Annotated in this window: 46 protein-coding genes and 2 tRNA genes (1 of these 48 running past the window's edge); 24 read left to right on the forward strand and 24 right to left on the reverse strand. The window is 41.8% G+C overall.

Annotated elements, in window-relative coordinates:
* Positions 1–260 precede the first annotated feature (260 nt).
* The 5 genes from modB to PseudUWO310_RS07865 form a co-directional block, all read right to left on the reverse strand.
* Positions 261–2,105 (reverse strand): molybdate ABC transporter permease subunit, encoded by a 1,845-nt coding sequence (modB, locus tag PseudUWO310_RS07845; protein WP_142600138.1) that lies wholly within the window; start codon positions 2,103–2,105, stop codon positions 261–263.
* A complete protein-coding gene (modA, locus tag PseudUWO310_RS07850; RefSeq protein ID WP_142600139.1) occupies positions 2,086–2,928 on the reverse strand; it encodes a molybdate ABC transporter substrate-binding protein in 843 nt (280 codons plus the stop codon). The genes modB and modA overlap by 20 nt, the downstream gene beginning before the upstream one ends.
* A 345-nt stretch (positions 2,929–3,273) precedes the next feature.
* Complete coding sequence (locus PseudUWO310_RS07855) at positions 3,274–4,290, reverse strand: J domain-containing protein (protein ID WP_142600140.1); 1,017 nt, start codon at positions 4,288–4,290, stop codon at positions 3,274–3,276.
* 501 nt (positions 4,291–4,791) lie between these two features.
* Positions 4,792–5,478, reverse strand: coding sequence for a hypothetical protein (locus PseudUWO310_RS07860; protein ID WP_142600141.1), 687 nt, complete (start codon positions 5,476–5,478; stop codon positions 4,792–4,794).
* 307 nt (positions 5,479–5,785) lie between these two features.
* Positions 5,786–6,085 carry a hypothetical protein gene (locus PseudUWO310_RS07865; RefSeq protein WP_142600142.1) on the reverse strand — a complete coding sequence of 100 codons (300 nt, stop codon included), beginning with the start codon at positions 6,083–6,085 and terminating at the stop codon, positions 5,786–5,788.
* A 224-nt stretch (positions 6,086–6,309) separates the two neighbouring features.
* Here PseudUWO310_RS07865 and PseudUWO310_RS07870 point away from each other — a divergent pair, with 224 nt between their 5' ends.
* Positions 6,310–8,250 (forward strand): S9 family peptidase, encoded by a 1,941-nt coding sequence (locus tag PseudUWO310_RS07870; protein ID WP_142600143.1) that lies wholly within the window; start codon positions 6,310–6,312, stop codon positions 8,248–8,250.
* Between the two features lie 199 nt (positions 8,251–8,449).
* Here the strand turns inward: PseudUWO310_RS07870 and PseudUWO310_RS07875 are convergent, their stop codons facing one another.
* Both PseudUWO310_RS07875 and PseudUWO310_RS07880 read right to left on the reverse strand, forming a co-directional pair.
* Positions 8,450–9,193, reverse strand: coding sequence for an ABC transporter ATP-binding protein (locus PseudUWO310_RS07875; protein WP_055077507.1), 744 nt, complete (start codon positions 9,191–9,193; stop codon positions 8,450–8,452).
* 79 nt (positions 9,194–9,272) lie between these two features.
* Positions 9,273–10,499 (reverse strand): ABC transporter permease, encoded by a 1,227-nt coding sequence (locus tag PseudUWO310_RS07880; RefSeq protein ID WP_142600144.1) that lies wholly within the window; start codon positions 10,497–10,499, stop codon positions 9,273–9,275.
* A gap of 601 nt (positions 10,500–11,100) precedes the next feature.
* Here PseudUWO310_RS07880 and PseudUWO310_RS07885 point away from each other — a divergent pair.
* The 3 genes from PseudUWO310_RS07885 to PseudUWO310_RS07895 all read left to right on the forward strand — a co-directional run bounded on the left by PseudUWO310_RS07885 (position 11,101) and on the right by PseudUWO310_RS07895 (position 13,336).
* Positions 11,101–11,349 carry a 2TM domain-containing protein gene (locus tag PseudUWO310_RS07885; protein WP_142600145.1) on the forward strand — a complete coding sequence of 83 codons (249 nt, stop codon included), beginning with the start codon at positions 11,101–11,103 and terminating at the stop codon, positions 11,347–11,349.
* Positions 11,350–11,563: 214 nt separating this feature from the next.
* Positions 11,564–11,854 (forward strand): DUF3181 family protein, encoded by a 291-nt coding sequence (locus PseudUWO310_RS07890; protein ID WP_009626594.1) that lies wholly within the window; start codon positions 11,564–11,566, stop codon positions 11,852–11,854.
* A gap of 177 nt (positions 11,855–12,031) precedes the next feature.
* Positions 12,032–13,336, forward strand: coding sequence for a sensor histidine kinase (locus tag PseudUWO310_RS07895; protein ID WP_142600146.1), 1,305 nt, complete (start codon positions 12,032–12,034; stop codon positions 13,334–13,336).
* 157 nt (positions 13,337–13,493) lie between these two features.
* Here PseudUWO310_RS07895 and PseudUWO310_RS07900 read toward each other — a convergent pair whose 3' ends face one another.
* The 4 genes from PseudUWO310_RS07900 to PseudUWO310_RS07915 form a co-directional block, all read right to left on the reverse strand.
* Positions 13,494–13,853, reverse strand: coding sequence for a DUF4288 domain-containing protein (locus PseudUWO310_RS07900; protein ID WP_142600147.1), 360 nt, complete (start codon positions 13,851–13,853; stop codon positions 13,494–13,496).
* Between the two features lie 126 nt (positions 13,854–13,979).
* The gene (locus PseudUWO310_RS07905) at positions 13,980–14,633 is read right to left on the reverse strand and encodes a rhomboid family intramembrane serine protease (RefSeq protein WP_142600148.1); all 654 of its coding nucleotides are present in this window, start codon (positions 14,631–14,633) and stop codon (positions 13,980–13,982) included.
* A gap of 35 nt (positions 14,634–14,668) precedes the next feature.
* Positions 14,669–15,697, reverse strand: coding sequence for an ABC transporter permease (locus PseudUWO310_RS07910; protein ID WP_009626590.1), 1,029 nt, complete (start codon positions 15,695–15,697; stop codon positions 14,669–14,671).
* Positions 15,698–16,217: 520 nt separating this feature from the next.
* Positions 16,218–16,880 carry a cadmium resistance transporter gene (locus tag PseudUWO310_RS07915; protein WP_142600149.1) on the reverse strand — a complete coding sequence of 221 codons (663 nt, stop codon included), beginning with the start codon at positions 16,878–16,880 and terminating at the stop codon, positions 16,218–16,220.
* A gap of 522 nt (positions 16,881–17,402) precedes the next feature.
* Between PseudUWO310_RS07915 and PseudUWO310_RS07920 the strand changes: the two genes are divergently transcribed.
* The 3 genes from PseudUWO310_RS07920 to PseudUWO310_RS07930 all read left to right on the forward strand — a co-directional run bounded on the left by PseudUWO310_RS07920 (position 17,403) and on the right by PseudUWO310_RS07930 (position 19,740).
* Entirely contained in the window at positions 17,403–18,140 is a 738-nt protein-coding gene (locus tag PseudUWO310_RS07920) for a cadmium resistance transporter (protein ID WP_142600150.1), read from the forward strand.
* Positions 18,141–18,311: 171 nt separating this feature from the next.
* Complete coding sequence (locus PseudUWO310_RS07925) at positions 18,312–18,872, forward strand: hypothetical protein (RefSeq protein WP_142600151.1); 561 nt, start codon at positions 18,312–18,314, stop codon at positions 18,870–18,872.
* 430 nt (positions 18,873–19,302) lie between these two features.
* The gene (locus tag PseudUWO310_RS07930) at positions 19,303–19,740 is read left to right on the forward strand and encodes a YidH family protein (protein ID WP_190315944.1); all 438 of its coding nucleotides are present in this window, start codon (positions 19,303–19,305) and stop codon (positions 19,738–19,740) included.
* Positions 19,741–19,786: 46 nt separating this feature from the next.
* Here PseudUWO310_RS07930 and PseudUWO310_RS07935 read toward each other — a convergent pair whose 3' ends face one another.
* Complete coding sequence (locus PseudUWO310_RS07935) at positions 19,787–20,698, reverse strand: LysR substrate-binding domain-containing protein (RefSeq protein ID WP_142600152.1); 912 nt, start codon at positions 20,696–20,698, stop codon at positions 19,787–19,789.
* Positions 20,699–20,968: 270 nt separating this feature from the next.
* On the opposite strand from PseudUWO310_RS07935, the gene PseudUWO310_RS07940 reads away from it, so the two are divergent.
* The gene (locus PseudUWO310_RS07940) at positions 20,969–22,222 is read left to right on the forward strand and encodes a serine hydrolase (protein ID WP_142600153.1); all 1,254 of its coding nucleotides are present in this window, start codon (positions 20,969–20,971) and stop codon (positions 22,220–22,222) included.
* 132 nt (positions 22,223–22,354) lie between these two features.
* Positions 22,355–22,987, forward strand: coding sequence for a cadmium resistance transporter (locus PseudUWO310_RS07945; RefSeq protein ID WP_142600154.1), 633 nt, complete (start codon positions 22,355–22,357; stop codon positions 22,985–22,987).
* A gap of 231 nt (positions 22,988–23,218) precedes the next feature.
* On the opposite strand, the gene PseudUWO310_RS07950 is transcribed toward PseudUWO310_RS07945, so the two are convergent.
* The 3 genes from PseudUWO310_RS07950 to PseudUWO310_RS07960 all read right to left on the reverse strand — a co-directional run bounded on the left by PseudUWO310_RS07950 (position 23,219) and on the right by PseudUWO310_RS07960 (position 26,092).
* Complete coding sequence (locus PseudUWO310_RS07950; RefSeq protein WP_142600155.1) at positions 23,219–24,013, reverse strand: sulfite exporter TauE/SafE family protein; 795 nt, start codon at positions 24,011–24,013, stop codon at positions 23,219–23,221.
* Between the two features lie 270 nt (positions 24,014–24,283).
* Positions 24,284–24,778, reverse strand: a complete 495-nt coding sequence (locus PseudUWO310_RS07955) for a hypothetical protein (protein ID WP_223805578.1) — start codon at positions 24,776–24,778, stop codon at positions 24,284–24,286.
* 414 nt (positions 24,779–25,192) lie between these two features.
* Positions 25,193–26,092, reverse strand: a complete 900-nt coding sequence (locus tag PseudUWO310_RS07960) for a prohibitin family protein (protein ID WP_142600190.1) — start codon at positions 26,090–26,092, stop codon at positions 25,193–25,195.
* A gap of 467 nt (positions 26,093–26,559) precedes the next feature.
* Between PseudUWO310_RS07960 and PseudUWO310_RS07965 the strand changes: the two genes are divergently transcribed.
* Positions 26,560–27,567: a sulfate/molybdate ABC transporter ATP-binding protein gene (locus PseudUWO310_RS07965; protein ID WP_142600156.1), complete on the forward strand. Its 1,008-nt coding sequence runs from the start codon at positions 26,560–26,562 to the stop codon at positions 27,565–27,567.
* Between the two features lie 105 nt (positions 27,568–27,672).
* Here the strand turns inward: PseudUWO310_RS07965 and PseudUWO310_RS07970 are convergent, their stop codons facing one another.
* Entirely contained in the window at positions 27,673–28,242 is a 570-nt protein-coding gene (locus PseudUWO310_RS07970; RefSeq protein ID WP_055076698.1) for a Crp/Fnr family transcriptional regulator, read from the reverse strand.
* A gap of 135 nt (positions 28,243–28,377) precedes the next feature.
* On the opposite strand from PseudUWO310_RS07970, the gene cysK reads away from it, so the two are divergent.
* Positions 28,378–29,349 (forward strand): cysteine synthase A, encoded by a 972-nt coding sequence (gene cysK, locus PseudUWO310_RS07975; RefSeq protein WP_142600157.1) that lies wholly within the window; start codon positions 28,378–28,380, stop codon positions 29,347–29,349.
* Positions 29,350–29,376: 27 nt separating this feature from the next.
* On the forward strand, positions 29,377–29,811 hold the full coding sequence (locus tag PseudUWO310_RS07980; RefSeq protein WP_142600158.1) for an RrF2 family transcriptional regulator: 435 nt from the start codon (positions 29,377–29,379) through the stop codon (positions 29,809–29,811).
* A 148-nt stretch (positions 29,812–29,959) separates the two neighbouring features.
* On the opposite strand, the gene PseudUWO310_RS07985 is transcribed toward PseudUWO310_RS07980, so the two are convergent.
* Positions 29,960–30,040: transfer RNA gene (locus PseudUWO310_RS07985), tRNA-Leu, on the reverse strand.
* Between the two features lie 157 nt (positions 30,041–30,197).
* Here PseudUWO310_RS07985 and PseudUWO310_RS07990 point away from each other — a divergent pair.
* Both PseudUWO310_RS07990 and PseudUWO310_RS07995 read left to right on the forward strand, forming a co-directional pair.
* A complete protein-coding gene (locus PseudUWO310_RS07990; protein ID WP_142600159.1) occupies positions 30,198–30,698 on the forward strand; it encodes a hypothetical protein in 501 nt (166 codons plus the stop codon).
* A gap of 18 nt (positions 30,699–30,716) precedes the next feature.
* Positions 30,717–32,012, forward strand: a complete 1,296-nt coding sequence (locus PseudUWO310_RS07995) for an aldehyde dehydrogenase family protein (RefSeq protein ID WP_142600160.1) — start codon at positions 30,717–30,719, stop codon at positions 32,010–32,012.
* A gap of 266 nt (positions 32,013–32,278) precedes the next feature.
* Here the strand turns inward: PseudUWO310_RS07995 and PseudUWO310_RS08000 are convergent, their stop codons facing one another.
* Positions 32,279–32,545, reverse strand: coding sequence for a glutaredoxin family protein (locus PseudUWO310_RS08000; RefSeq protein ID WP_142600161.1), 267 nt, complete (start codon positions 32,543–32,545; stop codon positions 32,279–32,281).
* 58 nt (positions 32,546–32,603) lie between these two features.
* On the opposite strand from PseudUWO310_RS08000, the gene PseudUWO310_RS08005 reads away from it, so the two are divergent.
* Positions 32,604–32,677, forward strand: a tRNA-Val gene (locus tag PseudUWO310_RS08005).
* A 150-nt stretch (positions 32,678–32,827) separates the two neighbouring features.
* The gene (xerC, locus tag PseudUWO310_RS08010; RefSeq protein ID WP_142600162.1) at positions 32,828–34,000 is read left to right on the forward strand and encodes a tyrosine recombinase XerC; all 1,173 of its coding nucleotides are present in this window, start codon (positions 32,828–32,830) and stop codon (positions 33,998–34,000) included.
* A gap of 525 nt (positions 34,001–34,525) precedes the next feature.
* Here xerC and PseudUWO310_RS22815 read toward each other — a convergent pair.
* Positions 34,526–34,696, reverse strand: a complete 171-nt coding sequence (locus tag PseudUWO310_RS22815; RefSeq protein WP_190315945.1) for a hypothetical protein — start codon at positions 34,694–34,696, stop codon at positions 34,526–34,528.
* Positions 34,697–34,896: 200 nt separating this feature from the next.
* On the opposite strand from PseudUWO310_RS22815, the gene PseudUWO310_RS08015 reads away from it, so the two are divergent.
* Complete coding sequence (locus PseudUWO310_RS08015) at positions 34,897–37,593, forward strand: hypothetical protein (RefSeq protein ID WP_142600163.1); 2,697 nt, start codon at positions 34,897–34,899, stop codon at positions 37,591–37,593.
* A gap of 619 nt (positions 37,594–38,212) precedes the next feature.
* Positions 38,213–38,560, forward strand: coding sequence for a hypothetical protein (locus tag PseudUWO310_RS08020; protein ID WP_142600164.1), 348 nt, complete (start codon positions 38,213–38,215; stop codon positions 38,558–38,560).
* Between the two features lie 119 nt (positions 38,561–38,679).
* On the opposite strand, the gene PseudUWO310_RS08025 is transcribed toward PseudUWO310_RS08020, so the two are convergent.
* Positions 38,680–39,468, reverse strand: coding sequence for an SHOCT domain-containing protein (locus tag PseudUWO310_RS08025; RefSeq protein ID WP_142600165.1), 789 nt, complete (start codon positions 39,466–39,468; stop codon positions 38,680–38,682).
* A 127-nt stretch (positions 39,469–39,595) separates the two neighbouring features.
* On the opposite strand from PseudUWO310_RS08025, the gene PseudUWO310_RS08030 reads away from it, so the two are divergent.
* Entirely contained in the window at positions 39,596–40,102 is a 507-nt protein-coding gene (locus tag PseudUWO310_RS08030; protein ID WP_142600166.1) for a helix-turn-helix transcriptional regulator, read from the forward strand.
* Positions 40,103–40,955: 853 nt separating this feature from the next.
* Here the strand turns inward: PseudUWO310_RS08030 and PseudUWO310_RS08035 are convergent.
* The 3 genes from PseudUWO310_RS08035 to PseudUWO310_RS08045 form a co-directional block, all read right to left on the reverse strand.
* Positions 40,956–44,900 carry a PAS domain S-box protein gene (locus tag PseudUWO310_RS08035; RefSeq protein ID WP_190315946.1) on the reverse strand — a complete coding sequence of 1,315 codons (3,945 nt, stop codon included), beginning with the start codon at positions 44,898–44,900 and terminating at the stop codon, positions 40,956–40,958.
* Positions 44,901–45,102: 202 nt separating this feature from the next.
* Complete coding sequence (locus tag PseudUWO310_RS08040; protein ID WP_142600168.1) at positions 45,103–49,776, reverse strand: response regulator; 4,674 nt, start codon at positions 49,774–49,776, stop codon at positions 45,103–45,105.
* Positions 49,777–50,024: 248 nt separating this feature from the next.
* Positions 50,025–50,390 carry a hypothetical protein gene (locus tag PseudUWO310_RS08045; protein ID WP_055074632.1) on the reverse strand — a complete coding sequence of 122 codons (366 nt, stop codon included), beginning with the start codon at positions 50,388–50,390 and terminating at the stop codon, positions 50,025–50,027.
* Between the two features lie 139 nt (positions 50,391–50,529).
* Here PseudUWO310_RS08045 and PseudUWO310_RS08050 point away from each other — a divergent pair, with 139 nt between their 5' ends.
* Both PseudUWO310_RS08050 and PseudUWO310_RS08055 read left to right on the forward strand, forming a co-directional pair.
* On the forward strand, positions 50,530–53,541 hold the full coding sequence (locus PseudUWO310_RS08050) for an AAA family ATPase (protein ID WP_142600169.1): 3,012 nt from the start codon (positions 50,530–50,532) through the stop codon (positions 53,539–53,541).
* Positions 53,542–53,879: 338 nt separating this feature from the next.
* Positions 53,880–54,260, forward strand: a complete 381-nt coding sequence (locus PseudUWO310_RS08055; protein WP_009628945.1) for an AbrB family transcriptional regulator — start codon at positions 53,880–53,882, stop codon at positions 54,258–54,260.
* A gap of 43 nt (positions 54,261–54,303) precedes the next feature.
* Here the strand turns inward: PseudUWO310_RS08055 and recF are convergent, their stop codons facing one another.
* Complete coding sequence (recF, locus tag PseudUWO310_RS08060) at positions 54,304–55,434, reverse strand: DNA replication/repair protein RecF (protein ID WP_142600170.1); 1,131 nt, start codon at positions 55,432–55,434, stop codon at positions 54,304–54,306.
* A 176-nt stretch (positions 55,435–55,610) separates the two neighbouring features.
* On the opposite strand from recF, the gene PseudUWO310_RS08065 reads away from it, so the two are divergent.
* From PseudUWO310_RS08065 to PseudUWO310_RS08075, 3 genes are all read left to right on the forward strand, one after another.
* A complete protein-coding gene (locus PseudUWO310_RS08065) occupies positions 55,611–55,973 on the forward strand; it encodes a ComEA family DNA-binding protein (RefSeq protein WP_142600171.1) in 363 nt (120 codons plus the stop codon).
* A gap of 78 nt (positions 55,974–56,051) precedes the next feature.
* Positions 56,052–56,999: an FTR1 family protein gene (locus PseudUWO310_RS08070; protein ID WP_142600172.1), complete on the forward strand. Its 948-nt coding sequence runs from the start codon at positions 56,052–56,054 to the stop codon at positions 56,997–56,999.
* Positions 57,000–57,190: 191 nt separating this feature from the next.
* Positions 57,191–57,671: the beginning of an imelysin family protein gene (locus PseudUWO310_RS08075; protein WP_142600173.1), read on the forward strand. It continues 653 nt past the right edge of the window; only the first 481 of its 1,134 coding nucleotides appear in the window; it begins with the start codon at positions 57,191–57,193; its stop codon lies off the right edge, out of view.

The following is a 57,671-nucleotide window of genomic DNA, read 5'->3' on the forward strand; positions in this document are numbered from 1 at the left end:
AAATCGTCTCGACTTCCTCGTGCTGCTCTTGGATCTGGGACTTCCTTGAGATAATCTATAAGGCTTTTACTCATTTTCTACTTCATTTACTGATTTTGCTTCAATTATGCCTTGATTTCGGTTTATACGACTTAACTAATATCCTTAGTATCTACTTCCTCTTTCTTGAAATAGCCCTGCCTTAAAAAGGGGGAAGAATTTAATTCTCCCCCCTTTTTAAGGGGGGCTGGGGGGGATCTAGTGAATTCTTAAATGGTTTCTTAGACTAAAAATAAATGATTAGGATCGAGATAGACTTGAAATGGTTGAGAATATTGCTTCAAAACCAGCCATTTCTCTTTAAATACTTCCGCTTGTAGATGATAGTCCCAATCATGACTGGGAGGAGTCTTTAGCTTGATGTATAAGGTCATACGGTGAGGCGTTTCCGTGGTGCGAACTAACCAGCAGGGAAGTATATTAGGCGAATCATTTTCGGATTCATGCTCAAGAAAAACGATATCGTGAGCGCGAATTCCGATATGAGTTAGCGGTTTAGCATTGGAATAGTTAACCTGTAGCTTACATTCCCAATCTAGAGCTTCGACGAGATCGGGCGCGATCGCATCAACCTCAATCCGTGAAAAGTTTTTACACCCCGTAAGCCTCGCTGTCTGCACATTGGCGGGATGCTCTAAAACGGTTGACTTCTCCCCGTAACTCATCACCTTACCGCGATCTAAAATCAATAGGTTTTGGCAAATACGATAAGCTTCATCGATATTGTGAGTTACAAAGAGAGTGATTCCTTTATAGGTACTAAGCACCGAGATGAGTTCCCTTTCTATTTGGTTGCGGAGATGGGTATCGAGCGCAGAAAAGGGTTCATCTAGCAGGAGGATATCAGGTTGACTGACCAAAGCCCTAGCAAGGGCAACACGCTGCTGCTGACCACCTGAGAGTTGATGCGGATAGCGATCGCCAAAGGATTGCAGATCAATACTTTGTAATTGCTCCGCAACTTTTTGTCTAACCTCCGATCTCGGAAGATCTTTGGGTAATCCAAAAGCAATATTTTGGGCAACCGTCAGGTGGGGGAAAAGGGCATAGTTTTGGAACAGAAAACCAATATTGCGATCGCGGCTGGGTAAATTAATTGCTTTAGCACTATCAAATAAAACCTTGCCATCGATCACAATTCGCCCACTTGATGGATTCTCCATCCCTGCGATGCACCTGAGCAGCATACTTTTCCCCGTACCAGATGCACCCAAAATACCAATGGATTGATCAACACAATGCAAAGCAATTTGCAAATCAAATTCTGGTAATTGTTTGTAGATGTCGATGAATAAGCCTTCATTGGTGATCGGCGTTAGGTGATTGGTAATTGGTGATTGAGGATTGGCAATTGAAGTTGTTACTTTATCCTTTTTCCTATTTCCTCTTTCCCTGCCCCGTTCTCTCTTGTTTGACCAAAAATGTGCAATAGCGATCGCAGACAAAGACATCGATAAAATTATGGCTGTCCATAACCAAGCTTCCTGCGTTGAACCTGATTCTACCGCAGCATAAATAGCAATGGGAATCGTGGTGGTTTGCTTAGGAATATTACCTGCTAGCATCAAGGTTGCCCCAAATTCGCCTAAGCCTCTAGCAAAGGAAAGCATGGTTCCTGCTAAAATTCCGGGAAAGGCTAGGGGTAAAGCTATTTGATAGAAGACTCTAAATTCAGAAGCACCTAGAGTTTTGGCAGCACGCAATAGATTTCCATCCACCTGCTCGAATGCACTTTGGGCAGTTTTGTACATTAGAGGAAAAGTGACAACTATGGATGCAACCACCCCCGCATACCAAGTAAAAATAATGTTGAAATGGAAGAGCTGCAAAAACTTCCCTACCCAGCCATACTGCCCAAATAGTTGCAGTAGCAAAAAGCCAACAACTGTGGGTGGTAATACTAGTGGGGCAAGGAAAATGCCATCAAATAACGTTTTCCACTTGCCCCGATATTCGAGAAGACTATAGGCTGACGTAATTCCCAAGAAAAATGTAAAGAAGATAGCAGTAATTGCTACCTTAAGCGATATCCAAAATGGAGAGAAATCAAAGGCTACTGAATCCATATTTCTCGAAAATAGTTTTAGCGGTTTCGGTGGATAAAAAGTCTAGATAAGATTTAGCGATCGATTGATTGGCGCTTTTTCTGACAACAGCAATGGGGTAGACAATTGATTCGTGAAGCTTAGCATCAATGACTTGCACTACCTTAATTTTAGTAGAGGTTTTTGCATCGGTGGCAAAAACAAATCCCGCTTGTGCATTACCAGATTCAACAAATTGAAGCACTTGACGCACGTTATTTCCTAAGACAAATTTTGATTGCAAATCTGGCAATAGTTCTAATTTCTTCAAAGCTTGTTCGGCATATTGACCTGCGGGAACGCTACGGGGATCGCCGATCGCAATTCGTTCAAAATCAGCTTTAGTTAAGTCTTTCAAGTCGCTAACATCTCCTTTATCTGATGGCACAATCAAGACAATGCGGTTACTTAATAAATCGCGTCGGGTATCAGTAATGATTAAATCTCTCTTTTGCAATTCATCCATTTGCTTGGCTGCCCCAGGAATGAGAACATCGACGGGAGCCCCATTCATGACTTGTTGTTGTATATTACCTCCGTTTGCAAAGTTAGTCCGAACTGATACATTAGTTTTTACTTGATTATATAACGGTGTAAGTTCGTTCAATACGTCCTTAAGACTTACCGCCGCAGAAACCGTTAATTGGGCGTTCTCTTGATTGCTATTGGTTGGTTGGATTGATTCTTGACTGGCTACGGGTTTATTTGTTTGTTCAGTTGTTGGGGAGAAAAAGCTACATCCTACGATCGCGGATAAGGTGACAACGATTAAGGAGAGAAAAGTAATAACTTTTTTCTTGTTCATAGAGTCTCGGATGGGATTATTTTCTATAATATCTATAATATTTTAGTATAGAAGCTTTCAAATCATTATGGGTAATCTAAGATACTCTCCTGCCAGTGAAGAATTAGACGTTGCGGCGCAAAGTGCCGCAACGTCTAATTCTTGGTTTTTGATGTCTATTTCTTTGGTGGGAAGGGAGTAGAGAAAACACAACAAATAGAAAAACCCTAAGCACAGAATGAGTGCTAGAGTAGTCGGCGCATAGGAGGCTCTATTGCCATAAATTAAGTCACCAAATGTATTAACCCAAGAAGAGAAGGTTGGCGCTTCGCGCCAACCTTCTCTTCTTGGGGCTTGATTTTGTCCTTACTGAAATTGCGCCAGAAACTCTAACATCAACTCTTCTTCGGACATTTGCTGTAATCGTAGAGATGTCGGTCCTTTTAAAAACTCCTTAATCGTCATCCGCCGATCGCGAAAATCGACAACAAATTGATGCATTTGTTCGATAATTGCGATCTGATCCTCGATTTCCCGCAAAGCCTCGCCAATCGGATCGCCGCCATACTTAGTTATCTTTTTGAAAGTGGCAGTCATTTCCCCTTGCTGTGTTTTTTTCGTGATTTTTAATTGCTGTTTTAAATTTTCTAATTGATCCTTAAGATATCTATTCTCCGCTTCCACTTTAGCACAGTGGCGACTCAGATCGTCAGTACTATCGCGATCGATAATTGCCCCCAATTCTTGCTCCTTTTCAATTGCCAGAAGTCTTGCTAGGTCTCCATCTTGATAAGCGAGATTAATCTCTTTCATAATCTCAGTACGATATTCCTTCTCCGCTTCATCAGTTACTTTGTCTGGATGAAAACTATCAGCTAAACGCAAAAAAAGTTGGCGAATTTTTTTCAACTCATCACGATCTGGTTTCGGAATGTCTTCGATAATTTGCTGATTAGAATGTCCCCGATAGTGAGCCCAATCGAATTCATCTTCAAATTCATCATCATTTTCAAATAGCTCCTCTTCAATGGGCAAATGCTTGGGACTAATGACTCCATCCAATTGCAAATTATAATAGACTGTCTCAATATCTTTACGAGATTTCTTGCCCAATTTTCTCCCAGTCAGAATTTCTTGAAAAACAGCATGAATTTGCTCATCGAGTTCCAAAATCTTTTGCCGAAAAGGAGCAACTCGTTGTGCAATCTGAATGCCCACCTCTTTGATACTGTCATTAAGAGCGTTTAACTTAGTGCGGTTAGTCTCAATTTGTTTGATAAGTTTACTGTTTTCTTTCTCCAAAAAATTAAGGCGAATACGCAGATCGGAAAGTCCTAGCTCATTATTATTAGTATCCGTAAGAGTCTTAGATTTTCGAGCCATAGGAGATGAATTGAGGAATAGTGTTAATATTCTAATCTGAAAGATGGCAGTGTACAGAGACGGGAGATTACTATTTTTAACTATTCTTGTCTCAGATAACAGTTTGCTGTTAGCACAATATTCAGGATAAATTTGCTAGAATTTTAACATTTTATAATCTTTTTATAATTTATATGTAGCTATCGCCTACTAGGACAAATCAAACCCCAAGAATTGACTGGCGGCGCGAAGCGCCGCCAGTCAATTCTTGGGGTTTGATTTGTCCTAAGCCAAGTGACTGTAGCTATAGCAATCCTAAATGGTTTGAGGAAGTGCACCCAAAGGGGTGCGCTTCCTCAAATCCCAAAATCTACAAATGATTTATACCAATTCACGAAAGTGTGACAACACTCTTGTGAACTAAACACCAAACCCAGTAAGGTTTTGAGATCTCCAAAATGACGTTGCCATTTTGGGGATTGGTATTAGGATAGCTATACCAACTGTGAAGTGAATCATACTCTAATGCAACCTACCAAAAGCGATCGGGGTTATCTCTTCTCGTTTTGATAATCCACCTCGCCAGTAATAGGCGATCGCTTCGCCTTCAGCATTTTGAACTACGCCAATCGTTCCAGTTCCCAAGCCCGTTTGCCCTTTGCGGCGACTATCCTTTGCGTGGGGAGCGCTAGTCGAGTCAATCACTGGAATCAGGATTTCATTGGGGCGATCGGGGTTGGGGCTTGGCTTGGCTCGAACGATCATTACATGACCAGTATTGTGACTGTCAAGGTCTTGGGGACGCAACCAAGCAACAATATCGCCAGCACGTAGATCGCTAGCTTTACGAATCCTTTCCCAGTGCTTAGTTTCTTGGGCTTTACTAGCAAATAATGCATAAAAGTCTTGAGCGAGGGGACGATGAACTTTTGATTTAGAGACGGGTAATTCGCCATAGGCTTCTGGCAATACCCTTTGCAGTGAGTAGTCTAAGAAACCTGAACAGTCGTAGTTATAGCGTCCACTAGCCTCATCCACATCGGTAATATGTTGGTAAGTTGAGGTTTGTTTTGTCTCAAGTTGCCGCTCGGCTTCTTGCAGTAAAAGCGATTTCTCCATGCTTTGGGATGAGGTTACAAAAGCCAGACCTGCCAAACCGAAGGTGGCTAACGACGCTATACCGATAAAAGTTATTTTCTGAATATTCATGGATCTAGATCTCCAAATAAGTAGCTAGGCATAAGTAAACTTAAAACCGAGAAGGGCATACCGCCCGCGCAGCGGGCGGTATGCCCTTCTCGGTTTCTCGCCTATCCCTTTGACTAGGCGATCGCGCAAAGCGTCTAGAACCATTTTGATTTAATTTGATTTAATTTGATTTAATTTGATTAAAAAAGGCGATCGCTTTTATTGCAAATTTTTTCTCGATGTGGATTTGATTAAAAAGGGCTGTAAGAAGCATATTCATCCACCATATTCATCCACCATATTCATCCACCATATTCATCCACCATATTCATCCACCATATTCATCCACAATGTTATAAATTGCTTGCGCTAAAGCTGGATCGAAGGTCAATTGAAGGATCCCAGTCTCAGGGTTCTTCATGATTACATTTTCTATACCTTGTGGCTTAAAACGCAACATATCCTTTTCAGTATTGATATCAACTTTGAAATTGTCTCCATCTACTCGGACAGAAACAATATCATCTAGAGAAAGTTGATATGTAAATTTGAGAAGGTATTTAAGCCGACTTGATGTATCTATGACCTCATAGATTTTGTCCCTATCAGTAAAAGAAATATCAGTCATATGGTTATTCCAATAATTTCTATTTAGCTTAGCTCCACGCGGTAGTCTTCTTTGGGGGGGTAATACCAAAGCTCAAAATGGCTACGCCATTTTGAGCTTTGGTATTACCCTTACTGGGTGTTGTCACACTTTCGTGAATTTGCGTTAGATCCTAAGCAAACCTTACATTGCTATATAATCTTAAAAGCCATCCAAATAGATAGTTTGTATCCTTACAATAACTTATGACTCTCGCTCCCTACGGTTCTTGGAAATCACCTATTAGTTCTGACTCGATTGTTTCTAGTAGTATTCGGCTCGGCGCGATCGCCATTGATGGGGGTAATGTTTATTGGAATGAAGGTAGACCAACCGAAGGGGGAAGAAATGTGATCATGCGCTATGACGGTGATTACAGCGAGATGACCTCTGCTCCGCTCAATGTGAGATCGCTAGTTCACGAGTATGGCGGCGGCGAATATCTGGTCAAGGACGAAAGAATTTACTTTTCTAATTTTAGCGATCGCTGCATCTATCGCAAAATTGGCGAGGGAACACCCAAACCATTAACCGTGGAAGGAGCTTATCGCTATGCAGATTTTGTTTGGAATCGCATCTATGGCAAATTGATCTGTGTGCGCGAAGATAGTACGGAAACTGGTGAACCGATTAATACCTTAGTGGCGGTAAATACAGCTAATGGTGAAGATATTCAAGTATTAGTATCGGGGGCAGATTTTTATGCTTCGCCACGACTCAATTCCACAGGGGACAAGCTCGCATGGATTAGTTGGCAGCATCCAAATATGCCTTGGGATGGAACGGAACTCTGGCTAGCCGATCTGGTGGAATCAAATACGGGAGTTCTCACCATCCAAAACCCTCAACTGGTAGCTGGTGGTAAGGATGAATCGATTTTCCAGCCCGAATGGTCACCTGATGGCAATCTCTACTTTGTTAGCGATCGCACGGGTTGGTGGAATCTCTATCGTACTTCCGCAGAAAATATTGCAATTCAGCCCCTATGTTCGATGGAAGCTGAATTTGGTTTGCCGCAGTGGGTGTTCGGAATGTCTACCTACGGCTTTACGGGTGATGGCAAGATTCTTTGTTCCTATACCCAGCAGGGTAAATCCCATTTAGCAATTCTCGATCCCTTGCATCTCGATCGGGGCTTACAAGAAATCGATTTACCCTTTACGTCAATTTCTGGACTGCGTTGTGAAGGCGATCGCGCGGTTTTTCACGGGGGCTCGCCAACGGAACCGACAGCAATTGTTTTACTCAATCTGACGACGGGAAATTGGCAAAAGATACGGGTTGCGTCAGATTTGCAGATCGATCCCCACTATATTTCCGCCGCTCAGCCCATCGAGTTTCCCACCGAAAATGGCAAAACAGCCTACGGGCTATTCTATCCTCCTAAGAATAAGGACTTCCAAGCCGAGGCTTCCGAAAAGCCCCCTCTATTGGTTAAAAGTCATGGCGGTCCTACAGCTTCTACTTCAGGAAGTCTCAGTCTAGGCATTCAATACTGGACGAGTCGGGGCTTTGCCGTACTGGATGTGAACTATGGCGGCAGCACTGGCTATGGACGCGAATATCGCGATCGCCTTAAGGGTAATTGGGGCATCGTCGATGTGGATGACTGTGCCAATGGGGCAAAATTCCTTGCCGACAAGGGTTTAGTAGATGGCGATCGCCTTGCGATTTCGGGAGGAAGTGCTGGCGGCTATACGACCCTCTGCGCTTTGACCTTTCGCGATGACTTTAAAGCGGGGGCGAGCCATTACGGAATATGCGACCTCGAAGCTCTTGCTACGGATACCCATAAATTTGAGTCGCGCTATCTCGATAGTCTAATTGGCAAATATCCTGAGCAGAAAGAAATTTATATTCAGCGATCGCCTATTCATTTCACCGAAAAACTTTCCTGCGCGATCGCCTTTTTTCAAGGTTTAGAGGATAAGGTCGTACCGCCCAATCAAGCGGAAATGATGGTGGATGCTCTACGTCAAAAGGGTTTACCAGTTGCGTACGTACCTTTTGAAGGCGAACAGCACGGCTTCCGCAAAGCCGAAAATATCAAACGTGCTCTTGATGGTGAGTTCTATTTTTACGCACAAATTTTTGGCTTTACACCTGCTGACGAAATTGAGCCGATCACGATCGAAAATCATTTTTAAGTAATGAAGTGCCGCGCAGAGCGCGGCACTTCATTACTTAAGCTAAGGGCAATCTAGTCAGAATAGCCACCAGCGAGTAAATACATTGATAACCTATAAAAAAACACTAAATGATCTACTTCTCGATAAGTGCGATCGACAAATTCCCATCCTTCTTCTCCTTCTCCCAGCATATACCTATTGGCAAGATGTACTACAGTTATAGATCTTCGGGAGATAGGCGATCGTTGAGGATCTGACCGTCACGAAAGAGAATGATCCGCTGACTATTGCGAGCGACATCCGCTTCATGGGTAACCATGACTACTGTAATCCCGCTAGCATTCAACTCCCCAAATAGTTCCATTACTTCCTGAGTCGTATGCGAATCAAGCGCCCCAGTGGGTTCATCGGCTAGCAACATCACAGGATTATTAACGATCGCTCTCGCGATCGCTACCCGTTGCTGTTGTCCGCCCGACATTTGGTTAGGACGATTATTTAAGCGATGCCCCATCGCTACCCGTTCGAGAGCGGCTACTGCCCGTTCCTTCTGTTCCCGATTGGGAACATTAGCATAGGCCATCGGTAACATCACATTTTCCATCGCCGAAAGTTGCGGCAAGAGGTGATATTGCTGAAAGATAAAGCCGATTTTGAGATTGCGAACCTTTGCCAAATCGCGTTCTTCCATATGGGAGACATCTTGCTCATCCAAGAAATATTGTCCCGATGTACTGCTATCGAGACAACCAATGATATTCATACAAGTAGATTTGCCCGAACCAGAGGCTCCCATAATCGCACAATATTCTCTTTCCTTAATCACAAAGCTGACATCTTCTAAGGCTCTGACCAAGGTATCGTTTTGACCATAGTACTTACAGACATTATTTAAACGGACGATTTCTCTTCTAGATTCAGCAGTTGAAGAGATAGGAGCGATCGCATTGGTAGTTATCATGATTTCTTTCTTTTTTGGTAAATGCTTGTAAATGCGTAAATCTTCAAATCAATACAGGCTAAAAGCTAAAGACTCATGGTTAGATACTGCGCAGAGCCACAATTGGATCGAGCTTGGCAGCTTGGCGAGCGGGAAAGATGCCAAAAAACAGACCAATCCCCCCCGATACGCCCACGGCGAGGCAAATTGCACCAATAGAGACACCAGCTTGTAAGGGGGAAACTGCGGCAATGAGGAGAATGCCACCAACGCCAATGCCCGTCCCGATCGCTCCGCCCAATAATGACAAAATGACCGCCTCAATCGTAAATTGGGTCAAAATGTCGCTAGGAGAAGCCCCGATCGCTTTACGAAGCCCGATCTCACTCGTACGCTCGGTAACGGATACCAGCATGATATTCATAATGCCAATGCCGCCCACCAGTAGGGAAATCCCTGCGATCGCCGCTAACATGATCGTCAAGGCACTGGTAATATTACCGACGATTTCTAGGGCATCCTGCTGCGTGCGAATGGTAAAAGTATCGTCAGCATTAATATCAGAAGTACGATGGCGCAGACGCAAGAGGTTTGCGATTTGGAATTGAGCCGCACTAACATTATCGTTGCTAGTTGCCGAAACGTTAACTACAGCTACGGCAACACCGTAGGGAGAGGTTTTACCCGTTAATCGGCTGGACATAGTAGTAATCGGCATGAAAATCGTGTCGTCTTGATTGGTTCCGAGAAACGCGCCTTTTTCAGCCATGATCCCGATAACTTCGTAGCTGGTGCCGCGCATTCTTACTGTCTGTCCGAGGGCACTACCCTGCGGAAACAGATCCTTAGCGATCGCCGCCCCCAAGGCAATCACCCTTGAATTTCGCTTAGTATCCTCTTCATTAAAAAATCTCCCCGAACTCACATCCGCATTCCGAACAACCGTGTAGCTTGCGGTCGTACCGATTAGGGTAGCGCGTTTGGTATTATTGCCAGCGATCGCCAACTCCGAGCCATTAATCTGGGGCGCAACACTGCGAACGGTGGGGACTTGGGTAGCGATCGCATCGGCATCAGCCAGTACTAACCGATTGGGGGGAGCAATTACATTACGACGCGCATTATCCGTACCCGTAATCACGAAAATTACATCCGTACCAAGGGATTGAAATTGCTGAGATGCGTACTTTTGTGCGCCCTGACCAACACCAACCATCAAAATCACCGAGGCATTACCGATGATGATACCCAACATCGTTAATGTACTTCGCAAACGATTAGCTGCTAGGGTTTTACCCGCCATGCGTAAGCTTTCCCAAGTATCCATCCTTAAAATCTTCCTGAGTTACCAGTAACCATATAATTACAAACCAAAACTAGAGAGAGTACCGCCCACAAGGCAGGCGGTAATCTCTTCTAGGTTTTAAGTAGCGACTTAAGTGCATTTATATAAGTACCTCAGCATAATTAAAATCTAGAGCTAAAACCTGCGGCACACGCGCAGCGTGCGCCGCAGGTTTTAGGGTTTTATATTTAATTGAGCCCACTTACTTAGATGCATTTAACAGATGCTTTCATAAATAGATCCTAAATCATTTGGAGTTTCCTTGGTTTGTAAAAATCTAATCTATAGCAATATAGATGAGTGGCGGCGCAAAGCGCCGCCACTCATCTTTGGGGTTTTGAAACGAGTTAAGAAATGGCTATGCCATTTCTTAACTTGGTATAGCTGCCGCCAACTGTATCAGGACATAAAACCCCAAAGAGAGTTGCCGCGCGGAGCGCGGCAACTCTCTTTGGGGTTTTGATCTTGTCCTAACAAAACTGGCGGCAGCTATATTACGTGGCTATAGGAAGCGGAATTTAGAAATAAACTGGTTTTGGGTTAGCATAAGTTTTAGTTAAACTTGCGAAATTTTCGATTTTCTATGCCTAAGCTATCAAAACCACCCGATCCTAACGATCCTGAATACCAAAGCCTCGAACGTAGGGTTAACTTTTATTTGCACCTTGCCATCTATTCGGCTTGTATGACCTGTATGTGGTTTATTCAATCGATCACTGAAAAAGTATGGATATGGTCAGTGTGGGTAGCGGTAATCTGGGCAGTTTTGCTGCTCAGTCATGGCATTTGGGTTTTATCCAAAGAAAGCAAGATGCAGAATGTAGAGAACTAAAGATGGGCAGCGTTTCGCGCTGCCCATCTTTGCCTACCTAGACTGGGAGGGAAATATAGCTGTCGCTGTACTAGGACAAATCAAAACCCAAGAATTAATTGGCGGCGCGAAGCGCCGCCAATTAATTCTTGGGTTTTATGTCCTAAGTCAAGTGACTGTAGCTATAGCTGCTCTAAAATAATTGGCTATAGCCATATACCCAACCTTTAATTCCATGAGTACTTCAGAACGCATCGAACAATTAGCTGCGACGATCGCCGAGGATATTTACATTGACATTGCGAAGTGGCATTTGTATTTAAATGATGCCCATTTGCATCGTCCCCTCGCAGAAAAGTTTTATCCCATGCTACCCGATGGTATTACTTCGGCGGATGTCGCTAAAGTTTTAAATGGAACTACGATCGAAATTGGTGGCGGCAACCGTGAACTTCCCTTAAGCGATCTGATTCCTAAGTCTTGCCAAAATAGACTATTGGCTATTTTGGAAGAATTTGAATATTAAAAATAATGGAAGATGCTTTGCATCTTCCATTATTAGGGACTTGCGAGAAAATAAGATGCCAATCCAGATTTGCCAGAATCGTTGGTGCGGCGGAGCCGCACCAACGATTCTGGTTTTATATTTGCTACTTCATTAAGTCGCAAGTCCCTTACCTCTCAAAGAGCGCTATAACGATCTATGACCACCGTCGTTTCCAATCCTGTCTTTCAATCTATGCGTCGTCGTTTGGCGTTTTGGTACGCGAGCGTGACCGCAGTTTTATTAATTGTCTTTGCAACGGGCTTCTATCTCTACGTCCAATCAACCTTGATCGATCGCATTGATGACACCATCGATCACGTTGCCGAAGTAATCGAGCGATCGCTGATCCGATCTAATTTAATTGATTTGGAATCCGACTTTAGTCGCAATTTTTCGGCAAATGCCCAAGCAATTGATGCCGATCATATCGATATTGACTGGTTCAGCGCTAAGGGGGAAATTCTCTGGACGACTAATATCAATACGGAGTCATTACAATTGCGGGAAAGGGGTATCCTGCGACCTGTATATCGCACCGTACATTTATCTGATGCTGAGCCATTAAGACAGATGACCGAGCCGATCGTCATCAATGGCAGGCTTTTAGGATATTTACGCATTAGCCATCCTTGGTTTGAAGTTACCAAACCGATTAAGCAATTGTTTCTTGATCTGGCGATCGGTACGACGCTCATGATATTTGTCGTTTTACTATGTGGTTGGTGGCTGGCGGGAATTGCCTTAGAACCAGTACGCGAATCCTATCAAAGGTTAAAACAGTTTACGGCGGATGCTTCCCACGAACTTCGCAATCCGATCGCTGTAATTCAAACCAATGTCCAAGTGGCGCTTGCCGATCCCGATCCTACATTTCAGCGATCGCAACTGGAAGCGATTGAAAGGATTACCCGCCGTTTGGGGAGATTAATTGACGATTTATTATTTTTAGCGCGTCACGATGGCGGAATGACCAATCAACGCCGAGAAGCTTGCAATTTATCGCAAATCCTGTATGAAGTTGGCAAAGAACAGGAAGCGATCGCCCAACAAAAGGAAATCTGCCTTGAATTACCCAGTTCAGACGCAAAACTAATTATTTCGGGAGATCGCGATCGCTTGGGGCGTTTATTTACAAATCTAGTGAGTAATGCGATCGCCTATACGCCCAAGGGTGGTAAGGTACAGATCGCAGCGCTGAGTAATTCTCAAGATCGAGTACAGGTGCAGATCAAGGATACGGGCATGGGCATTCCCGAAACCGAGCTATCCCAAATATTTGAGCGTTTCTATCGCTATCAACCGCAAAAAAGTAGCAAGTCTAGTTCTAAATCTGCCAATTCCTTTACCAGCGGATCGGGACTGGGACTGGCGATCGCCAAAGCGATCGCTGAAAGTCATCAAGGGCAAATTACGGTCGAGAGTAAAGTCGGACAGGGAACTACTTTTACTGTTAATCTTTAGGAATTTCGGGTAGTCCTAAAAATAAAAGGATTTATCCCAAAGCTCAAAATGGCATCACTGGTTAACTAATGGGGATAGATTCTGAAATGCCCATTTCATGCCAACCCAAAAAGTGCAAATATGTCGATCATGCTTAATCTGATCAGTGACCACACCATTAATAATGATATTTTATAGAAATCATCTCACCTTTCAAAAACTTTAATAAAGAATCCCAGCTATCAAGTTCCATTTGAGAATATGAGATCTCTGTTCCATCAGTAGGTTCATTTTCCTCATCCATACATAAAACAATTTTCCGAATACCTGCAAGAAGAAAAATAGCAGGACGATTTTCCCAAGTATTTTCACTTGATTCATCGTCTTCATCTTCTTTTGCTCTGATTTTAGCTTTTTCCCATGCCTCGTCATTTGATGATGCTTGTATCAGGATTATATTTTCCCAAATTGGATATTTATCTTGATTTGCATCCCTAAATTTTACATACATAATTGCGTGCGCAGCATACCATTTCATGATATTTAGTAGCTATCCTCTCTTTTATCTATAAAGAAAAACCTTCAAAAATTTTCTTATGGTTCTTTTGATCGAAAATTGCTAAATAGGAAAGGATGGGCGGCGCTTTGCGCCGCCCATCCTTTCCTATTTAGCCCTACTAAATTTCGAGATTAAAAACATCGCGATCGCCCCTGCGCCAAAACCGCTAATATGGGCTAAATAGGCGATTCCTGGTAAACTGGGATTCGCCATTGCTGCATAAACAGTTTGTCCAGCAATCCATAAACCGAGAAATACCGCCGCAGGAATAGGAATCGCCGTCACAAAAAATCCGAGGAACACTAAACTTAAAATCCTCGCACGCGGAAATCGAATTAAATACGCACCCATTACCCCCGATATCGCCCCACTCGCTCCCACCATCGGAACCATCGAAGTTGGAGCCGTTACCACCTGTCCAATTCCAGCGATCACACCACAAATCAAGTAGAAAAATAGAAATTTCCAATGACCGAGCCGATCTTCAATATTATTGCCAAATAGATAGAGAAACCACATATTCCCAACTAAATGGAAGATACTACCGTGGAGAAATTGGGATGATAATAAAGCGATCGCGTGTTTGGAGGGATTAGCAATTAATTCCTTGGGAAATAAAGCCCAATTTTCCAACCATTCCCCCAGTTGAAAGTTGGGCAAACTGGTTTGATATCCAAATATCAGCACGTTCACTAAAATCAATGAATAGACAACGATGGAAGTATCCTGAGTCGGATTGTCGTCATGTAAAGGAAACATTACTAACCAATAGCTCCATTTTTATGAGTAATCGCTTAATCCATATCATCCAACTTGATCCTCGGATCGACGGCTTTAAGCAGTAGGTCACCGATGAGATTACCGACCACTAACATTAAAGTCCCCAACATCAAGCCAGCCATGACTAGATTGGTATCTTTTTCTCTTGTCGCTTCGAGTAGCAATTTACCCAAACCTGGCCAACTAAAAAAGAACTCTGTAATAAAGGCTCCACCCAATAATCCACCAAATTCAAAGCCTAACAATGTGATCAAAGGATTTATGGCATTGCGGAGGGCGTGAACGTAGATCACCTTACCTTCGGGCAAACCCTTGGCGCGGGCAGTTTTAATATAGTCTTGGCGTAATACATCCAACAAACTACCGCGCATGATCCTCTGCAATCCTGCAAAGCTGACCACCGTCAAAGTCAGAGTCGGGAGGATCGCGTGATGTCCGATATCGAGAAATTTACCCAAAGGCGATAGATCGGCAAACCCAATACTAGTCATACCTCCCACGGGAAACCAGCCCGTATTTTGCGCCACCATCAATAATAGGATTGCCAAGACAAAACTAGGAAAACCCTGCGTGGCATAGCTGACAATCTGAATTAAGCGATCGCTCCAAGTATTTTGCTTAACGGCACTATAAATACCCAGAGGAATCGCCAACAACCATGTCGTTATCAACGAAGCAAGGGACATGATCAGCGTATTTCCAGCCCTTTCGACAATTAACGGCGTAACGGGCGCTAACCCTTGACAACGCACACCCAGATCACCATTTAGGGTATTTCGCAACCACAAAAGATACTGCAATGCTTCGGGCTTATCGTAGTTAAGCTGTTTTTCTAACTGCTCGATGGTCTTTTTAGGCGTACTGGGGTTGTTACGTAATTCGGAAAAACAATTTCCGGGAGATTTTGTAATGGCAAAAAAACTTAAAACAGACACCCCAAAAATAACAATCACCGCCTGTCCTAGTCGCTTCACCACAAAACCCGTCGTATCGTTAAAAATCAAGCGCCAGAAAGGGTGATTGACTCGATTTGCAGTTGTCATGATTTGCTGTTGCTAGTTAATCAGTTTTGGCAGTTCTAAATGCTTTGTGGAAGTGCGCCCCCTGAAGGGGAGCGCTTCCACAAACCCAAAAATCTATAAATGATTTAAGACTGCTGTATGTGTAGATATTATAACGATATCAAACTAAAACCCCAAACATAGTTTAGTTTTAGCTTGGTTTTATCCCAAATCACAAAATGGCTACGCCATTTTGTGATTTGGGATAAAACCCCAAAGAGAGTTGCCGCGCGGAGCGCGGCAACTCTCTTTGGGGTTTTGATTTTGTCCTAACAAAACTGGTAGCAGCTATAAATTGGTATTAGCTATCGCCAAGTGTATTAGGACATAAACCCCAAGAATTGAATGGCGGCGCTTCGCGCCGCCATTCAATTCTTGGGGTTTTGTTTTGATTCAGGCTTGAGAGTGGTTGGAAAGAATTAAGCGATCGCAGTTGTGAAGGACTTGAAGAACTAATTTGAGTTTTTTGGAAAGGTGCTATTTGTTTAGACGGGAGGGAATATTAGACGGGAATTACTAAGCGATAGGATTGACTCTTGATGATGATGGAAAGTCCGAGGTAAATCAAGACAAATGGAGCGATTTTCCGTCCGAAGCGAGCGACAAGATAGGAAATTCCTGGAAAACGAGTCAGATTATAGGAACAGAAGCACCAGAAACCAATGGTCATGTAGCACATCGTCAAGATAACGCCGAGGCTGGGCAAACTGCTGCTCGCAAACAAAGGGATATAGACTCCCACATTGTTCCCCCCATTGGAAATAGTTACTGCCGAAACTCGGTGAGTTTTTGGGTCTTTGAGGGTTGACCACAAGGATTGACTCAGGCGAGGTCTACCAACTTCTGTATTGATATGTTCTACTTCTTCAGCTATCTCCTTACTATCATCTTCTTCTTTACTCATTAATTGATGAATACCAATCATGATCGGTAAAATGCCAAGCAACCCGACCCACATATCCGAGACAATCAGCCCACCAAAGAAACCAATTAGACTTACCCCTACTAATGCTGTAAATCCAAGGAATTCCCCAACTACTACGTGACGGGGGCGAAAGTTACGGCTAACCTTGCCAAAGAAAGAAGTGAGATAGATATTATCGTCAAATGTTGTTGCTAATGCTACTGCTGCGCCCGTTGCGATCGCTCCTTCCAACCAACTCATTTTAAGTTTGCCTCTTCAATATTTATTTCGTTGAGTTGATAATAGAGAATTCTTTCGATAGAAACAAATGTTGTTTCTTCTTAAAATGATAACCCTAGCTTATAAAAGCCCAAAGATGATTGCCGCTCTCAACTCATTTAGGATTTAGGACTAATACCAATTTCCAAAATGGCAACGCCATTGTGGAAATCTCAAAACCTTACTGGGGTTGGGGTTTAATTCACTTGGTATAGCGTGAGTTCGGGATAATTTGAAACGGGTTTAGAGAAAGGGTTTGCTAAGCAAACCCTTTCTCTAAACCCAAAAGTAAAAGCCAAAACCTAGAAGAGCGTACCGCCAGCATAGCTGGCGGTACGCTCTTCTAGGCTGAGCTACTTATATTAATAGCTTTAAGTTATTACATTAACAAGAAAGAATATTTGATCTTATTAATTGAGGAGTCTATATTTGTGTTGTTCTCTGTAGAGCATCAATGACAATAGATCCTATCCTTTTAACGCGTGAATTCCGTTAATTAATAACATGAATGCCATACTAACTTCAATTCCCACAGCCCTGACCGCTTTTACGGCAACAAATCTAGATGATGTAATTATTTTGCTACTCTTTTTTTCTCAAGTAAGTTCGACGTTCCGCAAAAGACACATCGTGATGGGACAATATTTGGGATTTGGAGCGCTAGTATTAGCGAGTTTGTCAGGATATTTTGGTGGACTACTCATGCCACGCGATTGGATCGGAATGCTTGGGATTTTACCGATCGCCATTGGATTGAATCGACTGTTTATCCCTGAAACTGAGGATAACGAATCTGAGGAAAGTCAATCGGTGCAATCAAATTCTTGGTTATCCAGTTTGCTATCACCGCAAGTTTATAGCGTCGCGGCGGTTACCTTTGCTAATGGTGGCGACAATGTGGGCATTTATGTGCCACTCTTTGCTAGCAGCACCTTAGAAGGTTTATTGGTGACCCTAGTGGTATTTTTGCTGATGGTGGGGATATGGTGCTATGCAGCCTATCGACTCATCCAAGTTCCAGCGATCGCCGATTCTCTGAGCCACTATGGTAATTACCTCGTACCTTTTGTCCTGATTGGCTTAGGAATCCTCATTATGATCGACAGCCATACCCTTGAAAATCGAGGCTTAGTGGTTCTTAGCTTACTAATCGGAGGCTTAGTAGTCTTTAATCTTGGTCGAAATATTGCGGAAATCAATATTCTCAAGCCCCTTCAAACTAAAGAGCCACAATTGGACTAGGACGAGGGGCTTTACCTCAAAGTTTTGCGAATTTTCACTTAATTATCTAGGCGCAATTAAATATAAAACCTTAAAAGCTGTAGCCCACGCTGCGCTTGGGCTACAGCTTTTAACTCTGAGTTTTAATTATGCCCAACTACATACTAAATCTTACTAATTAGGATCAAAATCATGAAATTCTTGCAAGCAATATTGGTCGCTCTTATCTTGTTGTCGAACTTAGCGATCGCTCAACCATCCTTTGCCAATAAGCCTCCTCTCACGAGTAACCCTGACTATATCGCTGTTACCAATGATCTCTCAAAAGCAACCGATCCCACCGAAATCGCTAAACTTCAGTTTGAGAAGTATGTCATCGAAACAGGAGAATCCTTTGCTGAATGCCGTAATTTAACAGCTAATCCTTTGCCAGTCTATGGCAAGAAATCGAAACTGGATGGATCTACCTTTGATAATACTCTTTATACTTTAGCCAGTGGTGGAACCACCAACGAGGATTGGAACTGCCAAGGCATTTACTTAGAGAAGGGTTTAAATAATGATGGTCAACCAGTTGCCATTAAGCTTGTCACTGGTACACAAATGGTTGCAAAAGCCGATCCCGAAACTGGTGCAATTGATCTCAATTTCCCCGTAACCAGAATTTTCAAGAATGGTGAAATTAACTGGTTAATCCCCACTACAACAGAAGAGCTATCAGCATTAACTTTACCCCAAGCTCCCTTGGATTAATTAATATATAGCTGCCGCCAGTTTTGTCCTGATACAGTTAGCGGCAACCCTAAGGAGAGAATAGCAGCGCAAAGCGCTGCTATTCTCTCCTTAGGGTTTCATTTATATTGATGGGCAGTCACTATATTTTTGAGAAATCCACTGTCTCAATGAGGGAATTATATTTCCTTAATTCCACTTTTCGTTAACGTTATTTTGTCCGACCTTTTATAAGTAGCTAGGCATAATTAAACTTAAGACCTAGAAGAGCATACCGCCCGCGCAGCGGGCTATGCTCTCTGGTTTTGTTTTTTAATTATGCCGAACTACTTATAAAAGAATTCTTTTAATCAAGAGATAGAGATATTGCATTTTTTTCGATATATTCCTATATAATTTTGGTGAATAATCATTCCTACGCCAGAAAATCCATATACCTCGAAGTTCAGTAATGCAGCTATTATTTAAGCCCAAAAAGAATGTCGGTGAAGCATCTGAGACATCTTTGTTAGGGAAACAGAATCCCAATCGCGTGCGCGATCATTTAGCCAACGAGAGAACATACTTATCATGGATGCGCATGGCGATCGCCTTGTTAGGTGTGGGGGTAATTGTTGTACGGTTGCGCATTTTACGCCCACCGATGCTTCCTACTCCAGGGAATGGTTGGAAGCTAGGATTAGCATTTTCCATTATTGGGATGCTGACAGTGTGGCTTTCTACCCATCACTATTTTGCCGTGCGGCATGATATTGACGCAGATACCTTCGAGCCACCCGATCGCTGGGTTGTTTTGTTCAGTCTCGCCATTACGCTCATCGGTGCGGGAGTCATCTATTACGTTTTTGCAGCTCCCTTAGAACAAATGAACTTAGTCGTTCCTGATTGAGCCTGACCTTATTTTATTGACATTTTATTGATATTTTATTGATATTTTATTGACGCAGGATATCGCCAAACACTTTCGCGATCCGAGTTTGAAATCGTTGGCTATGGGTAAGCTTGAGAAAGGGACGGTTAATATTTAAGGGGGTAAAGCGATCGCCATTCACTACCCTGACTTCTCGCAATGTCCCTAACTGAAATTCCTTTTGTACCATCAGTTCTGAAATTGCGGCTGCTCTGACGCTACTCTCGATCGCTGCTTTTACCATTTCCCCACTACTGAGAACAAGCATAATTTTTAGCTGTGTAGGATTGATCCCCCACCTCAGTAAAGCCTGTTCAAACACCTGTTGTGTCCCTGAGCCTGACTCCCGCATCACCCAGGCCGTGTCATTGATTTCATCGATCATAATCTCTTGGCGATCGTACCAAGGATGTGCCTTACCAACTACGATTAATAGGCGATCGCTCGCAATTTCTTCTTGTTCGAGGATTTTTTGCAGAGGGGGCTTGACCTCGGCTTCGATCAAGCCGAGATCGAATAAACCTGCGGCGGTTCCATCACAAATTTCTTCGGTATTGGCAAGGGTACATTTGATAGAAATGTTAGGATATTTCTCTTGAAATTGGCTAATCTTTGCGGGCAACCAATAGTTGCCAATGGTCAGACTGGTTCCTAACTTCAGCTCGCCCCGTTGCAAATCATTTAACTCGCGTAAACCTCTTTCCATCAATTGGACGCGATCGAGAATATCTGTCGCTTCTGTCTGTAATAAAATCCCCGCATCCGTGATCTCAATATGGCGACCAATCCGATGAAATAACTTAACTCCATAACATTGCTCTAGACTTTGGACAGCGGCACTAACAGCAGGCTGAGTGATATATAGTTCTTCAGCAGCGCGAGTAAAGTGTAAATGCTCGGCTACTGCCAGAAAGATCCTTAATTGTTCGAGCGTCATTGAGTCTTGGATATCATCGTTATTGAGCTATTGGAGAATAATTCTACATCATCCCCAAATACCGCGAAATTAACGTTATATACTACAGTCCTTTGCCCTCAAATCCAAACCAAGAAATTTTTAAAAAATGTTGCGAAGCAACATTTTTTAAAAATTTCTTGTGGTTCGTTTGATCGATAATTGCTGTAAATATGCCGAACTACATCGTTACAAAATTGCTACAAAATTGCTACAAAATTGTTACAAAATTGCTCAGATTGGTAAAGAGAAATGAAAGTTCACCTTGTCGTATTCGCAACTCTATTTACTAGCTTAGCTAGCTTTTTAACCTTCGCAATAGATCGCTCTCAAGCTGCTCTAGAGTTTTCCCAAATCGCAAATTTATCCTCAAGCCCAATATCACAAAATGTTCCATTGCCAGAGACCTCGCATCAGAATGCGATCGCACGGCTATTAAATTCTCCGCAACTACAACCTGAATGGTTCGCCCCTGAATTTATTGCCAAGGTGTCAATTGCCCAAATTCAAGCCGCGATCGCTAGTCGGAAATTATCAGTTGGCGAATGTCGTCAATTTCAGGGGCAAGATGTCAGCTATCTAGCAGTTTGCGATCGCGGAAATATCCCTATCAAAATCAAACTAAATGCAGAAGGAAAAATTACGGCGCTTTTTTTAGGTAATCCGCAACAAACCCTCGATCAAGCTGTGTCAGGCTTTAAAAATTTAGAAGGAGAGGTGAGTTTATTGGTAACGGAAGGTAAAACCCAGCGAGTGGGACTTCGTGCCGATGCCCCGATGGCGGTCGGCTCTGCTTTTAAACTAGCAGTGCTTAAGGCTTTAAAAGAACAAATTGCTGGAGGTAAGTTCACTTGGGATAAAGTGATTGCCCTACGGTCAGATCACCAGAGTTTGCCAACTGGTTTACTCCAATCTTGGTCGGCAGGTTCGCTCCTAACCGTACAAACCTTGGCGGGGTTGATGATTTCCCTCAGCGATAATACCGCTTCAGATACTTTGATCGATTTAGTAGGCAGAGGAGAAGTAGAACGCTTCAGTCCGCGCAATCGACCATTACTTAAAACTCGTGAAATGTTTACATTGCGGGGTTCCAAAAACTCTGAGCTTTTGCAAAAATATCGGCTTGCTAATACTAGCGATCGCCTCAAGATCTTAGAATCTATCTCACGTCAGCCATTACCAGATATTTCTGACTTTATCAATAATCCCAAGGTATCTTTTGATGTCGAATGGATTTTTACAACTCGCGAACTATGTTCTCTAATAGAAGATGTAGGGGATCTGCCTTTAATGTCCTTTAATGCAGGAATTGTAGACCCCTCCGAATGGGCAAAAGTTGCTTTTAAAGGTGGTTCCGATGCAGGTGTTCTCAACTTCACAACGTTACTGCAATCAAAGAGTGGTAAATCCTATTGCGTTTCTGTCACTTGGAACAATACCAAACCTCTCAACGAATCCCAACTAACAACTTTATATAAAGGGTTGATTGACAAGCTCCCTAAATAGATGCAAATAAGCCCGATTGGCAAACGATCAATTTAGTTCAGCTTAGTTCAGCCTCGAATCACGGTAGAATGGATCGGTAGAATTGCAATTTAGAATTGCAATTCTAATTATTTATCCATCTGAATTTGAATTATGGAATGGCTAATCGGTACTGTAGCACTTGCAATCACTATATTTACTGCGACCAATATCGATGACATTCTAGTTTTAACTATTTTCTTCGCACAGGTTGATAGCAAATTTCGCCCTCGACATATTGTAATCGGGCAATATCTTGGCTTTACGGCTCTAATTCTTGCCAGTTTGCCAGCTTATTTTGGGGCTCTAATTATTGATCGCAAATTAATCGGCTTATTGGGAATATTACCGATCGCCATTGGAATTAAGCATTTATTGCCAAAAGAAGAAAAATTAACTGTCCAAACTCATCCTCACGGGGGAAAGAAAAAATCCCTATGGCTCGCTCCGCAGACCTATCATGTGGCGGTAGTTACCTTTGCTAATGGAGGAGACAATATTGGGGTTTACGTTCCTCTATTTGCCAGTAGTAATGCGGCTACTCTCTCGGTGACGATCGCGACTTTTCTGGTTATGATTGCAATCTGGTGTTATGCTGCCTTCCAATTCAGCAGTCATCCCGCGATCACTAAATTCTTAGAGAAGTACGGCGATGCGATCGTGCCTTTTGTGCTCATCGCTTTGGGAATCTACATTCTCTACGAGAGTCAAACTTATCAGTTATTTCCCTTCTTTTCCTTTAAATAAGTAGTTTTTCAAAGCCCAAAAGTAAAAGCCTTGCTAAGCAAGGCTTTTACTTTTGGGCTTTGAGAGAGGGTTTGCTACGCGAACCCTCTCTCAAAGCCCATTTCAAATTATCCCGAACTCACGTTTTTTTAGGAATAAATAAAACCTAATAGCATACTTCCTGCTATGTGGGCAGTATGCTATTAGCTGAGAAGTGACAGCGCTTTGCGCTGTCACTTCTCTTTTGGCTCACTATGCAGAATGGATTAACTTCCAGCTCACAGCAAGTAAAATCACAAAAATCAAATAGCGCAAAGACCTTTGAGGGGCTAGTTGGCATAGTTTCGCTCCCAATAAAACTCCTGGCACAGAACCAAGCCAAATTGGCAATACAATATGCCAATCAACAGTACCGAGGCTAAGATGTCCGAGGGATGTGAATCCGAGCAAAATTGCGGCTTGGGCGATGTCTGTCCCCACTAATTTGCGCGAATCTAGCTTAAAGAAGGTCATCAACACTAAAGCAAACAACGAACCAGAGGAAACGCTGGTCAAGCCCACCATACAGCCTAAGACAAAACCAATGATCACCGTTTTTATTTTGCCATTAGTAGTTTCTAGATCGAAAGTGGGAAAAGAAGGCAGAGATAGATTTGGGGCAAAAGTAGTCAGTATTAATTGAATTAAACCTGCGATCGTCACGAAAAAGATCATGGCTCCGATGGAAGGTAATAAAAATGAATCTAAACTCCATCCATAGAGTTGAATTAAGTGGAGAATGGCAACGCCTAACAAAGAGCCCGGAACGCTACCGAAGGCGAGCCATTTTACTACTTGGGTGTCAAGGGTTTCCTGCCGCCAATGACTGATACTTGCTACAGCTTTCATCATTGTCGCAGCGACAATATCTGAGCCGACAGCGATCGCCGCAGGTACATTAAACACAAAAATTAACATTGGAGTAATTAATGAAGCCCCACCAATTCCCGTCAATCCCACCACTGTCCCGACAATGAAACTAAAACCTGTTAGCAAAAAATAATTCATAAGAATAGGAAACTAAAGAATAAATAGAACAAATAAATAGAAATATTGAAGTTTTTGATTGAAGCTTAATTAGAAACCATTTAAGAATTGGATAGATCCCCCCCAGCCCCCCTTAAAAAGGGTGGAGCATTAAATTCTTCCTCCTTTTTAAGGGGGATTGAGGGGGATCTCTTAGAGCTTTTGACCGCAGAAAGTAATTCTTAAATGGTTTCTTAGATAAATTTTTTTTTAAACAGTATTAAAGGTAATGAACGTAATGCCTAGCTAACCTTAGCCTTGAGGATTCACAAAAGCAAGACTAAATTTCTGGTCAATGGGCAAAACTGCATTGAGATCGAGAATGTGGAAATAAACTAGAGCTGCAATTATCACCGTATAGGCAGTTGAAGTAATCACTCCTGAGAAGATTTCCTGCTTTAAACTACGCTTGCTCACCGTATTTTGCAGCATATCCTTTGCTCCGATCTGCATGAGCACAATGCCAACTAAATTTGATAACCAATAACCAGCGATCGCCGCAGGAAAAAACCAATTAGCTTGCCATAAACCCACTACATAACCAAAACCATAGGCGATCGGCAAATTAATTATTAGATCGTTCCACCAGCAAAGGGGTGAGAGCAAGTATCCCACTACCAAAAAAATACCACCCTTAATTTTTTGGACAAAACTTTTTGGGGCGGTGTTTACAGGGGGTAAATCTGATGATGGGGCAATATCTAAACTGGGTTGGCTAGTAATTTCAGGTTTGTGTAAAGTTGCCATAAATCTACTGTATCATCGTGTAATTACCGTATTTTATACTGACGGGAGCATTTATCGCAAATTCGGTAAATAAAAAATCAAAATTATAGCTACAGTCACTTGAATTAGGACAAATCAAAACCCAAGAATTAATTGGCGGCGCTTCGCGCCGCCAATTAATTCTTGGGTTTTATGTCCTAGCACACTTGGCGACAGCTATATTACTAATGTCCGAGTTCTCTAGAGCGTCCTAAATCTAAATTATTCATAAAAAATAGGACATCGACTCCAAAAAGCGGCGCGAAGCACCGCCACTCATCTTTCCTAATCTCTCGCGTAGCTAGGCGCAATTAAATATAAAACCCAAAAACCTGTAGCGCACGCGCAGCGTGCGCTACAGGTTTTTGGGTTTTAATTATTTGGTGAAGGCTATGCTTATTTACTGATCGAGAAAGTTGGGATATTACTTTCAATCAAGCGATTGATATCTAATAATTTGGTATTACTTTCACCCACAATCAGGGGCAGATTGCCATTCCATTTATCAATGACTTGTTTTTGTAAAAGCTCAGGCGACAGAGTTTCACGCAAAATTCTTTGAGACTCCCCTTCACCTCGCGCTAAATTTACCTTTGCCTCGGCTTCTTTAATCGCTTTTAGCGCAATAAAATCTGCTCGTTTAGCTTCCTGCTCTGCAATTTGCTTCGCTTCTACTGCATCACTAAAGCGCTGGGAAAAATGTACATGAACGAGCGAGATATCATCTACGGCAATATGATAGTCAGCCAGTCGCGAGGTTAACAGAGTATCGACTTCATTTTTGACATATCCGCGTTTGGTAATAATTTCTTCGGCGGTATATTCCGCCATTACAGCCTTTAAGACCTCTTCCACCGCAGGATCAATAATGCGATCAATAATTGCAAGGCGATCGCCGATTTGCTGAAAAATGACATTGGCTTGTTCGGGAATAATATGCCAGTTCAGGGCAACATCGGTAAATACCTCCTGTAAGTCCTTAGAGGAAGCCTCCGCCGAAATTTCTTGCTTCTGTAACCTGACGCTCAACTTTTTCACCGTCTGTACGATCGGGATGATGGGGTGAATTCCTTCATCAAGAATTTGTGGTTGCACCTTGCCAAACTGCATCAGTACGCCGCGCTCGCCGACATTCACGATCACAAAAAAGCAACAAAGGAAAGCTGTGCATAAAATTAGTCCTGCTACTAGCTGAAACATTCTCAAATCAGCATTTTTTCGATTGACTTCACGAATACTTTGAGGATTAATCGAGCTATTAGTTTGACCATTGAGCAGCCTATCAAGCGATCGCATATCACTCACAAATTTAATTCCAAGCAATTTATACGCAAAAAATTTATGTTGAGAATTAGCATATAGCACTTTTTAAAAAAGCGGGATATGGGAGATTGTTTCGTATAGCTGTCGCCAATTGTACTAGGACATAAACCCCAAGAATTGACTAGCGGCGCTTCGCGCCGCCAGTCAATTCTTGGGATTTGATTTGTCCTAAGTCAAGTGACTGTAGCTATAAGTCGAATAGTCTACTAAGTAGCTGGTAAGTGGCTGGGCATAATTAAAAGCCAGAATCAAAAGCTGTAGCGCACGCTGCGCGTGCGCTACAGCTTTTGGGATTTATATTTAATTGATATTTAATTGCGCCTAGCTACTTAAGGTAAATTTCTTAATTAATGACAATTTAGCACAAATCTACGGTAATTACATAGACATAGCGTATTAATGGTGTTACAACTATTCTTATTTCAATTTTGTGAGGAACGATGAGTATTCTAGTTCGAGATATTTCAAAGCGATTTGGTGATTTTCAGGCAGTCGATGATGTTAGCGTATCAGTGGAAAGTGGTTCTTTGGTTGCCCTGCTCGGTCCATCAGGTTCGGGTAAATCCACTTTATTGAGAATTATGGCAGGTTTGGAAATTCCCGATCGCGGACAGGTATGGATTGAGAATGAAAATGCGACCTATCGTCCTGTCCAACAACGTCAGATTGGGTTTGTATTCCAGCACTATGCCTTATTTAAACATTTAACCATTCGCCAAAATATTGCTTTTGGATTAAACATTCAGAAGGTTGCCAAAGCTCAAGTAAAACAGAAGGTAGACGAGCTATTAGAACTGATTCAACTTAAAGGTTTAGGCGATCGCTATCCATCTCAATTATCAGGTGGTCAGCGTCAGAGAGTCGCTTTGGCAAGATCCCTCGCCGCCCAACCCAAAACCCTTCTCTTAGATGAACCCTTTGGCGCTTTAGATGCTAAGGTTCGTAAAGAATTAAGAACATGGTTACGGGATCTCCATGATCGAGTCCATGTGACGACCATCTTTGTCACCCACGACCAAGAAGAAGCAATGGAAATTTCCGATCATGTGGTCATCATGAACAAGGGTAAGGTCGAACAGATTGGCACACCTGCGGAAATTTACGATCGCCCTGCTTCAGAGTTTGTCATGCGCTTTATTGGCGAAACCAATATCATTTCTAGCGCCAAGCGGCACTTCCCCTATCTAGAGATTTCCGATCGCGATCGGGTATTTTTACGCCCTCACGATCTTCTAATTCAAGCGGAACCTGAAACTAACTTCGCTCCTGCCATTGTTAGTTCCGCCTTTAACCTTGGCTGGGAAGGTCAAGCCGAACTCGTACTCAAAGACGATCAAAAATTGATTGTCAAGCTCGAACGCGATCGCTTTGACAGTTTGGGCTTACATCCTCAAAAGGAAGTCTATGTCAAACCTTTGAAAACGAGAGTATTTGCGGAAGCTATTTAAAAGCTATTTAATAGCGATAGCGAGGACAAATCAAAGCCCTAAATATGAGTGGCGGTGCTGCGCACCGCCACTCATATTTAGGGCTTTATGTCCTCAGCAAATTAGCTAAATTTCGTAATGCCATTGCTCGGAACTATCAGCAAGAAACAGCAACTTACGCCCTTTACGTGAGAGAAAACCACCCTTTTCTAAATCATTAATAATACGCGTTACGGTCACCCGCGTCGAACCAATTAACTCTGCTATTTCTTGATGGGTTAATTGCAGTCCAATTAATCTGCCTTGACGATCATCTTCACCGAAACGATTAGTTAGCCAACCCAGTAATTGACGTAAAGCATCATCCTTAGCACGGCAATGGGAAATCTTTAATAGAAACTCATTAGTCTGACTATGGCGAATTATTTCATTTACATAATTGCCCCAATGCGATCGCGAAATCTCGGTTAATTGCACATCAGTTAAACATTCCATCTCGTAGGGATTTAAATTAGTTAGCTCACTGCCAATCACATCGCCATGCGCCCATAATCCTGAGCAGATAACCTGTCCGTCTTCTGTCCAAGTCAGCGATCGCACCACCCCAGACTCGATTTTCCATAGGTAGTTATCTCGGCGAGATATCATTTCACGACGCTTATAAACATGAGAAGCTGCTGTTTCGACGTAAATCATCTTATATCCAGTCGGCAAACCGTAGATTATATTTGTATTAGGTTAAAAAGTATTGTATCGTACTAAGTACGGTATTCCCATCAAGATACCGTAATTTTTTGTTTCTCCAGTTTTTTGTAATAAATCTAAGCTCCTATGAAAATTGCGCAAAGCATTACTCAATTAGTTGGCAGTACGCCTCTAGTAGCATTGAATAACATTCCGCAGAGAGACGGTTCTTTAGCCAAAATTGTGCTCAAGTTAGAAAGTCTTAACCCCTCCTCTTCCGTCAAGGATCGGATCGGGCTAGCCATGATCGAAGATGCCGAAAATCAAGGTTTAATTAGTCCTGCAAAAACAGTTTTGGTGGAGCCTACTTCGGGGAATACTGGGATTGCCTTAGCCATGGTGGCCGCGGCAAAAGGCTATCGTTTGATTCTGACAATGCCTGAAACCATGAGCTTAGAACGTCGGGCGATGCTAAGAGCCTATGGAGCGGAGCTAGAGTTGACTCCTGCTAGTGAAGGAATGCGCGGAGCAATTCGGCGGGCAGGAGAAATTGCTACGTCAAAACCTAATGCCTATATGCTGCAACAGTTCAAGAATTTGGCAAATCCCGCCATCCACCGCCGTACTACCGCCGAGGAAATTTGGCAAGATACTGATGGGCAGGTAGATATCGTTATTGCGGGAGTAGGTACTGGCGGTACGATTACAGGCGTAGCGGAAGTAATTAAGGAACGCAAACCCAGCTTTAAGGCGATCGCTGTCGAACCTCTCAACAGTCCCGTACTATCTGGGGGCGTGGCTGGAGCCCATCGAATTCAGGGGATTGGTGCAGGATTTGTGCCTGAAGTTTTACGAACAGATTTGATTGATGAAGTCATTGGGATTTCCGATGACCAAGCGATCGCCTATGGTCGTCGTCTGGCACGAGAAGAGGGATTGTTATCGGGCATTTCTTCAGGGGCAGCCCTTGCGGCTGCTATTGAAGTTGGTAAGCGCGAAGAAAATCGCGATCTTTTAATTGTGGTAATTCAACCTAGCTTTGGGGAACGTTATCTCAGTACCCCTCTATTTCAAGATGCCGATCTTATTTCTTCCTCATCAACTTCTACCCACCGCTAATCCATCCAAATCTATCTTTCAAAATATATGGAATTATCTTGTAAGGTTGATTATGCCTGTATTGCTCTACTAGAACTTGCCCTTCGTCACAAGCAGGGTAAGCCTACTTCTGTTAGTGAAATTGCGATCAGTCAGAGGATTCCTATCCGCTATCTCGATCAAGTTATGGCAATGCTAAGGCGGGCAGGCATCATTAAAAGCCAACGTGGGGCTAAAGGGGGCTATCACCTTGCGCGGGAGCCTTGGCAAATCAAGCTTACAGATGTAGTGATTGCCTTGGATGGCGAAGCATCCCAAGAGCAAAAGGATTCTACATTGCTCACCGCCGAAAAATCCGCAGTGATTGATATGTGGGAAACCGCAAAAGTTGCTTCGTTTGATATTCTTCACAAACATACCCTTGAGGATCTCTTAAGAAAATGCGAAGAGAAAAGGCAATCTGATGTCATGTTTTACATATAAAAATCCTTAGTAAGACAAAAGCAACGTAAGAGATAGCCAAAGGATGAGTGGCGGCGCGGAGCGCCGCCACTCATCCTTTGGGGGAATAAGAGAATGATGACGCAAAGCGTCATCATTCTCCTTTATTTTCTTATTCGGCTTTATAATATGCGGATGGAGAGACTCGAACTCTCACATCAAAGATACTAGAACCTAAATCTAGCGCGTCTACCAATTCCGCCACATCCGCTGGGATAGGGTGTTTTTTGCACCGAATAAAATCATACAGCAATCTTGTGTAATTGCAGCATAAAATTTTTAATTTATGCTGCTGGTTGGTAATTACCTGCCCAAAGCTGCCTTTACCATCTCTGTTTTCTTGCTATACAATCATTTTGATTAGCTAATTGATCTGCTTAATCTATGATTTTCGCTCTGAGACTATTTTTAGCAACCTACCTTTTAGCACCTTTGCCGAACATTTCTATCTAGTGCATATCCATAAGCCTCAAAAAATCGATCTAGAGCAAATATATCCCTGCCCTTGCCCTCGCAGACGCGGAAAGCTAAAGCCGATCGCTTTGACAGATGCTTTTGGTTGCGATCGCTGTCCTCTGTTATTTCAAATCGAAGATGACGGCTATAGTCTGTCACAGTTGGGCGGGCTTGATTCGCAAAGACACCACTGGCAATGGACTGGTAAATGGCAAACGATCCACGATGGCAATCGTCAGGATTGGCTAGAAAAGTCTTTGACCTACTGTGCCTATCTGTTGTTTGTCGCCTTGATTATTCTTTGGGCGCTCAATCTCAGATCGACTTTAGGTATTCCCCTAGCCATTTTGTTGTTTACCCTTTTGGGTTTGCTAATATGGCGTTTGCTCGTGATTCGTCGTCGCGATATTTAACAATTATTTATTACAAGTATGTCACCAGAAGACCTTACAGGCTTCATCTACAAGTCCCATGCTGCGGCTTTGCAACTAGTGCAAATTTCCACCAGAGAACGAGATAATTTACTCCTAGAAATTGCCAATAATGTAAAAAAACATAAAAATGCAATTTTAGAAGCAAATACGCTGGATTTAGAAGCAAGCCGAGATATGGCTGTACCCGATCTGGTACTAGAGTGGCTAAAACTAACTCCCGAAAGGCTTAATAACGCGATCGAATGTCTGAATCAACTGGCAAATCTGCCCGATCCGCTCACTCTACATGTGGGTATCAATGGCTATCAGCGCGTCCCCTTAGGGGTTGTCGCTTTTGTGTATGAGGGTTTTCCCCAGTTGGGGCTAATTGCATCGGCGATGTGTCTTAAGGTTGGCAATACGATCATTCTTAAGGGGGGGGGCGAGGGTACACATACCCAAGAGGCGATCGCGGCGATCGTTAAAGATGTCCTAGTTGCGAGAAATTTCCCTGAGGCATGTGTGAGCAGTGTGCCAACGGGTATTGCGCTTAAAGAATTAATCGTCCAAGAAAAATATTTGCGTTTGGTTATTCCCTACGGTCGCCCTAGCTTCGTGCAGCAGGTGAGCAAACAGGCGACGGTCTCTGCCTTGCCGATTTCTATGGGTAACTGCTATCTCTATCTATCGGCTTCTGGGAAGCTAGATTTTGCCAAAGAAATAATTTTGAACAGCCGCAAAGGCGATCCCGATGCGGTAAATGCGATCGATAAGGTGGTGGTACATCGATCATGGTGCGATCGCGGATTGGGGGAATGGATTTGCCATCTTAAAAAGCAGGGCTTGGTGGTGCGTGGCTGTGCAGAGACAACTGCCTATTTTCGGCAATTTCTAGAGGATAATGATGCGGTGATCGCGGAAATGCATCTAGATGCGAATGCACAAGCAATCTATTCTGAGGATATCTGGGGACAAGCGTACTTAGACGAGACGATCGCCATCAAAATTGTAGATGATATGGAAGAAGCGATCGCTTGGATCAATCAATACAGTAGTGGTCATGCCGATGTATTGCTGACGGACTCCTTATCCGAACGCGATCGCTTTGTCAGTCGGATCAATAGCAGCACGATCTTTGTCAATGCCCATAGCCGTTTTAGTCGCTGTTCTAAACTTGGTGATAGTGGTAATGCCAAAATTGCTTTGGGGATGTCCAGTTTAAAAACCCGTGGCGCATCTAGATACCCAGGAGTAATCGATATCTATGCCCTCACCACCACAAAACAAGTATTGACTAGTTCGTGGTCTCAATAATATTGGCTCCGTGGAGCCAATATTGTATGGCTACAGTCACTTGAATGAGGACAAATCAAACCCCAAGAATTGACTGGCGGCGCGAAGCGCCGCCAGTCAATTCTTGGGGTTTATGTCCTAATACACTTAGCGACAGCTATAGTAAGCCCCATTCCCAATAAGTTATACCAATTCCCAAAAGTGTGGCTACACTTTTGGGAATTGAAAACCAAACCCAGTCAGGGTTTTCAAAGCACAAAATGGCGTAGCCATTTTGTGCTTTGGTATTAGCTATAGCGCTGAAGTAGTGATTCTAGTTTCTCCACAGGCGATCGCGGCGGAAAGCGTGGTAATTCCTGCTCCTGTTGGCGATCGCTGAGCAAACATAGTACGGGGATTTCATATTGGTAGCGGTCAAACCAGTCGGGATTGCTGTTGATGTCTCTAATTTCTAGGTCAAAGTTAATATTGTTCTTCTGCTTGACCTGCTGCAATTTCGCGATCAATCCCTCGCAGAGACAGCATTCTGGCTTGCTATACAAAATTAGTTGCATGGATTTGACGAAATCTTGATTAATTTACTTCTATCATGTTATATTAGTAGCCCGACAAGGACGCATAGCTCAGTTGGTTAGAGCACCACGTTGACATCGTGGGGGTCGATGGTTCGAGTCCATTTGCGTCCATAGCTAATATCCCCTCTCAGTCAACATGCTGCTCTAACCAACTGAGCTATGCGTCCCTGACGGGCTATTTTACTATAGCGATCAGACTTAGAATCCTCAATAAAAACCACAATAAAACGGCTTGTCACTCTCTAACCCTAAAAGAGAGAAATGACAGTTTTTAACAATAACGGGACGATTGCGATCACATTTGACCATAGAAAAAAAAGGTTTGTGTTGAGCGGTTTAGGAGATTACAGCGACTCCAAGCAGCTTCAACAAGTAAAACAAACTGAGCTACGCATTAAATCAGATCGTAAATCCAATAATTTTCCTTTTACTGACAACGAATCTGTGAAGCTGTTTTATTTTCCTAGCTCAGAAGATCGTCAACAGATGATCGCTAGGACTATTGCAACTGAACGTAAAGCGGACAAACTTAATCCATCCTTGCTTAGTATTTGGGACAAATGGGTCGTCACACTAGGTTTGTCTCAAGCGACCTTAAACAATCATTATCATTCCTGTAGACAAATGATCTTGATGAGCAATCCCAAATCACAAGATGTGAAGTGGTTTGATTCTATAAGAGATGGTCTTTCAGCACGCACATTTAATGAACGTAAATCGATGCTCAAAACTTGCATTGATTGGGCTATCAGCAACGATCTAGTTTCAGGTAAAAATCCATATGAATCAGTAAAAACGAAAAAGAGTGAACGGAGCGATCATGCTAAACCTTTTTCTAGAGATGAAGTAGCAGCAATTATTGAAGCTTTTGAATCAGATTGGTTCGTCCATAAATCCTCTCATTTTTCTCACTCTCACTATGTCCCGTTTATCAAGTTCCAGTTTGTGACAGGTTGTAGAATTGGGGAAGCAATCGCTTTGCAGTGGAAACACGTTGACTTTGCGAACCGTAGGATCTTGATTGAACAAGCGTTAGGACGTGATCTAGCATCTAGCCCAAATGCTTCTAAAAAGATTCTCAAAAGTACTAAAACTGGTGCGATCGGTTTTGTCCCTATGAACGATCTCTTATACGATTTGCTACTCGCGCACAAACCTATAGATGCTAAACCTACTGACTGGGTTTTTAAAGGACATCGTGGCGACTATATCAGCACATCAAGTTTTAGAGATACTTGGAAACTGGTTCTATCTCATCTAGATATTGAGTATCGCTATCCCTATCAGATGAAACATACGGCTTTGAGCTTTGTTGCTACTCAACAAGGTCTGCTAGCAGCTTCTAAACTTGCGAGACATTCAGATATCACTATGGCAGCTAGACACTATGCAAGGTTTGTAGATGAAGTAAAACTCCCTGATTACGGTATCTAAACATTGAGAGAACAGCTCACTAGAATCAATCTGGTGAGTCTGTTATTTTACCGATCGCACTAATAAAACAGAAATATACCGATCGCACTAATTGCATGAGTATAAATACTTAGTCGGCAACAGCGCTAACCCAAAAAACTTTTTCTTCTACGGGCTTGCTTTTCTAGGATAAACTTGTTACCTTGTATAACCATAGAGAAACGCAAGGCAATGTGACAAGCGCAAACACTCTACCTCATCTATTAAAATGGTATAGACGGCTGTTCTTAACAGCTAGTGGTAGTTTAGTTTTTCCTCTTATCTCAGCTTTATAGTAATTTACTATAAACGTTGTAACCAATGTGGGTTGCAATTAAGAGATGCTGTAAGCAAACCACAGTTTTCCGTATCAAACTGCAAGATCTAATCATAGAAAAAAAGTAGGAAAAGATCTATTTAAAACCCTACATACAATATTTATAACTACCAGAATAATAAAGCAGATAACTATGTAGAGAGACTACATAGTTTTTTTGTGTTTATTTCCTAGGTTGTACCTATTTCTATGAGTTTCCTAGTAAGGATATCCCTAGCTATAGCAGCTTTGGGAACTAACGTTTTACTTGCTAGATATTCAAGTTTTTCTGTAAACTCCTCATCTAAATAAACACTAAGTAATTTAGCATTTCGTAATACTGATTTTCTACCTTTTGTCATTATCAAACACCTTATTTCTTTTATATCTTTATTATATCATTTTATCATTAAGATATGTTAAAATATAAGAAGAAAAGAAGAAAAAGTTTTCACAATCAGTTGATTTAAACTAGGCAATCTGATCTCGCTTCTAACAAAAAAGCATCACTCCTTCAATAGTGATGCCTACCTATTCGTATATTCATTAATAAACAAAAGAAATGATTAATAACTCTATTCCTACTAATATTATAACCCATAAATTGTTGCTAGACGATACACTATATCAGAGCAAACCAAATAATGTTGCTGCAATTAATAATAGAATCGTAAATTATCCTGTAGATATTGATATTGTTAAATTTAGCAAACAGATTACTAGCCCTAATGGTAAAAGTTGGATTCCTGCTTATCTTCAAGGTGCTAGAAAGAATGATGCTTGGAAATCACAATCAGTTTTTGCGCTTGATTTTGACAACAAAGATTCTAAAACAAAATTACAAGTTTCTGAACCTATAAGCTTTGAACAAGTACTAGAACGTTTGAAAGATTTTGGTTTAGATTGCGCTTTTACTTACACTACTTTCAATCATACTGATACTTGGCATAAATATCGCGTAGTTTTTCAGATTAAAGAACCTGTGATAGACAGAAATCTTCGTGATAGCGTACAAGCTGCACTTATGTTTTTATTCCCAGAGTGCGATAAAGGTTGTAGAGATGCCTCTAGAATTTTTTATGGTGGTAAAGATATTGTGTACACCAACTATGACCACTACTTAAATTTGGATTTACTATTTCAAGCTGCTGATTTTTATGCAGTCAGAAATTCGAGTAGTAGTAATATGAAGCGCGATCTAACAACAGCAAGAAAAAAACTAGGTGTGGGGAAAATTGAAGTAAATACGATTACGCCTATATTTAATAATATAGGGACAACTGTAAATACTTCAAAAATTAAAAAAGTTGATAATGTTGATTGGGTTGAACTTAGAAAACAAGTAAAGATCCTTGATGACTTTATGAAACCTGATATCAAACTGTTAGATCCGCAACTCTTAGGACTTGCTACTAACTTGATATATCTTAGTGGTGGTCAGGACTTATATAAAAAGTGCTTACTTGCTAACCCTGATTATAACTACAAAGAAAAAATACAAAAACTTCAATACTGTAAAACCTCAGATTATCTACCAATGAGGTTAGAACGCTTTTCACCCGATCAAGGAGATCACTGTTATTTAAACTTACTAAATGCAACCCAAAAGAAAAAGACCATAAGAACGAAGCAGTTTCAAAGTATGCCAGTAGAGAGAGCAAGACAACTGTTAATAGACACATTAAAAACTGTGATTGCAACACAAGATACTAATGTTCATATATTTAAAGTCGCAACTGGACTAGGAAAAACCAGTAATTGTATGAATCTTAGTAATGTACTGTTATCTCTACCAACCCACGATCTAAAAAATGATGTGTCAAAGCTAATGCAGCAAAAACAAATAGATCACAAATGTACGCCTAGTGATGAAATGCTACCTCAACATATTAGAGAAAAAGTATCTCTGCTTTACGCTATTGGAGCTAATACTGAAGCTACAAGTTATTTAAAAGAGATGGCTGAAATTTATCCAGAAGTAAATCAATATCGCTTACAAAACTTTAGCTGTTATAGATCGCAAGAAACAGTGCTTACAACCCACCAGAAAGCTTTATTCATAGATTGGGAACATGACACAATTATTTTTGATGAAGATATATTTCAAGTGTTACTACCTATTGAGTCTATTGACCTAGCTGACCTATTCCGTCTTGAGAGTAAAATTAGTAACTCTAACGATAAAACCAAAATAACAGCATTAATTAACGACATTAGAGAAGGAAGGGTAAACACCCCTAGAACTATGGATCTTAAATTTGAAGATTTAGAAAGCATAAAAGATGAAGTATTAAATAACGCTGCTTTTACTTCACCTATCTTGCACTTTTTTAATGCTAGTTATTTTCAAGCTGAAGATGCAAAATCTGGTGATATCACAAAAATTCGTTTTATTAGTAGTTATATCGACAGACTACCTCAAGATAAGAAAATTATCATCATGTCTGCTACTGCTGATGAAACTTACTACAGGTGCTTATTTGGTGATCGCGTTAGGTTTTACGATATTTCTAATGTAGATACTACTGGCTTCATTTCTCAAGATACTAGATATTCATTAAGTCATAGCTCTCTTAATGAACATCTTGACTACATGACTGAACGATTAATAGAGAACGGTCAACCAACTATTACTTTTAAATCATTTGGCGCTCATTTTATGAGCAAAGGAGTAGATGTTGTTGAAGATATATATTTTTACAACTGTACGGGACGTGACAAACTGAAAGGGGAAAATATTAACGTAGTTGGAACTCCACACCGTCATCCAATAGAAATTGCTCTATATGCGAAGGTATTAAATCTACCTGTTGTTACCGATGATTTTGACATAAAAAACTTTCATCAGCAAACCGTAGAACACAATGGTTTTAGATTCTGGTTTAACACGTATAGCAATCTACACCTAAGAAATCTTCAGTTCCACTTTATTGAATCAGAACTAAAACAAGCCATTGGTAGATCAAGAGTTAACACCGAACTATGTATAGTAAACCTCTACTCTAACTACCCACTTCCTGAAGCTTGTGTTACAGATCAAGAAAAAGCACTAGGTTTGCAGAGCTTTGCACATAGAGCTAATAGTTCTCTCTCTGATTTCGATAATGAAACCGACCTCTATATACCTACAGACATTACAGATAGCAATTATTGCTATAGAATCTCTGAATATGAAGCAGTACCATATGATCAATCTGAATATGATTCGTTACCTGACGATCTGATTGATTCCACTGAACTGGATTATTCATATATGTAGGGATGCAAGTAGGTAGGTTATTATATGTTTGGTAATACCTACCTACAGTTAGTTAAATTTCTCTTCTACGGTCGTTCAAATATCATCTGATACTCATGTTTTTAGCTCTTGTAAGCTCTTGGATATTCCAAAGGTAGAAAGGTAGGTAAATGCTATTGCAAGTTTTAAAATGCAAATAAACATAGAAAGAAAAGGTTTGTTTTTAGAGTGTATTCACTTTTTCTTCTAAGGTATTGCAAGAAATTCGTGACTTTCGTGTTTCACACCCTAACTGGTCATCTGTACATCAAACAGAGGATGGTTATGAACTCTCTTATTCTATAGTTGGTGATCTTGCATTGCAAGCTGTAACACAAGCTGGACAGTATTATAAGTTAAATGTCCCGCTTACGGCTGAGTATGCTACGGGCAAATCGTGGAAGGAATGTCACTAAAATCTCGTTCGGAGTTGAGATCTATTTTTGAAGTGTTTTTACTCCTGAAACCTATACACAGTAACATTTTTGTCGTTCGGACATGTTTAAAAATATGTTGTATTATTGTCGAGGAGATCCTAGTAATAAAGTCAGTATCTCCAATGTCCATCTATGTTTACAAATTAAATTAAAAGGAAATTACTATGTCTATTGAAATCGTTAAGCCTGTTATTGTTGACAACGTTGAATTTTATGTGAGTGCTGATGGAACTCAAAGTGGTGTGTCACAAAGTGGTCTTGCTCGTCTATGTGGTGTTGGTGAAAATGCTATTCGTAAAATCATCGTGAATGACCCTCGCACTAAAACACCCTCAAAAGCTCTAGAATCCTTTGTGGGTAACGTTTTTCACCTCGCACTTAGTTCTGATAGAGGTGCTAAATTTGTGACAACCGAAGCTGCAACAGAGATTGTATGTTCTATTCAAATCTTATCTGAGAGTGCCGTATATCGCGTTTGCAGCCTCTTGTATCCCCAAAACATAGGAACATAAGCAAACGCTATTACAAGTCCCAAAATGCGAATAAACGTAAAAAAGTAAGATATGATCCCTTATTTTCTTCTATGTTTAAATAGAAAATCTCACAGTGATTAAATTTAAATAGAACAACATTAAAGTCTACTAAGTAGCTCTTTCTTTTTCTTGTTAAACTCTTCTTGTGTTATAAAACCATCGTTAAGTAGTTCGCCAAGTTCTCTGATTTTGTTAGGGATATCTCCATTTGTAGGAACATCAAAAAAATCTGGTTTTTCTTTATGCAGTTCTTCTTGCTCAGACTCAATAGGCTTGTTTCCAATGATGTTCAGTAAAGTAGATGTACTACCAATAACTCCATTAAAGTTTTTGCTCATATCTGTTGAACTTGACATACTACCTGCTAAACTTGCCCCTTTCTGGATGACTTGAATAAGCGCTTTTGCTTCTTTAGCGTACTCTCGAACCAAAGCGGCTTGAGAATCTGATGATGCTTCCGAAGCTCCAGCAAAAATCTCAGCTATTCCTAGATCTACTAGCCATTTAGGGATCTTTTCAATATCAGGAGACTTCTCATATCCATAAACTGCTTTATATGCAAAGTGTTGACAGTTCTTATGGATTTTATTATATTTACAGCCATGAAACTCCTCATAAGCTTCTTTTATTCTTATTTGATTAGTCTTGTCCTCTAAAGACCATCCACGAGGAGCTGATTTCTCTAAATTCCAATCACCACTACTAGGAATGCTATTAGTTATAGGATGTGGCTTGTTTATATCCGTGATACAAACGTTACAGATTCCATTTACTTCAATCATCTCCATTACTTGAGTTTTACTTATTACAAAACCCATATGTACATTTTTCCCATATATTCCCCGAAAGCGTAAAACTGTCCCCTCACTAAAATTAAGCACTGTCATACAAAAAAGCTCCAAGGTATATATTTTAGTACTTGCTGATATTGTTAAGCAAAAATGGCTAACTATTACCTAACTTCAGCTAATAATTGTGTTAGTATTTGGCTAGGAATTTACTAACGTATTCTCTATGACATTTACTGATGAGCAGTTTCTACAAGTTTTTACTGAATGGGACTTAGAAACTCTATATACCGATCTTGCTTCAGCAAAAGGTAGGAGATTAACACCCGTAGAAAAACTACATTTGAGAGGCTTACTTGCTGGTCATAGTCCATCAGAAATTGCAGAAAAGCTTAGTAAAAGTGCTAAAGGTGTAGAAGTTGATCTTTGTAGCACCTTATATCAATATGTCAAAAGCCTAGTTGGTAAGTCCAACGGTAAAGTAGACAATTGGAGAAGCATTACTGAATGGCTAGAAGGTGCTGGTTACAAAAAACAGATACCAGTTGATGTAACATCAGATGATTGTTTCTCAGTAAAAATCCTAGTCAAAAAAGCTAAAGTAGTTCTTGAAAAAAATCAAATAGCGATTGATATCAATTTACGAATAATCGCTCCTAATTCCTCAGAAATTAGTTTAGATAAAGAAGAAGTAGAAGTTGTAGAAACTGCTCCCTCTATATCTTTAGAATAGCAAGAGTTTGTATTAAGTATAAGTATTAAATTCCTTACACACTATTTTCTATGTGCTTTTCTTAGTTCGTAGGTTCTCAACTTGAGTTGACCGAGCCACACCATAAACCATCTCTCTAGCCCAATGCTCGCAGTTATAAAGAAGCTTATTCCATAGTTTATCTTTAGCTGCGATGAACTTCTTTCTTGACTCATCTATGCGAGACTCTATTTGACTATCAGAAACTGATTCGGGACGCTCTTTAAATAACCATTCAGAGTTATATGGAGAGAAATATACATGACCCAATCCAACTTTAAACAAAAACTACTGAGTTACGAAAAACAAAGAATTAAACTGAATATTATCTTAATTTGCAACCTAATAACATAACTCACACCTTGCTAAGTATAAATACTCATGAAATAAAGACAATCTACCCTAGTATTACAAGAGGTATGTAGCAAGAATAAGTATTTATACTTACTACTTGAAACATCACTTCTTTTCTATGGCAGTTTTTGATCTTGTATTGAGTATTGCTTTCTCAGTATAAGATTGTGACAGTCGGGGTTTAGATATTTGCTTACAATATTGTTGATAGTTAAGGGAAAAAGTAACCTATCCTCAATAAAATTCTCAATAAATTGACTTAAAAAGCTATTGTAAACACTTGAAATGCTTGCTATAATAGGGTTTCAACCGAGTGACTAATCACGTTGACATCGTGGGGGTCGATGGTTCGAGTCCATTTGCGTCCATTTGCATTAAAACCCAATGAGAGAATGGCGACGCTTTGCGCCGCCATTCTCTTAACCCGAAAGAAGAGAGGCGGCGCTTCGCGCTGCCTCTCTTCTTTCGGATTAAGCAAACCTTATGTTGCTATAGCTAATAAGTCAGCAATTTGTTTAGCTAGTTGTTTGAGTTTGAGTGGTTTGCTGATATATCCATTCATGCCTGCCTCTAAACACCGATCGCGATCGCCTTCCATCGCTAGGGCAGTGAGGGCGATAATGGGAGTATTAATCAAGTTAGGATCGAGACGGATTTGTTTGGTTGCTTCTAGTCCGTCCATCGTTGGCATTTGAATATCCATAAGGATGATATCGGGCAAGTTTGCTTTAGCTTGAGCCACAGCTTCTACTCCATTTCGGGCGAGGATGACGCGATAATTGATGGCAGTTAGATAGAAACAGAAGGTTTGGATATTTGCCTCATTATCTTCAGCTAATAAAATAAGCGGTGGATTGTCGAGATCGACATCCTGTGAAGATAACGTTGTCGAACTTGGTGCGGAAGCGATCGCATTAGATGGGGGCATTTCATAGGGTAGGGCAACTGTAAAGCAACTACCTTGTCCGATTTCGCTCTCGACCATAACCAGTCCGCCATGTAGATCGACAATCTGTTTGACTAGAGCTAGTCCTAAACCTGTGCCTTCGTACTCACGGTTGAGGGCGCTATCGACTTGGACAAAGGGCTGAAAGAGTTGTCGCAAGTCCTTGTCGGCAATCCCAATACCATTATCCACCACTTGAAATACGATCATCGGTGAATTCATGGTTATAATTCGTTGGGGGATTTTTGCTTCTCCTTCCCATTCATTGCCGCAACCGACTGCGACGATCAGACTGATTGCCCCTCCATTTGGAGTGAATTTGACAGCGTTGGTAAGCAGATTGATCAATACCTGTTTGATGCGGCGCTCATCGATATTGATGCTTTTTATAAGCGGTGGAATATTGCTATGGAGTTGCACTCTCTTTTGAAATGCTTGCTGTTTAACAAAGGTCAGACTAGAATCACAGAGGTTTTCGACTGAGACTAGTTCGATATCCAATACCATCATCCCTGATGACATTTTGGATAGATCGAGAATATCGTTAATCAGTGATAGTAGATGTTTGCCGCTTGATTCAACTATAGAAATCGCCTTTAATTGTTTTTCATTCAGCGAACCAAAAACCTCATCTTGAAGGGTTTCTGAAAATCCTAAAATGGCATTTAGCGGCGTGCGGAGTTCGTGGCTCATGTTAGCGAGAAATTCATCCTTGAGCCTTGTGGCGCGGAGGAGTTCTTGATTCGCTGTCTGCAACTGAAGTTCTGCTTGTTTGCGATCGCTAATATCAAAATTAATCCCAATAATACTTTGAGGATTACCATCCACATCCCGTTTGAGCGTTCCATAGGCTTTGATAAAGTGAATACTGCCATCGGGATGCACAACTCGGAACTCCGTATCATATTCATCTATTTGACCCGAAGTAATTTGTTGAGTCGTTATCTCACTAGCTACACGATCATCGGGGTGTAACGCAGCAATCCACATTTCGTAGCTAAACTGAGGTGTTGTTTCTTTGGAAACTCCATACAGTTCGTACATCCGATCGTCCCAAAAGGCAATATTGTCTTGAACACCCCATTCCCAACAGCCGATCGCCCCAGATTTAAGCGCCAAAGCTAGGCGATCGGTTGTATGCTGTAAGCGCAATTCGGCTTGTTTGCGATCGCTAATATCCGTTAATGTACCAATATAACCCGTAAAAATACCATCCTCATTCAGTTCGGGCATAGCTTGGCAATAGAAGTAGCAAATTGTGCCATCGGGTTTGAGGCATCTTCCTTCCCCTTGGTAATATACTTGTTGCTTGATCGCTTGAGTCCATTGTTGATAGAGTTGCTCCCGATCATCGGGATGAATAGTCTGAAGCCATCCATAACCAAGAGCTACGCTAGGTTCTTGTCCTGTAAGTTGAGACCAAAAACCATTGACGTAGGTACATTCATTTTTTTGATTAATTTGAAAAATTGCCACAGGAGCCGCCGCCGCCAGATTCGCAAAGCGTTTTTCGCTCTCCCTCAAGCTTTCTTCAGCAAGTTTGCGATCGCTAATGTCGTTAGAGCAACCAATCAAGCGAATGGGGTTTCCCATTGCATCCCAAATGATCGAGAGCCGCAAGCGTATGTAAATTATTTTGCCTGATTTGGTCTGATTCCGCAGTTCAATCTCATGGGTTCCCTTTTCCAGTAACGGGCTAAAGACGGTGGGTTCCATAATAGCCAAATCTTCATTTAGATAAAGCATACTAACGTTCAGCCCGATCGCCTCATGAGCCTTGTATTCATAGAGTCTCTCCGCCCCAACGTTCCAAGTTAGGATCGTGCCATCTATCGTCGCAGAAATTACCGCATCATGAATCTGCTCCAGCATTTGCGATTGCAATTGAATGGCTTGAGTACGTTCTTTGACTTTTGTTTCTAAGGATTGATTGAGTTCTAGTAGTTCTTGCTCGGCGCGTTTGCGATCGCTGATGTTGCGAATCAACCAAAATAGTTGCGGCTGACTATTCATAGGATTGATATTTTGGATGACGCTAATTTCGGCAGGAAAAAAATCGCCCTGACGCTTTTTTAGCGTAATTTCCCAAGTTGTTTTGGCATTAGTTGAGGATAAACAATGATGAAACTGGCGGTCGAAAAAATCTCTATTATCCAAGGCAACAAATAGATCCAATGGCTTGCCTAAAATATAATCACGCCTTATCGCAAGTAGTTCTAAAGCAACTTGATTTACTTCTGAGATCTTGCCCGATAGATCCGTAACCAGATAGCCATCAGGTGCGAATTCAAAAAGATTTTGGTAGCGATACTGTTCATATTCCAGTTGTCGATGCTGAATGATTTGCTCTTCAGTGGTAATCCTCAATTCCTCGACCGTACATTCTAAATCCGCACTTACTCTTTCTAATAAATTATTGCGCTCTTCTAGTTCTTTTTGCTGACTTAAGAGTAGCGACTCAATCCTTCTGCGTTCGGCAAGCTCACTTTGAATTTGTTCAAAAGCGATCGCTTGCTGAATGGAGATAGCTAACTTCACCGATAGCCGCTGCAATAACTGAATATCGGATTCTTCCCAAACCCTTGGAGCCGAGCATTGATGCATAATTAACAAACCCCATAAAATGTGTTTGTCAGCATTTGGCAACAGAATTGGCACAACCAGATTGGCGCGAACTTGAAATCTTTCGAGCAATTTAATATGACAATCTGTCAAACCAGCCCTATAAATATCATGGGCAGCAAAAAACTTTCCCTCAGCATATGCGCCCCCAAGATTTTCGCGAAAACAAGTATCTTCAACTTGTGCTTTTAAGCAGGACTGCCAAGGTGAGACGATATCTTCGGCAACAACCGTGCCACTCATATCTGGGTTGAATTGATAAATAATAGCGCGATCAGCATTAATAAATTGACGTACCTCCCTCACAATGGCGTTCGAGATATCTTCTAAATTTAGAAATTCGCGAATTCGCAGCGCAATTTCAGAGGTTAATATGTGCTGCTGTTCCGATCGCCGCAGTTGATGCATTAGTAAGGTTTGCTGGAATACTTGCCTAATCGTTGAAGTGAAAGATTTCGCAGTAATATCCCCTTTAACCAAGTAGTCAGTCGCTCCTAATTTCATTGATCGTACGGCTCTCTCCTCGTTTCCTAGCCCCGTCAACATAATTACAGGAGTCTTTTCTCGCGTACGATCCAAGTTGATTGCTTCTAGAAATTCAAAGCCATCGCCATCGGGCAAATTTAGATCGGTCAATACAATATCGGGCTGCTGCGATCGCCACAGTTCCAAACCTTCCTCTAGGCTTCCTGCTTCGATAATACGATAGCTATTCTCTGAGTCCGATCGCAGATAACGTGAGTAGGTTAAGCGATCGCTTTCCGAATCCTCCACGATCAAAACGGTTGCTATCGGTGTTTCTAGAGGCAAGTTTAGCGATTGCCAAGGCTGAGAACTTGGAGATTCAGAACTGTCCATAATCATAATAGGTTTAGCAAAGCCGTAAATTTTAACCAGTGCTGAAATATGGATGGAAAGGGTTGCAATATTGCAATCCCCCTCTTGTTTTTAGCATATAACAATTAGAGTGTTATGGTCGTTTCATGACGATTAAATCCAGAATCAAGCCCTGTAGCGCAAGCACAGCTTACGCTACAGGGCTTGGGGTTTAGCTACAGCATTAGGGGCTTTTAAGATTTATATAGGCTCTTTCTAGGGCTTTAGTTAGTTCCTTAATTTGGATTGGTTTGCTTACGTAATCATTCATTCCTGCATTTAAGCAAATCTCGCGATCATTTTGGACGGCATTGGCAGTAAGCGCCACGATCCAAGGCTTATGTATATATTCTGCAACGATCTTTTGGGTTGCCGTTAAGCCATCCATCTCAGGCATAAATACATCCATAAATATGACATCATAACTTTGGCGGTGTAGCGATTCTAAAACCTCTGCTCCATTAGCGACAACATCAACACGATAGCCTAGGCGATTGAGAAAGCGGGTAGCCACTTTTTGGTTAACGATGTTATCTTCAGCTAATAGAATTTTTAGGGGAAAAAGATTGGCAAAGTTTTCATCAAAAACTGAGTTCTGCTTACTCTTAAGTTCTGCTAAGGAAGCATGGCTAAAGAATTGGTTTAACGCACTGTAGAGTTGCGATCGCTTGGTGGGTTTACTCAAACAGATAGTGATGTCATCATTGCTAACTTCATCCCATCTAAAGGTATGGGTGAGCAAAATAATTGGTAATGAATTGGCATAGAAACGGATTCGTTCTCTAATCTCACAATGGTCGCAATCCTGCGATACATGGCAGAGTGCTTTCTGGACAGGAAAGCCCGCATCCAGAATCGCGAGATCAAAGGCTGGTTCGTGCTGCAACCAAGCGATCGCCTGCTCGCTCGAATTTGCCGCCATCACCTCCATCTTTAAAGTTTGGGCAAATATAGTCAAACTCCGACGGTTAACTTCATTGTCTTCCAGAATTAAGAGGCGTTTGCCAGCTAAATTAGAATTCCATTCAGGAGGAGATGCTGTTTTTACAGCCGTCGTGGCAATCGTAAAGGAGAAGGTAGAGCCGACACCCACCTCACTTTCAACCAACATCCCCCCACCCATCATTTGCGTTAGTTGATTAGCGATCGCCAGTCCTAGTCCCGTGCCGCCATACTGTCTGGTTGTCGATGAATCCACTTGGCTAAAGGGCTTAAATAAGCGATCGTAGCGATCGCGAGGAATACCGATACCAGAATCCTTAACGGCAAATAATAATTGATAATTTTGCTGTGAAGGATCGACAGAACTCACTGATACCGTTAAAGATACTTCCCCATTAGCTGTGAATTTGACCGCATTACTAAATAAATTGACTAATACTTGCCTCAATCGGGTTACATCGCTCAAAATCAATTCAGGCACATCCACATCCATACAATAAGCTAGCTCTAACCCCTTAGCAGAGGCCGTAGCCGCCAACAGATCGAGCGATTCTTCAATGCAATGGCGTAAATTAAAGGGTTGAAGATCAAGGCTAAATCTTCCAGATTCAATTTTGGAAAAATCAAGAATATCATTAATGATGGTGAGTAGATTATCGCCACTCGATCTAATAATCTCCGTAAATTCATATTGCTCGGAGTTGAGATCGGTATCTAGCAATAAACTCGCCATCCCAATCACCGCATTCATGGGCGTGCGGATCTCATGACTCATGGTCGCGAGGAATTCACTTTTTGCGCGATTTGCTGTTTGTGCGGTCTCCATCGCCTTCAGTAGTTCCATCTTTGCTTCTTGCCGTTCTAAATGCATCGCCAACGAAGATGCCAAAACCCTCAATAGACTGATCTCTACATGATCGCGGCGGCGATCGCTGAAGTGGTCGTGAAAGCTCAAGAAGCCCCAAAATTTTCCATTCACAAAGATAGGTAAGACGAGGGAAGAGTGAATTCCCTTAGAATCAAAAATTGCTTTTGCGGCTTCAGGAACTGCGGGCAATGAATTATAAATGCTCAGATAAACGCTCAGATCCTGTGTTAATCGCGATAGCCAAGTGCCATCGCTAAGTATCTGCCCATACTCAACCTGTAGCAGTCTTTGGGCTGGGGATAGTTCTGGAGCATTCCAAGTAGAGTAAAACCGTAATTCGAGACTTGGCTCTTGCTCGCATTGCAAAAGATCAATACTGGAAAAATCGGCAACTTTACCAATAATTTCTAAGATATTGCCATAATCATGGAGATTGATACTCTCCGACAGCAGTTGACGTTGTACATCGACAAGCATCGATAGATAGCTCTCTCTCTTTTCGATCGCCGCAATCGTTAATTTGCGTTCGGTAATATCGTTACTGGCTCCGACTAAACGAGTAGCCTGTCCTTGCCAGTTCCATAACGCTCTTGCCTTTGTGAATATCCATTTATAGTCGCCATTCGTGCAACGCATCCGATATTCCACCGCATAGTTAGGGATCTTGCGGGATAAATAATCAACGCGTTCCTGTAAAACGCGATCGCGATCTTCAGGGTGGATCAAATCGATCCAATCGATATCCTGCTCGTCATCAATATTTGCCTCAATCCCAAGCATGGTGCGCCAACGTTCCGAACGGAATGTTAAGCCAGTTTCCAAGTCTAAATCCCAAATGCCATCATCAGCAGCTTGAATTGCTAGTTGCCAACGTTCTTCACTCTTTTGGAGTGCCGCCTCGGTCTGCTTGAGGTCGGTAATATCTGAAATGATGCCATTCCAGATTAAACCTAGATCACCTTGACGCATTGGTTGAGAACGTCCAGATATCCATTTTAATTTACCACTGGGGGTTTTAATCTGAAACTCATGCGCCCAGTTCGTAAAGGATATAGCAGAATCTTCAATAGACTGGAAAAAGGCTTCAATATGTTCGGGAACAACCAAACTGCTGAATTTGCCAAAATCCTCATAAATCTCTTCCGCAGTCAGTTCGCATAGGTCATAAATACCTCGACTGACAAATTGAATGGAGTACTGACCATGACCATCTCGATAAAACTGATATACGGTGCTGGATATTGCGTCCGTAATTTTGTTGAGCCTTAACTCACTTTTAAGAAGCTCAGCACTGCGCTCCTGTACTCTTTTTTCTAGATTGACATTGGCATGTTGAATCTCTTGAAATTTTTCCTGTAGGGCGATCGCCATAACTTGAAAGTTATAGCCAAGGGTATCGATCTCGGCAAGGTTACTGGATTTCCAAGCAAAGTCTGACTCGGAAGAAAGATTTTTGGGTAGGTCGGTGGTGAGGTGAATTAACTTGGCGATCGGGTTTACCAATCGACGACTGAGAAAATTTGCCACGATCGTCGCAGGTAAAATAATCGCCAAGATCAGCGCGAGAATGTATGTATGCAGGTTCTCCAGTTTGTCTATATATTCCGATGGAGACAGACGTATGACTATCGTCCAAGGAATATTTGCACCGATAGGGGCTTCTTGCAAATAATAGGATTTACGCCAGCGGGTCATCAATGCGGTGCCTGGTATTTTCGGCAACCATTGAATTTGTCCTGTTTTAAAAGGGCGAACTTCAGCACCTTGATACAGATCGAAAAAATCACCTGAAAGCTCTTTAGAAACCGTACTAGCAATTATGGTTTTATCGTGATCGAGTAAAAACGACTCAATCTTAGTTGTCCCCGATTCATTGGCTAGAAATTCTCTAAGGCGATCGACATCTAAGACGGCAATAACCACACCATTAAACTGATTGTTCTTGAGAATGGGCAACGCAATATCAATATGGGAATAGCCCGTAGTCCGATCCTTGCTGATATCACTAAACGCAATACTTAGACTAGACCGAACATCTTGAAATATTTTTTGTTGAGTGACGGATTGACTCAGGCTTAAATTTTCTCCATCCAAAATACCAGCAAAGGTTGTCAAAATACGACCTTCGGCATTAGTAGTGTAAATGTATAAAAACTCTGGTGTAATTTTGCCAATTTGAGTTACCGCGAATTGCAATTTTTCTTGGCTATCTTCTTCGCTAGCGATGGTTGCTAATTCTCGCAATATCCCTGCGTTGTGCTGATGCCAGTATCTTAAATTAACCGTCAGGGCTGTCGTACTTGCCAATAATTGACTAGAAATTCCCTTCTCAATATCATGCAGATAGTGATAACTAGTTAGAATGGCGATGGTTAGAATAGGAACATAAACAAAAGACAATAACAAATGAAATAACATTTGTTGGATATTTAGATGGTGTCTATTTCCCTGTCTTTTCTGAACCCATCGCTGTAATGGGGGCAAGTAGTCAATAAATAAATGGGCAATTAGCGCATTAAATACCCCGTTAATTAACTGTTTGAGGACAACTAAGAGGACGGAACTGGCTCCGACTTTGAGAATGAAATAATAAAATCCAAAACATAAGGGTGCGCCCAAACATAGCCAGTAGGAGATTACTAGCAGGATCATATTGCGAGATCCCCGATGTTTTTGCTGGTAATATTCGAGCCCAACCCCTACCCACAGGGCTTCTAAAACCAAGAGAATTGCCGCGTAGGGCTGTCCCCAAAGAATATAAGTATGAATACTCGCAATTGCCGCAACTGCGCCCCCCATGAAAATCCCATAGAGATAAGTCGCAATTAGCACAAAAATGCTGCCGAATAAGAAATCCACCCCAAAGAACAATGGCAGACGAAAGTAGTTCCCTAAATAGGAAAGAATTGCAAATAATAAAAATGCCAACCAAAATGTCAACAAATTATTGAAGGCAAATTTCCCAGCAAATTTACCCCGAAATTCTCCATTAGACTTCTCTTTTAGCGGTCTATAGAGAAATTTGACGATCTGCGAAAAAGGATTCATTTAACAACTTTTGCTTCCAATACATTTTAGCTACTATACGTGGCTAATCGCAAATCATTTATTACAGCAATTACCGATCAAACGAACCACAGGAAGAATTTTGAAAGCGTTGCTTCGCAACGCTTTCAAAATTCTTACTAGTTTGGGTTTGAGCGCAAAGCGCTATAAGTAGCTGGGCATAATCAAAACCTGTAGCGCACGCGTAGCGTGCGCTACAGGTTTTGATTATGGGTTTTAATTATGCCCAACTACTTAGCGGTAGAAAACATGATTTTGGCTGGTAGATCAATGCCATTACCAAATACAGGGGTGGGATCTAAGCTGGTAATTAAGCGGAAATGCGTAGAGGATATTTTGGGTGTGGTGGGATGGTTTTCCCAAGACTTTAAAAGGTCATGCGATCGCGTTAAGAAAGCAACACCACGAATGAGGGGAGTGATTTGCCAACTGGCGACCAAGGTTTCCACAAGCGCTAATTCAATTTGAGGTGGTGCGTAGGCTTGGAGTAAATCTTCTAAATATTCATTAAAATCCTCATCGTCTTCACCATCTAACTGATAGCTATCGACGATGTACTTCACTCTTTGACGGCTAATTTGTTCCCATATTTCCATAACTCCCTCGACTTTGGTTTGTGGTAAATTGCTTATTTAGAGCTAAATTCATAGGAAAAGATATATTGTCGCGATCGTTAGATAATAATTAGTATAGCTGTATAAGTAAAGATTCTTTCAAGCTAAATTAGATGATCGCATGATCCCTCAGAAATTACGATTAAAAAATTTCCTGAGCTATCAGCAACTAGCCTTGGATTTTAGTGGGCTACATGTTGCTTGTATTTGCGGTGGCAATGGGTCGGGGAAATCTTCTTTGTTAGAAGCGATGTCTTGGGCGATTTGGGGAGCAAGTCGCGTTGCTTCGGAAGATGATGTGATTCATGTGGGCTCTAAAGAAGCACAAGTGGATTTTACCTTTATGGCAGGGGGAGAGGTCTATCGAGTGATGCGATCGCGATCGCGCAATAGTTCAACATCGCTAGAATTTCAGGTTCTGAGTGAAGGAAAATTTAAATCGCTGACAGAAAGAAAGGTGCGATCAACGCAACAGACCATTGTTTCGCACCTCAAAATGGATTATGAAACCTTTATCAATTCGGCATATTTGCGCCAAGGACGAGCCGATGAGTTTATGCTCAAGCGTCCGAGCGATCGCAAGCAAATTTTGGCGGATATGCTGGCTTTATCGCAGTATGACGAGTTGGCAGAACGCGCTAAGGACATTGCCCGAACCAGTAAAGCCGAAGCGCTCGTCCTAGAGAATATGTTGGTACATCTTAGGGCGCAAATTCTGGCAGGGGAAGCGATCGCGCCGCAGTTAGTGGCATTGCAAGCGCAGTTAACGGAGTTACAGGGCTGGGAGAGCCGTGATCGCGATCGCTTGCAGGTGGCGGAGGAATTGCAAAAACAGTATGAAAGTCACTTGCAGCAATTAACTTGGCTCCAGCAGCAGCAAGCGGGCTTAACTAGTAATCTCATGCAAACCGATCGCCAATTGTTGAGTCAGCGCAAACAAATCCAGCAGTTAGAAGTAACCCTGTCACAGCGATCGCAAATTTTGCAAGATCGCGATCGCTACCAATTGCTAGCGGCGCAAACAGCAGAACTCGAATGTAAGTTTCAGACCTATCAACATCTCAGCGATCGGCGAGTTGACTTCAGCCATAAACTGACAGGATTACAAACCGAACTTAAGGCACAATTGCGCCATTATCAGTCTCAGTTAGAGGCTTTAGTTCAGCAAGACAGGGATCTGCAAGGTATTCTCGGACGAGCCTCAGAAATCGAAGCGGCGATCGCCCAATTAAATTTAGCGCGGTCAGTCTTACAGGAGTTTGATCGCCTTCACGGGCAATCTACGCCCTTGATCCATCGGCATCAAGTACTTCAGCATCAGTTAGAGAGAGAACAGACAAAACTCACTGCCAAATTAGAGGAACTCGTGGCGAAGAGGGAACAGTTATATTTACAGGTTCAGAAACACGATCGCTTGCTTGTTAATGCTCAGGAACTAGATCGCCAAATTGTCCTTTTACAAAAAAAACAGGTCTACCAACAACGAGTCCATGAAAAAGGATTAGAACGGCGCGATTTTTTGGAGCGTTTAAAAATACGTTTGGCGGATAGTGAAGCAGCCTTTAATAAACTAGAAGCGAAAATGCGGCAGTTAACCGTCCCCAATGCCCCCTGTCCCTTGTGCGATCGCCCCCTAGATGAAGCCCATTGGCAATTAGTACAGAAAAAGCACAAAAAAGAATCTCGTGATTTACAAGCGGATATCTGGGTGGTGAAGGAGCAGCAAGCCGCTTCTGAATGCGAAATTCAAGTGTTGCGGGAAGAGTATCGCAGTCTCATGAAAGAGATCGCGCCGCTCAATGATTTGATTCAACGTAAGGGCAATTTACAGGAACGTTTAAAGGCGATCGCCGAGGCGCAGCAAAGGCTAGAGCTAATTGATGCGGAGATTGCGGAATTACGAGATCGCCTTCAGACTAACAACTATAGCCGCGAAGCATGGGAGGAGATGGAACTGATCGATCGGAATATTCGCAAATTTGCCTATGACGAAAAAAATCATGCCCTAGCCCGTGGCGATGTCGAGCGGTGGCGATGGGCGGAGGTCAAGCAGTCGGAATTAAAAAATGCCCAGCGTCAAGCCGAAAACCTAGCGCTAAAAATTCCCGATCTGCAAACTAAAATCAAGCAATTACACGATCGCCTCGACAAAAATCTGATCGATCTCGAAGTGCAGCACGAACTCGAACAATGCGATCGCGCACTCGTCCAACTGGCTTACGATCCCGATATCCACCACCAACTCCGCAGTCAAAAACAGGAATTAACACCAGCACTATTGCGATATCAAGACCTTGCCCGCGCCGAGCAGGAATATCCCGAACTTCAGCAACAGGTTCAACAATTGCAGCAATTACATAATGTCCAGCAGCAGGAGTTGGAAATTATGACAAATCAAATCGCACAATTGCAGACCCAATGTCAATCTTTGCAGGGCGATCATGCGGAGGAAATCCGCTCTTTGCGGCAAAATTGTCAAGATTGGCGATCGCAAATGGATGGATTATTATCGCAAATTGGTAGCCTTCAGCAGTCGCAACAACAACTAGAGCAAAACCGACAAAGGGAAAGGGAAACCCTCACCCAAATCGAACTTGCCCGCCATCGCCAACGCATTCATAGCGAACTACATCAAGCCTTTGGCAAGAATGGCATTCAAGCTCTGATGCTGGAAAATGTATTACCCCAAATTGAAGTAGAAGCCAATCAAATCCTCGCTCAACTCAGCGATCGGCAATTAAATGTGCGCTTTATCACCCAAAAATCTGGCAAAAAAAATGATCGGCTGATCGAAACCCTCGATATTGAAATCGCTGATACTAAAGGCACTAGACCCTATGAGACCTATTCAGGGGGGGAAGCCTTTCGGATCAATTTTGCGGTGCGACTTGCCCTATCCCGCGTACTCGCCCAACGCAAAGGCAGCACTTTGCAAACCCTGATTATTGATGAAGGATTTGGCAGTCAAGATCGATTGGGTTGCGATCGCCTTGTGAGTGCCATTAATGCGATCGCCCCAGATTTTGAGTGTATTTTAGTAATTACCCATATGCCACAAATGAAGGAAGCCTTTAACACGCTCATCGAAGTGTCTAAAGGTGATGAAGGCTCTACCGTCCAATTAGTAGGATGATAGCAAGTTTTTAATTGAGGATTATGATAGCAACTCTTTTATCTTTATTTATCTTGAAAGATTTCAGGTTGATATAAATTACTTTCATGATCTTTTCGGTATTCTTAGTCATGAAAATCAACCTAATATTTTTTAATTAATAACCCAATCCTAACTTATCGTTTCTCAGTCTAAGTAATGATCTATGGATAGATATATGGATAACAGTTATCCGTAAAAACAAATAGAAAATGTTTTACTTAGTTTTACTTATATGCAATGGCAAAAAAATTTGACTAATAGTACAATCATCTTACATACTGATATATAGCTAGCAAATATTAAACTATTAAGAACAAATGGCAAAGGTTAAACAACCAGTTCAACTCTCTGGTGATGCATTGTTACAGAAAGTCAAAGAACTAGAACATCTGTCAAAAGAAGAAAAAGCTAAAGCTTGTGGATATGCAACTATCACAAAAAACAATCAAGCTCGCGTAAATCTAATGAAGTTTTATAATGCCTTGATGGAGGCTGATGGTGTTGAGCTTGAAGCGAAAGGTAGCGGTAAAGGTGGACGCAGCGCAAGTTATCGTGTCAGCGTTCAGAAAAATGGCAACCTATTAATTGGCTCGGCTTATACACAACTCATGGGGCTACAGGCAGGGGACGAATTAGAAATTCGGCTTGGACGCAAACATATTCATCTGCGTCAAGTTGGCGCAGATGACGAAGAATAACTCACAAAATAAGCTTGCAATGCAAGCTTATTTTGTGAGTTTGTTAAGATGAAATTTCACCCGTTGCTACTTGAAAAATTCGGGCGGATTTTAACCACTGAGCGTCAAACGATCCGAGATGTGTCGTCGTAATTATTGTTTGAACTCGGTTACCGATCGCATTTAAAAGATGATCTTGGCGTTGCAGATCGAGTTCGGCAAGAACATCGTCTAATAATAATAACGGCGGTTCGCCAATCACCGATTCTAGCAATTCTAACTCAGCCAGTTTTAGAGCTAGTACGAGCGTTCTTTGCTGACCTTGGGAGCCATATTCTCTTGCCGAAGTTGTATTAATTGTCAGCGAGACCTCATCTCGATGGGGACCAACTAAGCTAGTGCCTTGATGTTGCTCAATGATGTTTTTTTGCAATATCGCCTCAAAAAAAGACTGATGAATATTTTCGACTAGATCGGTTGGGGTAAAGGAAAATTTAGGTAAGTATGTAATTTCTAAATACTCGCTCCCGCCACTAATGGCTTGATGCCAATGTCTAGCGATCGGGGTTAATCTTTCCAATAATCGCGATCGCCTCCTGATTAAGCGCGTCCCCGTCGTTACAAGTTGGGCATCCCAAAGCGCCATTTGTTGAGCTTCGTACTGGATTTGCCCCTGTTTAATTGACTTCAGCAAGGCATTCCGCTGTCGTAACACCTGATTGTACTGCTGCAAAAGATTGATATAAATCGGCTCTAACTGAATTAAAACTGTATCTAGCCAATTGCGCCGACTTTCGGGACTGCCACGTACTAAATCGAGATCGAGGCTAGAAAACATCACAGCATTGACATTCCCCAAAAAATCTAAATGTCTTGCTTGGTTAACGCCATTTACCCTCAGAGTACGTTTACCACTGGCTCGCATTTGCATCTCTAGCTCGACGGGATAGCTTTCGGGTAATCTTGAGCGTTGACAGGTTGCCCGAATTTCGCCAATTGTCGATCCATTTTTTACTAAATCGCGATCTTTACTAACACGATGCGATCGCAAAGTTGCTAGTAGCAAAACCGCCTCAAGCAAGTTTGATTTACCTTGAGCATTATTCCCAACGATCACCGTTTTGGGGGCGGTGAAGGATACTTCTTGGTCAATGTAGTTGCGAAATTGCTTGATGTGTAGAGATTTAAGATACATTCATGCAGGCGAGTCTAGTAGCAGGTTCTCTAGGATAAAGCTTTTTTGCTTTGGGATAGCATATTTTCTTGTAGGTATCGCCAATTTATTGATAGTAGTTCCTGATAGCGATTGACAAACAAGCAGATTTCTGTCAACCTAATTGAGAATAATTATTACTAACTAAAATTTTCCTAATGTTAAATAAGTTGTCTAGAGGGTTACTCAAACGTGAAATCCCCATGCTAATAGCGGGTTTACTCACAGTTACAGCTTGCGCTGAAACCCCTAAGCAAGCCAATAATCCAGCAAACAATCCTGCTAGCCCCACTGCCGCAGCTCCTGAAAAGAGTAATAGCAAGTTAAAGATTAATATCAATACTGCTCCCATTGCTGAGTTAGATAAATTAGAGCTGCCTGGCACCAAGCCTTCGCTCTCAGAACGCATTCAAGCCGCCAGACCCTACAAAACTATTGATGACCTAGTAACCAAGAAAGCAATTTCGGCTGAAGAGCTAGGATTGATCAAAAGCTTGGTTACCATTGAAGATAATAAATAATCAACGATAATCAACAACCGCAAAATCCCAATTAACCAACGCAAGTAAATAACAAAAATAAATCACAAAGGTAAAATCATGGATTTTAGCTCGGCTCTGCCAACCTTCTTAATTGTTTTAAGGGAAGGAACTGAAGCAACTCTAGTTGTGGGGATTGTGCTGGCGTATTTGAGTAAAGCCAATCAATCATTTCTCAACAAATGGGTTTACTTGGGAGCGCTCGCAGGGCTTTTTGTTAGTAGTGTGATGGGAGCGATCGCCCAGAAGTTAATTGGTGGCTTTAGTGGCACTATTTATTATTTGTGTAAAGGGATTTTTTCACTTGCCGCGATCGTGATGTTGAGTTGGATGCTGATCTGGATGACTCAGCAGGCAAAGACTTTGAGGTTTCAGGTTCAAGCGAGCGTGGAGCAGGCTTTGCGTAGTAACGAAGCCAACAAAGTTGGTTGGGGTCTGTTCACCCTGATTTTTGTGGCTGTTTTAAGAGAGGGAGCTGAGACGGTTCTATTTGTTACAGGATCATTTAATCCCGATCCAACCCAATCAGGACTCGCTCAATATGCTCCCGCAATCGGTTGTGTATTCGGGCTCGTAGTAGCGATCGCCATCGGGCTAGCCATATTCAGATTTGGGGCAAAGCTCAATATTCGTATTTTCTTTCAAGTATTAGGGATTGTCTTGATCCTCATCGTAGCTGGATTAGTGATGACATCCTTAGCTGCTTTCGATCTGGCAAATACCATTGACAAAGTATTTAATACGGCTACGCAAAGTTATGAATTTCTCGATCCGCCGCAAAAGGTAATTAGTTGGTTTAGTTTGGGTCGTCAAGTTACAGATACTTCTTCGTTTTTGCCTGCGGATAAATTTCCGGGAATTGTCTTAGCTACTTTGTTTGGCTATTCTGACAAGCTCTACGCAACGCAAATCGTCGCATACTGCGTTTTTCTGAGCACAATGATCGTGTTCTACTTCCGCTCTCTTGCGGGTAAACAGATCTTTCCTTTTCTAAAAACTCAAAGATAGGAACTCAAAAATAGAATCTATCGATAAAATCCCAAAAATAAATTACAGCGGTAAATAAGCAGTAAATAGCTAGTAAGTCTGCGCCTAACTTCCCAAAAGCTTGGCAAATGAAAGATAACGTTCAAATAACGTTCAAATAACGTTCAAGTAACAAGCAAAAGTAACAAGCAAAAGTAACAAGACTCAAGAATATGAATTTTTTAAAAGCCCTAATTAAGCCAATTAGTTTGGCTGTGATTGTTTTCGCCTTGGCGATCGCCTGCACGCCCCAATCAATTAAGACCAATACCGATGTAGCCAGTAATTCAAATACCACTTCTGTTGCGGCAAGCAAAAAATTTAGCGATAAGCAGGTCGTTGTGGATTTTACTGACAAAGTAGTGATTCCTACTTATCAGAAGTTTACAAGTAAAACGAAAGATCTGAAAGCAGCGGTAGATATTTTAGCGAAGGATCCGAGTGAACCTAACTTAAAAGCCGCTCAGGATGCTTGGACTGAAGCAAGAGTATATTGGGAACAGAGCGAATCGTTTACCATTGGTCCTGCGAAATCCCTAGGTGCAGATGCGGCGATCGATACATGGCCCTTAGATAAGGGCGATCTTGACAAAGTCCTCAAGAGCAACGATAAATTGACTCCTGAATCCATTCAAAAATTGCAGGAAAGTCAAA

It is taken from the genome of Pseudanabaena sp. UWO310 (assembly GCF_006861605.1).
In the GTDB taxonomy this organism is placed as follows: domain Bacteria; phylum Cyanobacteriota; class Cyanobacteriia; order Pseudanabaenales; family Pseudanabaenaceae; genus Pseudanabaena.

What these genes read in the sequence shown, in the direction of transcription:
- PseudUWO310_RS07900 (WP_142600147.1), bottom strand. Translation starts at nt 13,853, where the DNA reads ATGAAATGGTATGCTGCGCACGCAATTATGTATGTAAAATTTAGGGAT.
- PseudUWO310_RS07865 (WP_142600142.1), bottom strand. Translation starts at nt 6,085, where the DNA reads ATGACTGATATTTCTTTTACTGATAGGGACAAAATCTATGAGGTCATA.
- PseudUWO310_RS07885 (WP_142600145.1), top strand. Translation starts at nt 11,101, where the DNA reads ATGCCTAAGCTATCAAAACCACCCGATCCTAACGATCCTGAATACCAA.
- cysK (WP_142600157.1), top strand. Translation starts at nt 28,378, where the DNA reads ATGAAAATTGCGCAAAGCATTACTCAATTAGTTGGCAGTACGCCTCTA.
- PseudUWO310_RS08000 (WP_142600161.1), bottom strand. Translation starts at nt 32,545, where the DNA reads ATGCAACTAATTTTGTATAGCAAGCCAGAATGCTGTCTCTGCGAGGGA.
- PseudUWO310_RS07915 (WP_142600149.1), bottom strand. Translation starts at nt 16,880, where the DNA reads ATGAGTTGGTTGGAAGGAGCGATCGCAACGGGCGCAGCAGTAGCATTA.
- PseudUWO310_RS07945 (WP_142600154.1), top strand. Translation starts at nt 22,355, where the DNA reads ATGGAATGGCTAATCGGTACTGTAGCACTTGCAATCACTATATTTACT.
- xerC (WP_142600162.1), top strand. Translation starts at nt 32,828, where the DNA reads ATGACAGTTTTTAACAATAACGGGACGATTGCGATCACATTTGACCAT.
- PseudUWO310_RS22815 (WP_190315945.1), bottom strand. Translation starts at nt 34,696, where the DNA reads ATGACAAAAGGTAGAAAATCAGTATTACGAAATGCTAAATTACTTAGT.
- PseudUWO310_RS08015 (WP_142600163.1), top strand. Translation starts at nt 34,897, where the DNA reads ATGATTAATAACTCTATTCCTACTAATATTATAACCCATAAATTGTTG.
- modB (WP_142600138.1), bottom strand. Translation starts at nt 2,105, where the DNA reads ATGGATTCAGTAGCCTTTGATTTCTCTCCATTTTGGATATCGCTTAAG.
- PseudUWO310_RS07960 (WP_142600190.1), bottom strand. Translation starts at nt 26,092, where the DNA reads ATGCGATCGCTTGATAGGCTGCTCAATGGTCAAACTAATAGCTCGATT.
- PseudUWO310_RS07950 (WP_142600155.1), bottom strand. Translation starts at nt 24,013, where the DNA reads ATGAATTATTTTTTGCTAACAGGTTTTAGTTTCATTGTCGGGACAGTG.
- PseudUWO310_RS07925 (WP_142600151.1), top strand. Translation starts at nt 18,312, where the DNA reads ATGAAATTCTTGCAAGCAATATTGGTCGCTCTTATCTTGTTGTCGAAC.
- PseudUWO310_RS07970 (WP_055076698.1), bottom strand. Translation starts at nt 28,242, where the DNA reads ATGATTTACGTCGAAACAGCAGCTTCTCATGTTTATAAGCGTCGTGAA.
- PseudUWO310_RS07965 (WP_142600156.1), top strand. Translation starts at nt 26,560, where the DNA reads ATGAGTATTCTAGTTCGAGATATTTCAAAGCGATTTGGTGATTTTCAG.
- PseudUWO310_RS08070 (WP_142600172.1), top strand. Translation starts at nt 56,052, where the DNA reads ATGGATTTTAGCTCGGCTCTGCCAACCTTCTTAATTGTTTTAAGGGAA.
- PseudUWO310_RS08040 (WP_142600168.1), bottom strand. Translation starts at nt 49,776, where the DNA reads ATGAATCCTTTTTCGCAGATCGTCAAATTTCTCTATAGACCGCTAAAA.
- PseudUWO310_RS07875 (WP_055077507.1), bottom strand. Translation starts at nt 9,193, where the DNA reads ATGATAACTACCAATGCGATCGCTCCTATCTCTTCAACTGCTGAATCT.
- PseudUWO310_RS07905 (WP_142600148.1), bottom strand. Translation starts at nt 14,633, where the DNA reads ATGTTTCCTTTACATGACGACAATCCGACTCAGGATACTTCCATCGTT.
- PseudUWO310_RS08035 (WP_190315946.1), bottom strand. Translation starts at nt 44,900, where the DNA reads ATGGACAGTTCTGAATCTCCAAGTTCTCAGCCTTGGCAATCGCTAAAC.
- PseudUWO310_RS07935 (WP_142600152.1), bottom strand. Translation starts at nt 20,698, where the DNA reads ATGACGCTCGAACAATTAAGGATCTTTCTGGCAGTAGCCGAGCATTTA.
- PseudUWO310_RS07855 (WP_142600140.1), bottom strand. Translation starts at nt 4,290, where the DNA reads ATGGCTCGAAAATCTAAGACTCTTACGGATACTAATAATAATGAGCTA.
- PseudUWO310_RS08055 (WP_009628945.1), top strand. Translation starts at nt 53,880, where the DNA reads ATGGCAAAGGTTAAACAACCAGTTCAACTCTCTGGTGATGCATTGTTA.
- PseudUWO310_RS08065 (WP_142600171.1), top strand. Translation starts at nt 55,611, where the DNA reads ATGTTAAATAAGTTGTCTAGAGGGTTACTCAAACGTGAAATCCCCATG.
- PseudUWO310_RS08050 (WP_142600169.1), top strand. Translation starts at nt 50,530, where the DNA reads ATGATCCCTCAGAAATTACGATTAAAAAATTTCCTGAGCTATCAGCAA.
- PseudUWO310_RS07890 (WP_009626594.1), top strand. Translation starts at nt 11,564, where the DNA reads ATGAGTACTTCAGAACGCATCGAACAATTAGCTGCGACGATCGCCGAG.
- PseudUWO310_RS07860 (WP_142600141.1), bottom strand. Translation starts at nt 5,478, where the DNA reads ATGAATATTCAGAAAATAACTTTTATCGGTATAGCGTCGTTAGCCACC.
- PseudUWO310_RS08020 (WP_142600164.1), top strand. Translation starts at nt 38,213, where the DNA reads ATGTCTATTGAAATCGTTAAGCCTGTTATTGTTGACAACGTTGAATTT.
- PseudUWO310_RS07930 (WP_190315944.1), top strand. Translation starts at nt 19,303, where the DNA reads ATGCAGCTATTATTTAAGCCCAAAAAGAATGTCGGTGAAGCATCTGAG.
- PseudUWO310_RS08045 (WP_055074632.1), bottom strand. Translation starts at nt 50,390, where the DNA reads ATGGAAATATGGGAACAAATTAGCCGTCAAAGAGTGAAGTACATCGTC.
- PseudUWO310_RS07980 (WP_142600158.1), top strand. Translation starts at nt 29,377, where the DNA reads ATGGAATTATCTTGTAAGGTTGATTATGCCTGTATTGCTCTACTAGAA.
- PseudUWO310_RS08025 (WP_142600165.1), bottom strand. Translation starts at nt 39,468, where the DNA reads ATGACAGTGCTTAATTTTAGTGAGGGGACAGTTTTACGCTTTCGGGGA.
- recF (WP_142600170.1), bottom strand. Translation starts at nt 55,434, where the DNA reads ATGTATCTTAAATCTCTACACATCAAGCAATTTCGCAACTACATTGAC.
- PseudUWO310_RS07910 (WP_009626590.1), bottom strand. Translation starts at nt 15,697, where the DNA reads ATGACAACTGCAAATCGAGTCAATCACCCTTTCTGGCGCTTGATTTTT.
- modA (WP_142600139.1), bottom strand. Translation starts at nt 2,928, where the DNA reads ATGAACAAGAAAAAAGTTATTACTTTTCTCTCCTTAATCGTTGTCACC.
- PseudUWO310_RS07880 (WP_142600144.1), bottom strand. Translation starts at nt 10,499, where the DNA reads ATGGATACTTGGGAAAGCTTACGCATGGCGGGTAAAACCCTAGCAGCT.
- PseudUWO310_RS08030 (WP_142600166.1), top strand. Translation starts at nt 39,596, where the DNA reads ATGACATTTACTGATGAGCAGTTTCTACAAGTTTTTACTGAATGGGAC.
- PseudUWO310_RS07955 (WP_223805578.1), bottom strand. Translation starts at nt 24,778, where the DNA reads ATGGCAACTTTACACAAACCTGAAATTACTAGCCAACCCAGTTTAGAT.
- PseudUWO310_RS07940 (WP_142600153.1), top strand. Translation starts at nt 20,969, where the DNA reads ATGAAAGTTCACCTTGTCGTATTCGCAACTCTATTTACTAGCTTAGCT.
- PseudUWO310_RS07870 (WP_142600143.1), top strand. Translation starts at nt 6,310, where the DNA reads ATGACTCTCGCTCCCTACGGTTCTTGGAAATCACCTATTAGTTCTGAC.
- PseudUWO310_RS07920 (WP_142600150.1), top strand. Translation starts at nt 17,403, where the DNA reads ATGAATGCCATACTAACTTCAATTCCCACAGCCCTGACCGCTTTTACG.
- PseudUWO310_RS07995 (WP_142600160.1), top strand. Translation starts at nt 30,717, where the DNA reads ATGTCACCAGAAGACCTTACAGGCTTCATCTACAAGTCCCATGCTGCG.
- PseudUWO310_RS07895 (WP_142600146.1), top strand. Translation starts at nt 12,032, where the DNA reads ATGACCACCGTCGTTTCCAATCCTGTCTTTCAATCTATGCGTCGTCGT.